The sequence below is a fragment of the Mesorhizobium sp. ISC25 genome (genome assembly GCF_042295465.1).
In the GTDB taxonomy this organism is placed as follows: domain Bacteria; phylum Pseudomonadota; class Alphaproteobacteria; order Rhizobiales; family Rhizobiaceae; genus Mesorhizobium.
Map to the genome: position 1 here is coordinate 6360424 of NZ_CP135441.1, position 57671 is coordinate 6418094.

Here is a 57671-nt window from a genome sequence, read left to right on the forward strand (position 1 = left end):
GCCGGGCGGGCAGGGCCATCTGAGGGCTCCGTAGCTTTTTTGGAACAAGATGAACAATGCCTATATGTGCGGAGCGGCCGGACCGGCCGCGACCTGACCAGATGGCCAGTCAAATGCCCAACTAGCCGTCAGGCGAGTATCCGCCAACGCCCTGCGGGGCGATATCTGGGTCACGAAGAACCCAGGAGACAAATCATGAGCGATTTCAATCTGAGCACGTTTTCCGACGCCATTGCCGACATCGCGGCAGCCGCGGCACCAGCGACGGCCAGCTTCGCGACGCACCACTGGACGTCAACTGCTTTCCACTGGCGGGACGGCTATTTCGTCACTGCCGAGGAGGCGGTCGAGGCCGGCGAGGAGATCGAGCTGACGTTTTCTTCGGGCGAAGCCGTCAAGGCCGAACTGGTCGGCCGCGACCCGTCCACCGGAACGGCCGTTTTGAAGCCGGCCGGCGCGCCGAGCGTGCCGTCACTGGTAAAGGCGGATGCGGTGCGGCCGGGCAATCTGGCGGTCGTCGCGGGCAATAGCGACGGCACCTCGCTCGCTACCTTCGGCACGGTCGGCGAGGTCGGTCCGGCTTGGCGTTCAATGCGCGGCGGCACGATCGACCGGCGCATCAATCTTGCCGTCAATGCCGGCGGCCGTTTCGAGGGCGGTCCTGTGCTCGATGCCAAGGGCGGACTGATCGGCATGCTGCTGTTCGGGCCACGCCGGCGGGCGCTGGTGATGCCTTACGAAACGATCGAACGGGCAGTCACGACGCTGCGCGAGAAGGGTCATGTGGCGCGCGGCTATCTTGGCGCCGGCCTGCATCCGGTCCGCAATGGTGATACACAGGGCGCCATGGTGATGAGCCTCGACGATAACGGGCCGGCGAAAGCAGCCGGTCTCAGTCTCGGCGACATCATCGTGTCGTGGAACGCAGAGACGGTGCATGGCCCGCGCGAGCTGATCCGCAAGCTCGGGCCGGACAGCGCCGGTGCCTTGGTGACACTCGGCGTGGTGCGCGGTGGCGAGAACCGTGAGGTCTCCCTGACTATCGGTGAAAAGCCACTGAGCTGAGGGATAGATGGTAAGCGGTGAGGTCGCTGGCAGACGGCTGACGGTGCTGATCGCGCTCGGTGACGTCGAGCGCGCGCGAAGTCTGTCCGCGGCTCTCGCTGCGACCGATGATCTGCGGCCGGTTCTGGCGGGCGAAGTCGACGGGCGTGGGGCGGCGGATGTCGCCATCGTCGATGATCATGGGCTACAAGGCGGTCTCTTCGACGCGGCGATGCCTCGCGTGCTGCTATCGTCGCGAGCGGCCCGTGAACGGCCGGCCGATACAGTGTTTGCCGTGCTGCCGGTGCAAGCGGACGAGTTGCTGATCGCCGCCGCCGCGCGGCTGGCGGCGGCGGGCTACCGGATTTCGCGCGACAGCCATGCTCTATCCGATCGGCATCACGATTTGACCTTCCATGACAGCGACCGGTTCGAGGAGGAACCGACTGACGAGCATATCGTCCGGCCGACGCTTTCGCCGCGCGAAAGCGAGGTGCTGGCACTGCTCGCCGAAGGTGCGCCCAACAAGGTCATCGCGCGGCGGCTGAACATCTCCGTGCATACGGCGAAATTCCATGTCGCGGCGATCCTGACGAAGCTCGGTGCCGCTAACCGCACCGATGCCATCGCTACCGCCATGCGGCAGGGGCTGGTGCTGGTCTAGCTCAGATTGTCTCAAGGCCGACGCAGCGTAACCCGCATCCGGTGTGTTGGGCCTTGCGCGGCGGTTCTCAGCCGCGCAAGGATCGTGTCTTTCATGTTGCAGGGAGGCGCAAGGATGTCGCTCAAGGGAAAGACGCTGTTCATCTCCGGCGGGTCGCGCGGCATCGGGCTGGCGATTGCGCTGCGCGCCGCGCGCGACGGCGCCAATGTGACGATCGCGGCCAAGACCGCCGAGCCGCATCCGAAGCTGCCGGGGACGATCTACACAGCGGCGCAAGAGATCGAGCAGGCCGGCGGCAAGGGGCTGCCGGTGCTGTGCGACATTCGGGATGAAGCACAGGTCGCCGAAGCCGTCGCCAAGACCGTGGAGAGGTTCGGCGGCATCGATATCTGCATCAACAACGCCAGTGCCATCCAACTCACCGGCACGCTGGAGACTGATATGAAGCGCTACGATCTGATGCACCAGATCAACACGCGCGGCACTTTTCTCGTCTCCAAAATGTGCATTCCACACTTGAGGTTGGCGGAAAATCCTCACATCTTGAATCTGGCACCGCCGCTCGACATGAAGGCCAAATGGTTCAAGAACCATGTCGCCTATACGATGGCTAAGTTCGGCATGTCTATGTGCACGCTGGGCATGAGCGCCGAGTTCGCCAGGGATGGCATCGCGGTCAATTCGCTATGGCCGATCTCAACCATCGACACGGCGGCGGTGCGCAACCTCCTGGGCGGAGCGACGGTGGCGGCGATGAGCCGTTCTCCCGACATCATGGCCGATGCCGCACACGCCATCCTGGCCAGGCCCTCGCGCGAGGCAACCGGCAATTTCTACATCGACGAAGAAGTGCTGCGCGCCGAGGGCGTCAGCGATTTCTCAGCCTATGCGCCGGGCGCGACAGGCCCGCTCGCCGGTGACTTTTTTGTGCCGGACGAGGTGTTCGGCCGGACGGATACCAAAATCAAAAGTATCTACTGACGGAAAGTATCTCGCTACGGAAGTATCTCTTAAAAGACCGGCACAGACGCCTGCTCACTCCTCGGCTTTCTTGGCTTTGCCAAGACCCATCAGCCGGTCGATATAGGCAAGCATCAGTGCCGAGAGAAGGCGAGGGAGACGACCTCGAACAGCTTCTTGCCGAGCGCCGCGCCCAGTCCGAGATAGAAGACGACCAGCAGCCAGCGCGAGGCGAGAATGATCGATTCGATGGCGAGTTCGAGGCGCGTCACGCGGCGGTTCGGGCTCCGTTGTCGGAGTGCCGTATTCACGCAGGCTGCGGCGGTTTGCCAGGTTCCAAAAAACGAAACCCCGCCGGGGAGGGGAACCGGCGGGGCTCGTGTGTCCCGCTGGAGTCGGGACAGGGCAGGGAACGCCCTGTCCAGAATCTGGGATTGGTAACCGCGCGTTTCAAGATTGATGACCGCGCGATTCAATGGTTGATCAAATCGCGCGGTTCACATTCCGGTTTATTGGGCGCTGGCCACCGGCGCTACCAAGGGGGTAATCCGGCGGATGGCGACGCGGCGGTTCTCGCGGTTGGGCCCCGACGTGTTGACCTTGAGATACTCCTCGCCATAGCCCTGCGTCGTCAGGTTCTCCGCCGGGATGCCAAAGGCGTTGGTCAAGGCTTCGGCGACCGCCTCGGCGCGGCGGTCGGACAGAGCAAGGTTCGCTTCCGGTGTGCCGACAGCGTCGGTATGGCCCTCGATCAGGAAGCTCTCGGCCGGGTTTTTCTTCAGCAGCTTGTCCATGGCGTTGGCAACACCCTCCAGCTTCTGGACCTCGGTGTCGGAAATCGAGGCCGAACCGAATTCGAAGTTGAGCGTATCGAGGTCGATGCGGCGGGCGATGTCGCGCACGCGGGCCGAGCGCTTCACCTCGTCGATCGAATAGAGGCGCTGGACCCTCTCGACCGGCGGCCGTTCGAGGAAGGTGTAGTAGTCGTCCGGATCCTCGACCTCTTCGGAATCCAGAATGTATTCCTCTTGCGGGATGGTAAGGCGCATCGGCGGCAGGTCGTCGCCCGGGTCGCGCCAGTCTGCATCATAGTCATAGTTCCGCTCGTCGACATAGCTCAGCACATATTCGCGCCCGTCAGGCGCGAAGCGTGAACGCTGGATGACGTCGCCGTAGCGGTTGCGGATAGTGACGATCCGGACACCGTTGTCGCGCTCGACGATTTCCCGGGTGCGATCGCCCGACAGGTCCTCATAATAGACATTCCTGGCTCCACGATGCATGCGCGGGGCATCGCTGCTTTCCACGAACGTCTGGTTGTTGAACTGGAGGATGACGCGGTCGCCGAATTCCCTCACGACGTTGGCGCCCTGGGGGCGCGGACGGCGGCGAACATCCTCGATGTCCGGCGCACGCTCGACGCGCTTGCCTTTTTCCTCGGTCACCGGAACGATCTTTTCAGGCTTGATCTCCTTCTGGGCCGCCCGGTCGTCGGTGGGTGGCGGTCCCTCCTCGACCGGAGCCGGCTTCGGGGCTTCCGCCTGGTTCTCGCCCTGCTGGGCGGGCTGGTTGCCCTGCTGCTTGCCGGCATTTTGGCCGCGCTCCTTGCCACCCTTGCGCTTGCGCAAGACATCCTTCTGGCTGTCCAGAACAGGTGCCTCGTTCGGATTTGCCTGGGCTTCACCCTGGACCGGATTTTCACCCTGGACCGGCGCGGCCTGGCCAGTCGAAGGCTGTTCGCCGGTCGAGGGCTGTTGCTCTCCTGTGACCGGCTGTTCGCCGACAGGCCTCTTGCCACGTTTCTTGATCTTGTCCTGGGGCTGTTCGCCCTGGACGGGAGCGGCCTGCTGCTCGGTCGGAGCCGGTTGGGCCTGTGGGGTCGCTTCCTTATTGGTCGGCGCCGGCTGGCCTTCCGGCTCCGTGGCGGGTCCGGTCAATTCAGCAGGCTTCTTGCGCTTGCCCGGCTTTTGTCCGGGCTCGACGGTCGGAGCCTGTTCTGCCGGGGCAGCCTCGATCTGCTGGTTCTGTTTTTGCTTCTTCTTGCGCGGATTGACGTTGGGCTGGTTGTCGTTTGCCGGCGCTGCCTGCTCGGCCGGTTGTTCCGATGGGGCCGCTTCGATCTGCTGCTGATTGCGCCGCTTCTTGCGGGGCTGTTCGGTCTCGGCCGGAGCGATCTGCTCGGTGGGAGCGGATTCTGTTTGCTGCTGCTGATTGCGCCGCTTCTTGCGGGGTTGCTCGGTCTCGGCCGGAGCGATCTGCTCGGCCGGAGCGGATTCTGTTTGCTGCTGCTGATTGCGCCGCTTCTTGCGGGGCTGTTCGGTCTCGGCCGGAGCGATCTGCTCGGTGGGAGCAGATTCCGTTTGCTGCTGTTGGTTGCGCCGCTTCTTGCGGGGCTGTTCGGTCTCGGCCGGAGCGATCTGCTCGGCCGGAGCGGATTCTGTTTGCTGCTGCTGATTGCGCCGCTTCTTGCGGGGTTGCTCGGACTCGGCTGGAGCGGATTCCGTTTGCTGCTGCTGGTCGCGCTTCTTCTTTTTGGGCTGCTCTGCCTGCTGGCTTTGCGCGCAGGCCTCCGCCGACTCGCCCTCGGCGCAACTCGATTGCACTGGGATGAGCGGCGCTGCGGTGCGTTGCACGGGGCTGAATGCGGCATTGCCTTGCAGCGGGAACGCGCCTAACGGCGCGGACGCCATCAACAGGCCAAGCGCCGTGCCTGCCAGAATCCGTGGTTTCATCATAAACACTCCTTGTGGCATCCCATCCCTGCCCAAACTTTCAGCAACCATGTTTGGTTCCTGTTTGTAGGTTCTAGCTGTGGCACAGGGCGATTGACCGGCGTTTTGAAGGCGACTTCATGTCATTCGTATGGTCCTGGCGTATGTTCCGGCGTATGGTCCCGGCGTATCGTTCGGTCGAGGGTGCACGGTTGCCGTGCTTGACCTTGAAGCGTCCGAGGGCCACATGCCGACGATGGAAAAGCCGTTCTGGAAGACCAAGACGCTCGAGGCGATGACCCCGGCCGAGTGGGAATCACTCTGCGACGGCTGCGGCAAATGCTGCCTGTCCAAACTCGAAGACGAGGACACCGGAGAGATCTACTGGACCAGTGTCGGCTGCCGGCTGTTCGACGCTGGAAGCTGCCGCTGCTCCGACTATGCCAACCGGCTGGCGCGTGTTCCGGATTGCGTCGGGCTGACGCCGCAGAATGTGCGCACCATCAGCTGGCTGCCCAAGACCTGCGCTTACCGGTTGGTGGCGGAGGGCCGCGATCTCTATTGGTGGCACAGGCTGGTGTCGGGAAGCGACGAGACCGTGCACGAGGCAGGCATCTCGATGCGCGACCGGGTCACCGCCAGCGAGACCGACCTTGCCGAGCCGGACGACTATTTCGACCATATGCTCGCGGACGAGCCTTAGGTTTTTACCGCGAAATCGAAAATCCGGAACCGACGACAAAACGGACGTTGTCCATCCACCATGCCCATCCACCCTATGTAGCACCGCCGTCCATAACACCGGTTCCAGAAGCGAGAGACTATTCTGGTTGTGCCTCATGAACTGGAGATGAACGGCCGGTTCGCAAAAAATTCAGACAGACGGGTGCATTCTCCTACCATAGGTTCGACGAAAACGGGTGGAAACCCTAACAAGGAGAGAAGACAATGTTCAATACCATCAAGACGGCGGCTCTTTCGGCTCTTGTCGGCCTTGGCACGCTTGCTGCCATCCCCGCTCATGCTGACAGCATCTATCTCGGCTTCGGCAACAACCAGGATCCGCGCGTCGGCGTCTATACCGGCGACGAAGATGATGGTTACTATCGCGAACACCGCCGTCATGGCGGCTGGCGCCGGTCCTGTTCGCCGGAGCGTGCCATCGACAAGGCCGAACGCATGGGCCTGCACCGCGCCCGCATCATCGACATCAACCGCCGCACCGTCAAGGTCGCCGGCCGCCAGTATGGCGACCGCGTCGTGATCGTATTCGCCAACGAGCGCGGCTGTCCGATCATCTATCGCTAAGGTCTTCGGCCCTGCGGCCGGCTGACTTGCAGCCGGTAGAGTAGCGGAGCCCTTTCCGCCAGGACGGAAAGCGTGGCTCAAAAAAACCCCGGAGGATCGATCCTCCGGGGTTTTTCATGCTGCAAGCGATGATCATTTCAATTCGAAAGTCACCGTCACCTGTGCGGTATAGGAATTTTCGCCGGCTTGCACCGGGACCGACGCACCGGCGGCATCGAATGCCTTGGCGTTGATCGGCATCGGCGGTGGTGCGAAATTCTGGTCGGTGATCTCCAGGACCCGGCCGATGCCGACGCCGGCCGCTTCGGCCAGCGTCTTGGCCTTGGCCATGGCATTGGCGACGGCCTTCTTGCGCGCCTCGGTGACGGCTGCCGCCGGATCGTCGTTGGAGAAGGAGATGCCGCCGCCCTGGTTGACGCCGAGCGACACCGCCTTGTCGAGAATGTCGCCGGTCTTGTCGATGTCGCGGATGCGCACCGACAGCGTGTTGGTCACCTGGTAGGCGACAAGCTCGGCCTCCTGGCTGCCGTCGGGCTTGTTGGTGTAGTTATAGCGTGGGTTGATCTGGATGCCCGCGGTCTGCAGGTCGCGCTCCTTGATGCCGGACGATTTCATCGCGGCGATCACCGCGGCCATGGCGTCGTTATTGGCATCGAGCGCAGCACGTGCCGTCTTGGCCTCGCGCATGACGCTGAGCGTCAGCAGAGCCAGATCGGGTGCTATCGCCGCCTCGCCTTCGCCGGTGACGACGATGCGCGGCGGCGGTGGTGAATCGGCGGCGCCGGCGATCGCCGGAAATGCGATTGCGGCGGCAATTGCCAGGGGCAAAATACGTCTGGTCATGAAATCTCCTCGATCTGCGATCCCAAGACGGCCGAGTGTTGGGCGGCGTCCAATGGGCGACGTGCATTAGGTTATCAATATGGGCTGATTTGGGCGATCTCTGCCAGCCCCCTTGGAACGCCTGCTTGGAAAGCCCAGGGAAAGCCTTGTGCAGTTCAGGGAAAAACACTAATCCAGCGCCGTGGGGCCTGTAGCTCAATGGTTAGAGCCGGCGGCTCATAACCGCTTGGTTGGGGGTTCGAGTCCCTCCGGGCCCACCAAAGTATTGGATTTTATTGCGAAAAAGTGGCCTCGGCCCAAAACGTTTTGGGCCCATTATGGGCCTAAAAAAAAGGGCGGCCGATAAGCCGCCCTGCACCGGTCCGATTGAAACCATTCATTTGGATCTGGCTCGGTGCTGCAAAGACCGGTGGGGAACGGAAAGTCTGACCCGAAGCCGACGTACGTCTTCCACGACGCGAATGACAGCTTTGCGCCTGATGCACGAACCCGCTTCGCGGGAGGGGCACGTCGTTCTGAGATGGTGCGACAGGGATTGGTCTTGAGCGGGTAGTAGCTGCGATCCGACCATGGAGTTCCTTCAACGAGAGGAACTTGCCATGGATACTCTGTCGACCGATGCACCGATTACGCCGCTTCGCCAGCGCATGCAGCAAGATATGCTCATGCGGGGCCTGGGGCCCCATACCCAGCAGGACTACGTTCGTCACGTCCGGCGCTTCGCAGCCTTCCTCCGACGCTCTCCCGATACTGCGACGCCCGAGGACATCCGTCGCTTCCAGCTGTATCAGCATGAGAACGGCGTCGGGCCTGCGACCATCAACGGCGCGGTCTCAGCGTTGCGGTTCCTGTTCCTGATGACGCTGAAGCGGCGGGATCTGGCCCGTGTGCTGGTGATCATGCGCTATCCACGAAAGCTGCCAGACGTGCTGAGCGTGGAGGAAGCGGCGCGGCTGCTCGAAGCAGCACCTGGCATCAAGTACAAGGCCGCGCTCGGTGTTGCCTATGGCGCGGGCCTGCGCGTATCGGAGGTCGCGCACCTCAAGGTCGATGATATCGACAGCACACGCATGCTGATCCGGGTCGAACAGGGCAAGGGACGCAGGGACCGCAACGCCATGCTCTCGCCGCAACTCTTGGAACTGCTGCGGCTGTGGTGGCGCGAAGGCAAGCGTCGCGGGGTGATGCTTCCGCATGGCTGGCTGTTCCCGGGGCGCAGTTGCACCGATCCGATCTCGTCACGGCAACTACATCGCGCGGTTCAGGAAGCCGCCGAAGTCGCCGGTATCCGCAAGCGCGTCAGCCCGCATACGCTGCGGCACAGCTTCGCCACCCATCTGCTCGAGCAGGATATCGACATCCGCGTCATCCAAGTGCTGCTCGGGCACAGCAAGCTCGAAACGACAGCGCTCTACACCAAGGTCTCGACCCGGACGATCCACGCGGTCGCAGGGCCGCTCGACCGGCTGATGGCGCTGATGGAAGGCAAGACGCCTCCCGGCTGAACCGGTGCGGGGGGACCTGGAGGTCGCCGATATCTTCCGTGCTGCGGGTCCCGGATACCGGGTCGCCCATGCAGGGCACCTGAGCCAGCAGCATCTCAAGGTGATGTCGGCGATCGAGAACTGCCGCACCGCAGCCCTTGGCGGTCACGTCGAGGCCTGCGAGGACTGCGGCCAGTGGCGCATCGCCTACAACTCCTGCCGCAACCGGCACTGTCCCAGGTGCCAGGGCGCGGCCGCGCGGACATGGCTCGCCGAGCGCGAAGCCGACCTGCTGCCAGTGGGCTACTTCCATGTCGTGTTCACGCTGCCGGCCGAGGTCGCCGTCATAGCCTTCCACAACAAGGCGCTGGTCTATGACCTGCTGTTCCGCGCGGCATCGGAGACGATGCTGACGATAGCAGCGGACCCCCAGCATCTCGGCGCGCGCATCGGCATCACCGCCGTGCTCCACACGTGGGGCTCGGCAATGACGCACCATCCTCATGTCCACATGATCGTGCCGGGCGGCGGCATCGCGCTCGACGGGACCCGCTGGATCTCCTCGCGCCCGGCCTTCCTCCTTCCGGTGCGCGTGCTCGGCAAATTGTTCCGCCGCCTGTTCCTCGCCCGGCTGATCGCACTGCACGATGCTGGACGGCTCGCCTTCTTCGGATCGATGGCGCACCTCGCCGAGCGACGGGCCTTCCTACGCCACCTGGCTCCCCTCAAGAAGAAGCGCTGGGTGGTCTACGCCAAGCCGCCCTTCGCCGGTCCCGAGGCGGTGCTCGCCTATCTGTCGCGCTATACCCACCGGGCCGCGATCTCGAACCGCCGCCTGATCGCCTTCGAAGAGGCTGGCGTCACCTTCCGCTATAAGGATTACCGCCGCGACGGCACCGACCGGCAGCAGGTCATGACGCTCGCCACAGACGAGTTCATTCGCCGCTTCCTGCTCCATGTCCTCCCGCGCGGCTTCCATCGCATCCGCCACTATGGCTTGCTTGCAGGCGGCTCTCGCAAGGACTGCCTCGCGCGCGCCCGCCAACTGCTGGCGGTCGCGCCTGCCGTCACGAACGATCCTCCGGCGGAACCGGACGACTTCCGCCGGCCGTGCCCATGCTGCGGCGGGCGTATGATCGTCATCGAGGTGTTCGAACGGTGCAGCCAGCCGCGCGGACCGCCGGGCGCACGGATGACGAACCGGGAGACCGCCCCATGACCCGGCATGGCCGGTCTGGCCACACACCCGCGCTACGCCGGCGCGGGTCAACGGAAACGCCTGTGCGCTTCGCTGTGGCGCCAGTCTCCCGGGACCCAAACCACACCGTCCTCATCGCGACAGGCTACCCGACCAGGCCGGAAGGCTACTTCCTCGACGCCCTGACAGCACCGCGCGCGGACGTTCGCGACAGGCGCCGGCACACCTCGAAACACAAATCCCCATAGCTCGCCGCCTGCTGCCCGCGGGTTCCTGCATGAGAGGCTTTCGTACGCCTGACGGCACCCGAAACCCTTCGCAATGTCGGACGTAGAGACCAGCTTTGCCACTTCCTGAAAGCAGACATCGCTGGAAACGACGCTAGAGTCGTGGATGCCCGGTCGAGATGAGCCTCGAAGCATGGATAAAGATGGTCCACGGCAGTCGCGCCGACGGTGCAGATAGCACCGACAGCGGCCACGGCCTCGTGAGAGGCGATGGCGACCGCAGCAGCATTCGGTAGTCGCCGCTGCCTTTGGGGCCTTGGTCCTAAGATAAGATCTACGCCGGAACCGTGCTAGGATGGCCGCCACGCGGCGCGACTTGTCGTGCTTCAAAGCGCTCAGGAACGATTGTAATGCTCAATCCAATCTCCATAATGGCCGACCGGCTCGGCGATTATCTGTCAGAACTCTATCTCCAGTATTTCTCGCATCGCAATCCGGAATATGCGAGTTACATAGGCGGGGCGGCCCGCCTTGTCCTGGAGCGCATCGGCAATTCGAACGCGCTCTATCACAACATCGAGCATACACTGATGGTTACGCTCGCTGGCCAGCAGATCATCCGCGGCCGGCTGCTTTCGGAATCCCTGACTCCCGATGACTGGCTGCATTATACCTGCGCGCTGCTTGTCCACGACATTGGCATGGTGCACGGCGTATGCCGGGGCGACACCGAGGACAGCTTCGTCATTAACGACGCTGGCGACCGCCATACGCCACCGCGGGGCGCCTCCGACGCGGTTCTTGCGCCCTATCATATCGAGCGCGCCAAGATCTATGCGCGCCAGCGTTTTGCTTCGTCGAAGTTCATCAACGAGGAGCGCATTGTCGAGGCGATCGAGATGACGCGCTTTCCGGTGCCGAACGATCCGGCCTACCAGGTCACCAACACCGAGCCGGCGCTGGTCAGGGCCGCGGACCTGATCGGCCAACTCGCTGATCCCTTCTACCACCGCAAGCTGCCGGCGCTATTTGCCGAGTTCTCTGAGATCGGAATGGTGGAAAAGCTCGGCTGCAAGACCGCCGCCGATCTCGGCGCCATCTTCACCGATTTCTTCACGCTGCAGGTCGAGCCCTATATCGGCGACGCGATCCGTTATCTGGAGCTGACGACCGAAGGCAAGCAGTGGATCGCCAACCTCCACAGCAACCTCTTCCAGTCCGGGCATCGCCCGGCCAGGATCGGGCCGTTCCCCGGCGTGTTGCAGCCGACCTCGGCGAGCCTTTCGGTGTAACTTAAGAGCCCGGGATTGTTTCCTTTTCCACCTGTGCCAAGCCGGCATCCGGCGGCTGTCGACGAAGATGAACGCCGGGTCGAGCTGCCTTGCCACGATCGCGAGAAGGCGAAATGCTCAACATGCCGCATTTGGGGTTCTCGACGGCATTGAGGCTTGCCCGGACCGGAATCCGGACGAAACCCTGATGGCGAACCGGTTGAGATTGGCCGATGAGGTTCGGCTGGCCTGTTAGCTCAGGCCGGAAGGCGAGTTTGGCGCCCGACGCCTGGTACTAGACGAACCGACATGATGATCACCAACCAGCTTGGCGCTTCTGCCGCGTCGCGTTGCGGCGTCCGATATGTCAGTTTTCCGTCGCGATCCCATGTCGTCTTTTCTCCGAAGCTGACCTTCGCGGAACCTATTGCAATTGTCCGAATCGGGTTGTGGCGTGTCAGTTCACTTTCCCGGACATCTGAGTTCACCGTTGGTGATGCACATCGCAGCGACAGTAAGCACCTTTGCGCTTGCCTTGAAGGCATCCTATTCTGGAGGGTAGTAGCCGCTCGTGGGCATAGAATGTCGGTACTGCGTTTCTTAAGAATTTACGCGCCGCTCAACGCGCTGCTGGCTGCGACTGGGCTTGTGGCGGTGGCTACGCTCACGACACCGGATATGTCCGGACGAAGCAGACTGGCTCTGGCTGCCGTGCTCGCGGTCATTTGGGGCGTCTATCTTCTGGAACTGGCCGAGACGCTGCTCAAGCGCCGGGCGGGAGACGTTCGGGACAGGACGGCGGCAATCGCCATTGATGTGCTCGCGGTTTTGGTTCCACTAGCCGCATTTCTGCTCGTCGGCACGCCCGACCGGAGCCTCTACTGTGCTGTCTGGCTGCTGAAACCGCTGCGCGACTCGACTTTCTTCCCGCTGCTGGGCAGGATCCTGACCAACGAAGCGCGCAACCTGATCGGCGTCACCACGGTCTTCGGCATCGTTCTATTCGGTGTTTCGCTCGCGGCCTATGTCATCGAGCGCGACGTCCAACCGGAAAAGTTCGGCAGCATCCCCCAGGCAATGTGGTGGGCGGTGGTCACGCTGTCCACTACCGGCTATGGCGACGCTATTCCGCAAAGCTTCGCCGGCCGCGTCCTTGCCGGGGCGGTCATGATGAGTGGCATCGGCATCTTCGCGCTCTGGGCTGGCATTCTTGCCACCGGCTTTTACCAAGAAGTCCGTCGCGAGGATTTCGTCCGTAATTGGCAATTGGTCGCCGCCGTGCCGTTGTTTCAGAAGCTCGGCCCGGCCGCGCTAGTCGAGATCGTGCGCGCATTACGACCTCGCATCGTGCCGGCGGGCGCTGTGATCTGCCGCAATGGCGAGACCGGTGATCAGATGTTCTTCGTCGTGGAGGGGCGCGTCAGCGTCGCGACGCCGAACCCGGTGGAGCTTGGCCCTGGCGCCTTCTTCGGCGAGATGGCGCTGATCAGCGGCGAGCCGCGCTCGGCGACCGTCAGCGCCATAACGGTGGTCTCACTCCTGTCGCTGCACTCGGCGGATTTCCAGATGCTGTGCAGCAGCAGCCCGGAGATCGCGGAAATCATCCGTAAGACCGCGCTCGAGCGGCGCGGCGTGGTACCTAAGGGTTGACCGTACTAGGTGTTCGTCAGGAGGAGGATGCGACGGCAAGCTGCCAATTGCCTGCCGATGGTGGCTGGCTGGAACTACATGATGCGGCTCTATCGGCCACGCGCGGAGGTTCTGGACGGCACGTAGAAGTTCGGTCATTCAGAGGGCCGCAACTGTGCTTGCGCTATCATATCAGAAAAACCTAATGTAAGCCGCGTCTGGCCATTGAGCGCGCCCGCGGCGCAGTCGAATTGGCCGCTATCCATCGGGTGGGCATGTGGAGCACGCAAAGGGAGGACAAAATGAGACTGGCTAAGTCATTTGCATTTGCTGCTTTCTGCGCTCCCGGCGGCTATGGTGCAACCGTGAACTTCCTAAGGCATTTCAATCAGTTCCCCATACGTCGATCAGCATCTTGAGAAATCGCTCTGCCGCCGGCGACAAGGTGCCGCCGCGACGGCGAACCACGCCGATAGTGCGTGATATCTCGGGATTGCGGATGGGGCGGGTAATCAGAAAAGGATGGTCTTCTTGCGGGGTTGCCATTCGTGGCAGCACCGAAATCCCGAGGCCTGCCTCCACCAGCCCGAGGGAGGTGGACAGATGCGTTACCTCGTAGAACCAGCGAAGCTTGATGTTCGATTTGGCCAGTGCCGCGTCGAGCAGCGTTCTGTTGCCACTTGATCGATGAACCGTGATCAGATGATAGGGCTCCAACTCCGCCCACTCCACCCATGGTTTTGCTGCAAGCAGGTGATCCTTGCGCGCTGCAAGCACGAATGGGTCTTCCGCGAGCCGCTCGAAGGTCAGGTCCGGATCGGACGTGCCCATGATGTTTATGCCGAACTCCACCTCCCCGCGTGCCACGGCCTGAAGACCGTCGGTCGCCGGCAAGTCCAGGATGCGAAAGCGGATGTTCGGGTACTCCTCATTGAACTGTCGGATGACGGTGGGCAGGAAGTAGAATGCCGCGGTAGGGAGGCATGCGATCGTCACCAATCCGCCTCGATTGGGTCCAACGTCACGGACAGCAAACAGAGAGCCATCGAACTCCTCCAGCATGCGTCGGACGAGCGGCACGAGCTCTGTACCCAGAGCAGTCGCGGATACACGCCTGGTCGTCCGCTCCAGGAGGGGCGACCCGATAACCTGTTCCAGCTTTTGAATGCGTCGACTCAACGCAGGCTGTGACAGATGCAAGGCGTCGGCCGCGCCATGGAAGCTCTCCAACTCTACGACGCTCAGGAAGGCGCGAAGGTCAAGGATCTCGCAATTAATGCTCATCTTGCATCAATCCCCCGATTCTTAGCATTTCACAAATAAAAGCCTTCTTCCGATAATTGGATCAAAGAGCGCTGATTGATACGGCGGTGACATAATTCTGATGGAAGCACAAGCGATGAACGACCTGTTCGCGATCCCTTGCGTCCTGATGAGAGGCGGCACCTCGAAGGGTCCGTTCTTCCTGGCAAGCGATCTTCCCGCGGCTGCCGCGCAGCGTGACGAGATCCTACTGTCCGTCATGGGCTCGGGCCATCCGTTACAGATAGACGGCATCGGTGGCGGCAACCCGGTCACGAGCAAGGTGGCTATCGTCGGACCTGCCAGCATTCCTGGCGCCGACGTGGACTATCTCTTTGCCCAGGTGCGGGTCGATCAACAGATTGTCGACACTTCGCCGAACTGCGGCAATATGCTGGCTGCGGTCGGTCCGTTTGCCATCGAAGCTGGACTTGTCCCGGTTCGTGGCGAAACGACGCTCGTCCGAATCCACAACGTCAACACCAGCAAGCTGATCGAGGCCGAAGTTCCCACTCCAAACGGCAGCGTCTCCTATCTCGGTGAAGCTGCGATTGACGGCGTGCCCGGCCGTGCGGCGCCAATCGCACTGACCTTCATGGACGCAGCGGGGGCCCGTACGGGACAGCTGTTTCCCACAGGCAGACCAGTCGACTTGATCGATGGTGTGGCTGTCACCTGCATCGACTGCGCCATGCCGATGATATTGATCGAGGCAAACTCGATCGGCGCAAGCGGCTTCGAGTCAGCGGCTGAACTGAATGCCGATAGGGAATTGCTAGCGCGGCTGGAAAAGCTGCGCATCGCCGCCGGCGAACTGATGGGCCTTGGAGACGTTTGCAATCAGGTAACGCCGAAGCCGGTGCTCATTTCCCGGCCAACGTCGGGAGGCGATATCAGCGTACGGTATTTTATGCCTCATCAATGTCATCCGTCGCTGGCAACCACGGGCGCCGTAGGGATCGCCACTGCCTGTATCAGCCAGGGCACGGTTGCGTCGCTCCTGATCGGCGTGCGTGCGCCCCCAGTCGTGCTTTCCATAGAGCATCCAAGCGGCCACCTGGACGTCAAGCTGTATGAAAGGGACGGCAAAGTCGTCGCCGGAATCCTTCGCACCGCCCGCCGGCTGTTCGAAGGACATGTATTCGCAAAACCTGTCACGCAACTGGGTTGCGCGGCATAATAACCGTGGCCGCCGGGAGGGCGCCACAAACAGGAGGAGAATATTATGCGCAAGCTCATGCTCGCCCTCGCGGCAACCGTCGCGTTTGTCGGCTCCGCGTTCGCGGAACCGGTCCGCATCAGCGTCGGCTCTTACAATCTCAACAATCTTCCATTTCCGGTCGCCCAGGGGCTCGGCCTTTATGAAAAGGAAGGCCTGGAGGTGACCGTCGAAAACTTCGCATCGGGCGGGTCAAAGACACTTCAGGCGCTTGTTGCCGGCTCGACTGATATCGCCGTCGGCTTCTACGACCATACGATCCAGATGCAGGCGCAGAAGAAGGCCGTCGTGGCCTTTGTGCTACTCGCTCGCAATTCCGGTCTCGTGCTGGCAGGCGGCAGCAAGAGCACGTTCGACCCGGCAAAGCCTGAAACGATCAAAGGTGCGAAAATCGGTATTACTTCGCCGGGCTCGTCTTCCGACTTTTTCGTTCGTTACTATTTGCAACGCCACGGACTGACCGCGGACGACATTTCGCTGATCGGCGTCGGCTCCGGCTCCGCCGCCGTTGCGGCGATCGAACAAGGAAAGGTCGACCTGCTCGTCAACTACGATCCGGCGGCGACCATCATCGAAGCCAAGGGTGTCGGCAAGATCCTGATCGACGCGCGCAGCGACGAGGGCGCCAAAGCGATCTACGGTGGGATCTACCCGACCTCGGTCCTATATGCCACGCAGAGCTTTATCGAGGCCAATCCGGAAACCATCCAGAAAGTCACCAATGCGACTGTCAAAGCGCTTGCGTGGATGGATAGCCACTCCGCTGAAGAGATCGTCGAAAAGCTGCCGAAGGAGTTTATTTCCGGCGATCGTGACACCTACGTCAAGGCGGTCGAGAACGCGAAAGCGATCTTCTCAAAGGACGGGCGCATCAACGAGGAAGACATCAAGACGCCGCTCGCCGTCCTGAAGAGCTTCAACGAAAAAGTCGCCGCGGCTGAAATCGATCTTGCGAAAACCTACACGAACGAGTTCGTCGGCAAGGTCCCGAACGTCCCCGCCAACTGACAGGAGGAGGTCATGGCATTGGCCATAGTAAAAACCGCCCCCCCGGCGAACAACCGTCATCAAGCAAAGTCGATGGTTTCCCTCGACGCGGTCACCATGGCCTTCGGTGCCTATGTGGCGGTGCAAGATGTAAATCTGAAGGTCTCCGATGGCGAGTTCCTCGCCATCGTTGGCCCAACCGGCTGCGGCAAGAGCACGATACTCAATGCGGTTGCCGGCCTGCTGAAACCAGCGAGTGGCACCGTATCAATCGATGGTCAGCCGGTGCGCGGGATCCAGAACGATATCGGCTATCTCTTCCAGCAGGATGCATTGCTTCCGTGGAAGACCGCGATCGAGAACGTGGAACTCGGCCCCATGTTCAAGGGTGTCGGCGCTGCCGATCGTCGTGGGCGATCGATGAGATGGCTGGCGAAAGTCGGGCTCAAGGGCTTCGAGCATCGCTATCCGCATCAGCTTTCAGGCGGTCAACGCAAGCGGGTGCAGATGGCACAGGTGCTGATTACTGGTCCCAAGGTTATCCTGATGGACGAGCCTTTCTCGGCGCTGGATATTCATACCCGCCACCTGATGCAGAATGAGCTGTTGCGGCTTTGGCAGGAGGAGCGGCGCGCCGTTGTGATGATCACACACGACCTGGAAGAGGCAATTGCTCTCGGTGATCGGGTCGTGGTGCTTGCCGCCGGACCATGCTCGCACGTGATCGACAGCTTCCCCGTCGACCTTGAACGCCCACGCGACGTCGCCGAAATCAAGCTCGATCCACGCTTCATGGATCTTTATCGCAGTATATGGTCGTCCCTGCGCGGCGAAGTGGAGAAAAGCTATGAACGCCACGACTGAACGCTCTATCCAGGCCGCGCTTTTGGTGGCAATTGTCGGCGGCTGGCAGCTCGGTGTTATGGCAGGGGTGATCGACGTCTTCTTTTTTCCGGCGCCGGTGGACATCTTCAAACAGATTGTATCCTGGGTGATAGACGCCAGCTTTTATAGACATGTAGCGATCACCCTGACGGAAACCGTGCTCGGCTATTTGGTCGGAACGGCACTTGGCGTGGCGGCAGGCGTATGGCTCGGTCTCAGCCGTTCGGCCGCGCGCATTCTGGATCCTTTCATCAAGGGCCTGAATGCAATTCCCCGTGTCGTGCTTGCGCCTATCTTCGTACTTTGGCTCGGCCTCGGTCTCTGGTCCAAGGTGGCGCTCGCGGTCACGCTTGTGTTCTTCGTCACCTTCTTTAACGCCATGCAGGGCGTCCGTGAAGTGAACCCGGTGGTGCTATCGAACGCCCGCATTCTGGGAGCCAAGCGGTCCGACTTGCTTCGCCACGTCTACTTCCCCGCGGCGGCAAGCTGGATTCTGTCGTCGTTGCGCACATCGGTCGGCTTTGCCGTCGTCGGGGCGATTATCGGCGAATATCTTGGCGCTTCGGCCGGGCTAGGCTATCTGATCGCTCAGGCGGAAGGCAATTTTGATGCGGTCGGCGTCTTCGCAGGCATCCTGATCCTGGCGATCTTCGTGCTGATTATCGACAGCATCCTGGACGTCGCTGAGAAGCATCTCATCAAGTGGCGACCGAGTGCTACCGAACGGCCTGCATAACGATCATTAGCGGGGACCGAGAAGCCTGTTCACTGGCGTTCTCCCTTGGCCAAGAAGGGAGAAGCCCACTCACTGGGAGGTATCGACTTTCCAGCCCTCCAAGTTCCGTTCCCCTCAGAGTTGTTTGGGCGGAGCCTACCAGCATAATGGACGGCGATCGGCCGGGTGACGAGTCGGCGGAACAGTTCCCCGAGCACCGGCACTGGAGGAGGAAGGTCGGGCGCGATGACATCCACCTGCTTCCGTCCGGCGCCATGCGGCTGCCCGGCATGACATGCGGATGGTGCCGCAGCGCCCGTTCCGATGAGTGGGAACATAGGTGCAATGCCAGTGCGTGCACCGAGATGCTTGGGATCCGCCCCGATCGTCGGCATCGTCTGCGACCCCCTGCTGGCACAATTCTGCCCTCAGGCGCGAACCGGTTCGCGCCTGAGCGCAGAATACTCATGGTTCAGGGAAGCCTCTATGCGCATAGGAACAACCGCGGCCGGCACGAAGCCGGTCGCGGGTTTGATCTCGGGCGGATGTGATCAGAGCCGCTCAGCCCGGATTTTCAGGATCTGATACAGCATGTTCCGAATTCCCTGCCAAACGGTCAGCCGCTTGGTCATGCCTTCCCCTCCTGTTCATCGCAGATGCCTGGGTCAGATGATCTGTGCTGCCAACGCCATACCGACCACCGACGTGCCGACCCCTGCCGTGCGGATGGCTCCCGGCCAGCGCCGAAGTGTCAGGGCGGCCAACGCGCCGGTCGTGTGAAGAGCCGAGGTGGCGACCACGAAGCCAACCGCATAAGCGATGCCGCTGGCGGTCTCGGGAATTTCGACGCCGTGGGCATTGCCGTGGAAGAGGGCGAAGAGGGCAGTCAGCGAGGCAGCCACAGCGAGCGGAAACGGCTTGGCAAGCATCATCATGGCGCCGAAGACTACCAGCGATAGCGCTATGCCGGTTTCCAGTGAGGGCAGGCCGATGCCGGCGATACCGAGCAGGGCGCCAGCGATCATCGCCGAGACAAAGCACGACGGCACGATGATGATCCCCCTGCCGCCGGCGCGAGCGGCAATGATGCCTACAGCCATCATGGCAAGCAGGTGGTCCATACCGGCCAGCGGGTGCTGAAGGCCGTCTACAAACCCATGGGCATGAAAACCGCCGCTATGGGCGAAGGCCAATGAGGGGATGAGGGTTGTGGCGGCTGCCAGGGCGAGTCTGCCGAAGAATGAAAGCGTTCTGTTCATGGTTCTGGACCTGTTTGATAGAGGTGCGATCGGTTCAAGGCCGGTGCTCATTGTCCGGCCCCTGGCATGGTGAATTGTGCGGCGCCGGACCTGTCCGCCAGAAGCCGCGCCTCGCCGAAGTCGAGGGGTCTTTGTCCACTGCCGTCATGGTAGACGAAGGCCAGGCGGCGCCGGCGCGACGTCAGTTTCGCGGGCAGCGGGTGATAGGTGACGCCGGCGCCACCAATCAGCGGCATGACGGCGCCGACATCGACCATGTCCTGCGTCTCGACGCGCAGGAGATGCAGCCGCATGCCGTCGGCGGTTTCGCCGACGAAGGGAATTCCGGCGAGGCGCAGGAAACTGGAGGGGTCGGGCGCCCGCGAAAACCCTTCGAGAAACGCGATCTCGACGAGATCGAGATCCGTCGCCCGCGCGTCGGTGGGTTCGGGCGCATGGTCGTGCGGTAGATGCGGTGTCTGCCATTGCAACGGCTTGCCGACCGGCCCGTTGTGGCCGACGGGGTGCGGATGGTGATGATGGCCGTTCGGCCCGTGATGGTGGCCGTCGCCATGGTCATGGCTGAGGTGACGATGATCGTCGTGCATGGTCAAAAGCTCGTCGGCTTGTCGATGATGGATTTGTGCTTGCCGAGATTGCCGTGCGCGACCATCGAGCCGAGCGCCTCGACGACCACCCGCACGCCAAACAGCGCCGTGATGTCCGACGTGTCGTAGGGCGGTGACACCTCGACCACTTCCAGTCCACAGATGCCGGGCGCAGAGACGAGCCCGAGCAGCTTCAGCGCCTCGCGCGGCAGGAACCCGCCCGGCTCCGGCCAGCCCGTGCCCGGCACGAAACCGCAATCGATGCTGTCGACATCGAAGGAGATGTATACGGCGTCGGTGTCCTTCCATGCGAGCTCGAGCGCGATCTCCGCCGCCTTCTCCAGCCCCATCTGTTCGATATCGGAAATCGTCAGCACGTTGGTGCCGCGCTTCCGCGCCTCGGCGACGCCGTAGCGGGGCACCTGCCAGCCGCCGATGCCGAGTTGCACCAGATTGGTGGCCGAGACGTTCGGCAAGTTGGTTGCCCAGTACCAGGGCGTCGTATGCATGCGCTCGTCGAGATCCTTTTCCTGGATGTCGATGTGGCGATCGAAATGGATGATGCCGATGCGCTTGGAGGTCACGTCGGCAATGCCGCGCACGCACGGAAACCCGATCGAATGGTCGCCGCCCAGCATGATCGGCAGCGCGCCGGACGAGGCGACATGGCTGACGCCCTTGGTGATCTGGTCGAAGCTCTTTTCGAGATTGGCGGGGATGGTGAAGACGTCGCCGGCGTCGCAAAGCGTCATCTGCTCGCGCAGGTCGACACCGAGCTCGTAATTGTAAGGCGTGTAGAGCGCCGAGATGCGGCGAATGCCTTGCGGCCCGAAGCGGGTTCCGGGCCGGTAGGTGGTGCCGCTGTCGAAAGGAATGCCCATGACGGCAGCGTCATACCTGCCGACATCGCGGACGTTCTCGACATAGGGCGCCTTGAGGAAGGTGTTGATGCCGGCGAAATGCGGCAACTCGCCTCGCGCGAATGTCGGGATCGACTTGTCGATGATCGAATCCGATCCGGGCAGGCCCATGTCGAGTGCCCATTTCTGTTCCTTGCGCCAGCCATCCTCGGGCAGCTTTCCTTCCGCCTCGATCGACTTCCAGCCCTGCATGTCGCGGATCTCGAAGTTCGGATGGTGGAAGCGTTGGCGTGGCTGGCGGTCGGTGAGCCCGGCGCGGCGATACCGGCGTTCTGGACTATCTCTGTGCATGAAAACCTCCTTCACGACGCCGTCGTCGCGATTGCGCTATCCAGTCGGGTCGTCCCGACCATCGCGGCCACTTCGGCCACGTCTCGTGCGGAAGCCCGGTGCTTGCGGTCGAGCTTCAGATCGTAGGTGATCGTCGCGCCATAGGCGGACGGGAACTGGGGGTCGTGGCGCACCTTGTCGAAGACGAGCACGCGGGTGCCGAGCTTGAATGCCTCGCCTATATCGTGGGTGACCATGACGACGGTCATGCCGTGTTCGGTCCAGAGCTCGGTAAGCAGCTCATGCATCTCGATGCGAATGCCGGGATCGAGTGCGCCGAACGGCTCGTCGAGAAGCAGGATCTGCGGCCGGCCGAGCAAGGTCTGAGCGATCGCCAGCCGCTGCTGCATGCCGCCAGAAAGCGAGGCCGGATAGAGGTGGCGCGCATAGGCGAGGCCCACGCGTTCCAGCATGGTTTCGGCCTCTTGCCTGGCGCTTTTGCGCCTGGCGCCGAAGACGCGGCCGAATGGTCCGCCCGAACGGAAGTCCTCGACCAGCAGCAAGTTCTGCAGCGCGGTCAGATGCGGAAACACGGAATAGCGCTGGAAGACGATGCCGCGCTGCGGCGTCGGCTCCGGCACGATCGGCTGGTCGCCGACGACGACCACGCCGCCGCTTTGCTGTTCCTGGCCAAGCAGGATGCGCAGGAACGTCGATTTTCCACAACCGCTGGCGCCAACCAGCGACAGGAATTCACCCGCTTCGGCGGAGACGTTGACCCGTTCCAGCACGCGGGCGTCGCCGTAGCTCTTCTCCAGCCCATGGACGAGGATCCGGCTCATCTGGTCCGCACCGGATGAGCCCAGGGCGAGATGATGTGAGAGAGCCGCACGAGTAGCCAGTCGGTCATCACCGCAAGCAGCGTGATCCAGGCGACGTAAGGCAGGATGACGTCCATCGACAGATAGCGACGAACGAGGAAGATGCGGTAGCCGAGCCCCTCGGTGGAGGCGATGGCTTCTGCCGCGATCAGGAACAGCCATGCCGGCCCAAGCGCCAGCCGTACGCACGTGATGAGACGCGGCATCACCTGTGGCAGCACCAGCCTGAGCACCATGGTCCAGCTGTTGCCGCCGAGCGTCTGTGCCTTGGCGACGAGCTCCGGCGGCAATTCCATCACCCGGTTGGCGATGTCGCGCACCATGACCGGCGCGACGCCGAGAGCGATCAAGGTGATCTTGGCCGTTTCGCCGAGGCCGAGCGCAATGAACAGGATCGGCAGCAGCGCCAGTGGCGGGATGACGCAGACAACTGTGACCAAGGGCAGCAGAAACGCCCTGACGCGCGGGATGAAACCTATCGCGACGCCGAGGCTGAGCGCCACCAGCGTGGCCATGCCGACTCCGGCGAATAATCTGATCAGGCTGGCATAGGTGTCGGCCCACAGGATCAGGTCGCCGGAGCGCTTGTCCGGCACTGTCGCCAGGTCTGAAAAGGCCGACCACATCTGTGCAGGGGAGGGCAGCAGCTTGTCGCTGGGATTGACCGCCAGCCTTTGCGCCGAAGCGAAGAGATAGGCAATCGCCACGGCGGCAAACGGCAGCGTCCCAAGCAGCAACGCTCCGCCGCGGGAGACCGTCGCGTTGATGATGCGAAGCCGCGCTTTCGGCCTGCTAAGCTGCAGGCGCGCGACTTCGGGGCCTACTGCGGCCTGCATGATGCCGGTTCCTCTGGCTAGCATGTCGCGCTCCCCCGTCAGAGCGTTCCGCCCGCTGCCTCTGCCATAAAGGCCGGATCGAAGCGCAGCTTGACGTTGTTGACGTCGCCCAGCGTCGAGTCATCGGGGAAGCTCATGCCGATCACGTCGACGCTCGGCGCGTTGGTACCAAGAATGCCGTGGCTGAACAGGAAGTTGCGCACCAGATCCATGGTCTTCGGCAGTTCGGCGCCGTTGGTGAATGCGACCGCCTTGGCCGGCTCGAAGAACATCGCCGTTGATGCAAGCTGAGCGTCGAAACCGGCAAGATCCGTCCCCGACGCCTTGGCCATCTCTTCCTTGGCCGCCTTGCCTTCGGGCGTGCCCGAGGTCATCAGCGCCATGGCTTCATACCATGCACCGACAAGCGCCTTGCCCAAGGCCGGATTGTCCTTCAGCGTCGCGGTGTTGACGACCATCATGTCGATGATCTCGCCGGGAATCTCAGTCGAATCAAATACCTTGTAGGCGCCCGGCATGGCGGCGATTTCCGAGACCAGCGGATTCCAGGTGACGACCGAGGTGACATCGCTGGTGCCGTAGGCAGCGACCATGTCGGCATCAGAGGTGTTCACCACCGTAATGTCCTTTTCGGCCAACCCCACCGTCTCCAGCGCGCGCGCAAGTAGGTAATGTGAGACGGAAAGCTCGACGAGATTCACCTTCTGGCCGGCAATATCCTTGAGCGCGGCCTTGTTCTTGAGGATGACCGCGTCGTTGCCGTTGGAGAAATCGCCGACGATCAAGGCCGTCGTGTCGACACCGCCGCCGGCGGGGATCGAAAGCGCATCCATGTTGGTCATTGAACAGCCGTCAAAGCCGCCGGCGGTGTACTGGTTGATGCTCTCGACATAGTCGTTGATGCGGGTGATCTCGACATTGATGCCGTATTTGTCGGCCCATTTCTTCATGATGCCGCTGTCGGAAAGATAGCCCCACGGCATCCATCCGACATAGATCGACCAGCAAATCTTGAAGTCTTTCTTGGGCGCCGCTTCCGCGGCCGATATGGAGGGAACGCTGAGTGAAGCGGCTAGGATGATTGCGGCCAGTTTGCGAAGCATGGCATACCCCTGTTTGCGATCCGGATTGCGTCCGAACGTCTGTTTGGGGGGTTCACGGAGCGCGCATCCGGGAGAGGTTCGCGCCAGCAAACCCGTGCAGGGTTCTCCCGGGATTTTGGCCCGCCGTGTTCCGCCGGATGCTTCAATGCATCCATGGCGGTCGCGTCTCTTGGACCAGCACCGTGATCGACACGGCCGGAACCCTAGACGCTCTGCACGTGAATAACGAAGCAAGGGGCGTGCCAGTCCGGAAAGCCGTCCTGAGGCGGCCTTTCCCCGGATTTGCAGACAATCGCGTTATGCTGATGCCACAAAAGTCATCGCAACGCCGACGGATTAGGCAAAGAAAATCTAGCGTCAACCAATGTGAGCAGCCTTGTGCCCTGGGGAACTCCGCTGAGAAAATGGCACCCTGCCCCATAGTCGCCCCGCACATATATCCCCAGTAGGGACACATTCAGGGGAGGGCGTGACTGCGCGGCGGATCCGCATGCCAATTGGCGCCGACCCATGTGACGAGTGCGCCCGATCGTGCAAGGGCAATTCGTGAAATAAGCGCGACTGCAATGGTGCTAGGCAAGCCCGATCGCGTGTCGGGAGGCAGTTGTGAAAGTTGCGATCATCGGACCAGGCTCGCTCGGGAAGGCCTTGGCGAAATGTCTTGGCCTCGCCGGGCACGAAATTCGCCTCAGCTTCAGTCGCGACGAAGGCAAGTTGCGCGCAATCGCGGCAACCCTCCGTGTCGGCTTCGGTGCCCCCGACGAAGTAGCGAGATGGGCCGACGTAATTGCCCTGGCGACGCCATGGCCGGCTCTCGAGTTGGCGATGGACGCGCTTGGCGATTTGTCCGGCAAGATCGTCTGGGACAATACCAATGCAGTCGCGCCTGACCTTTCCACGATGCTGCTAGGCACTACGACGTCGGTAGGCGAGGAGGTTCAGAGGCTCGCGCGGGGCGCGCTTGTCGTCAAGTGCATTCCGACCTTTGCCGAATTGCTTGACAGGGATGATCCGCGTCTCAACGGCGATCCGGTGACGAGCTATGTCGCCGGCAATGACGCAGATGCCAAGGCGGCGGTTTGCCGGCTTCTCGCCGATCTGCCGACAATGCCGGTCGATGTCGGCGATCTCACGGCCTCGCGCCTGATCGAGCCGATGATGCTGCTATTGGTCCAGCTCGCCTATCGGCACGGGATGGGGCCGACAATTTCCTTCAATCTCATTCGACAGGACGGAACCGGTTCATGACTGATTATCTACCCGCGCCGCGCAAGGCGATTCCAGTAGGACGTCTGCTGATCGATGGCCAATGGCGCGATGCCGTCAGTGGCGAGACTTCGACGACTTTTGATCCGACCACGGAGGCGGCGATCACCAATATTGCGAAGGCGGGCGTCACCGATACGAGCGATGCCGTCGCGGCCGCGCAGCGGGCTTTCGAGCAAGGACCCTGGGCGCGGATGCATCATGAGGAGCGCGCCAAGATCCTGTTTCGCATCGCCGATCTGATGGACGAGCGGGCCGAGGATTTCGCGGTGCGCGAGGCGATGGATATGGGTATGCCCTATCGCGATTTCCGCGATATCATCATGCCGCACTGCTCGGGACTGTTCCGCTTTCACGGCGGGCTCGCCATGAGCGCGATGGACGGCGCCTATCGTACCAGCTACGAACCAAATATCAGGATCCTGACGCGGCGTGAGCCGCTCGGCGTGGTCGCTGCGATCACCCCGTTCAATTTTCCCCTCGCGCTGTCCTGTTCGAAAATCGCGCCGGCACTCGCGGCGGGTAACACGGTCGTTCACAAGCCTGCGACCGACACGCCCCTGACGGCCCTCGCCCTGGCGCAAGTCATCCTCGACGCGGGCGTGCCGCCAGGCGTCTACAATCTCCTCACCGGGCCGGGCGGCACCATCGGCGACGCGCTGGTCAACGATGCCCGCGTCGACAAGATCGCCTTCACCGGGTCGACCGCCGTCGGCCAGGGCATCATGCGCAACGGTGCCGGGACGATGAAACACCTGACCATGGAGCTCGGCGGCAAGAGTCCCAATATCGTTTTTGCCGATGCCGATATCGATGCCGCGATACAGGCAGCCTTCTGGGGCATCTTCTGGAACAAGGGCGAGGTCTGCGTCGCCGGATCGCGCCTGCTGGTCGAACGCGCCTGCTATGACGAGGTTGTCGAGAAGCTGAGCGCCATGGCGAAGTCGGCGACGCTCGGCGATCCGCTGGACCCTGCGACCATGATCGGGCCGATCGCGTCGCGCGGCGAGTATGACAAGGTCTTGAGCTATGTCGAAGAGGGCAAGCACACCGCGCGACTGACCGCGGGCGGCGGCACCCGCCAGGTCAACGGCAAGGGCCTCTTCATCGAGCCGACCATCTTCGCCGATGCGACCAAAGACCTAAGGATATCGCGCGAAGAGATTTTCGGCCCCGTCCTGCCGGTGATTCCATTCGACAGCGAGGAGGACGCGATCCGGATCGCCAACGACACCAGCTACGGGCTCGCCTCGGGCATCCAGACCGGCGATCTCGGCCGCGCCTTGCGGCTCGCCGACCGGATCAAGGCAGGCACGGTCTGGCTGAACTGCTGGCACAAATACCATCCTAATGCGCCGTTCGGCGGCTTCAAGATGAGCGGCTATGGCCGCGAGCAGGGCCGCGAGGCGTGGGAAAGCTACACCCAATACAAGACGATTTGGGCAAATCTTGGCGAACCAGTCGAGATGGCGCGATGAGCGTGCGCGATTCCAACCCACTCGACCCGCGGCATCCCAAACGCGTCGCGATGGTCCTTTCAAACCCGGCTGTTTCAACCACCACAGGCTGGCCGGTCGGGTTTTGGTGGAGCGAGTTAACTCATCCCTGGCTCGCCTTCACCGAGCGCGGATACGAAGTCGCGATCTTCTCGCCTGAGGGCGGCAAATGCGAGGCGGATGCGTTGAGCGATCCGCGCGATCCGTCCGGCTATTCGGATACGGATCTGATCTCGCTCGGTTTCCTGTCGACGCCGAAACTGGCGGCGCTGGTGGAGACGACCCGGCCCATCGCAGAGCTGTCGGTCGACGCGTTCGACGCGATCGTCGTCGCTGGCGGCCAGGCGCCGATGTTCACCTTCGAAGGCGCAACCGAGTTGCAGCGGCTGTTCGTCAACTTTTTCGTGGCCGGCAAGGTCGCGGCCGCCTTGTGTCATGGCGTCGCGCTGCTGCGCTACGCGCGCCTCTCAACCGGCGAGCTGCTGGCCAAAGGGCGCACTGTTACCGGTTTCGCCAATGTCGAGGAAGACTTCGCCGATAATGCCGTCTGGGAGATGGGCGCGCTGCCGCACGGTACGCATCTGATGCCATGGCGGATCGAGGATGAGATGCGTGCGCTCGGCGCGAATTATGTTCATGCCGGGCTGTGGCGCGATTTTGCCGTGCGCGACGGCAATTTGATCACCGGCCAGCAGAACTTCTCCGGAGCGGCGACCGCCCGTCTTGTCATCGAGGCGCTTGGTGGCTGAGGAACCAAGGCCGCTCCTGTCGGTGAAGTTCGGGAGTCAAACTCGCCGTCAGGACGGCGATGCCAAACGACGTAGGCCCAATAGGATCCGGGGCCCGTCCAAGAACTCCACTTCAAACAACCACTATCAGCAGCGAGGATGAACCATGGCCGTAGTGACGACACTTGATATTGCCGGCCTGACGGCCGAAGATTATAGCCGCATCCTCGATCGGATCGGCGTGGAGAAACGGCCGGCTGGCGGCATCTACCAGCACATCGCGCATGCCACCGACGATGGCTATCGCATCATCGAGATATGGGACGACAAGACAGGCCTGGAACTCTTCTTGCAGGACACATTGTTTCCCGCCGCACAGGAACTACAAATTCAGCGTGAAATGACCATTATGACCCAGACACTGCACAACATCTTTGTGCCCCGGATTGGTGAACTGACTGCCCTGGCAAATGATGCGCCTGGTGGACCAGTCAAACGGGCAAAAGTGTAGGCGTCAAGGATCGAGGATGCGGCGATCGATCATCGAAGTCCTGCAGGAACTTGCGTCCGGGCGCCCGGTACAACGATGGTGACCGCGGCAAGTGCAAAGAGGTTGTTCTTTCCTGCCGGCGACTATCGCCATGCGCCGGCCGGAGTCGTTCAGCTGCGTGTGATTCGCAGCGGTTCATCCTATGCAGAGATCGATCTTGGCCGCGGGCTGCGGCGCGTCTTCACCCGCCCCGGCGACCTGCTGCTCAGCCTTCCCGAGCGTGCCACGCGGTTCAAGATCGAGGAGCCGCGCGAGCTGACGATGATCACCGTTGACTCCGCTCTGGCATCAAGGCTCCTGGTATCCGCAGGCGGGACCCCCGAGGACCTGGTAATCCTGACCGATCGACCGATACGCGATTCGCTGGTGGCCGAGTTGTGCCGACGCCTCGAAGGCGACCCGCCAGCCAACCCCATCGTCCGCGAATGGACGCTGGGCCTGGTTTTCGCGAACCTGCTCCGTCTCGGGCATGCACGTCAGCGGCAGCAGAAGTCTCCGGTCCTAACCTCGCAGCGGTTCGACCGGGTTCTCGCTGCGATTGACGGCGATCTGGAAAAGGGGGTGTCGATCGACCATCTTGCCGGAATCGCGGGAATGCCACGACGCGCCTTCACCGCCGCCTTTCGCGAGGCGACGCAATTGCCGGTACATCAATTCATTTTACGCCGCCGCGTTGATCGCGCGGTCGAGCTTTTGGAAAATAGCGATCTGCCGCTGGCCGAGATTGCTCAGCACGCGGGTTTCACTCACCAGGCCCATATGAATCGCGTCGTGACCCGATTGAAAGGGCTGTCGCCAGGCCGGCTGCGGTCTCGCAGGCGCGAGGGCTGACTTGTGATCTATTCCAGCATCAGGATTCGAATGGCGGAGACGTGATTTGCTGAAAGTCCGTTGGCTAAAATGCCCGACAGTTTGCGTGCAGAGCTCGAGGCCGCAAATCTGATGCCTGCTTTCAAGCAACGGCCTCCCTATCAGCGTAATGATTACTTGCATTGGATCGAGCGCGCCCGTCACCCGGAAACACGCCGAAAGCGCATAAATCAGATGATTGACGAGCTTACGAAGGGAGGAATCTACATGGGCATGCAACAAGAGCTGGCATCGCCGCGAAGCTAGCAGATCGGTCACCGATCATTTTCCAATCCGTGGCTTATCGAGATCGGGTGCTTTCCGGATTAATCTTCATCGGTTTCCCCGCGCTTTTGCGCAGAGGATGCAGAGAGCCAATAGTGACAATCGAACCTATCCTCCATTTTAGTTTGCGGCGGGTGGCCTTATGATCGTGACATCGCAAAGCAACAACGTGCTCGGCAGCACGTCGGGACGGTGGCGCGTCTGGTCGCTCTCGGACGGTTACATCGAGATGTCGGCGGACCTTCTACGAGACCCGCAGGATAATCCGGTGCCGCAAGCTCTGCAGGCAGAGCCGCTTCGCCTGTCTGTCAATTGCTTCGCCCTCGCAGGTCCAGGCGTTGACGGCGTTCTGATCGACAGCGGAGGAGGGGGCTGGGCCCCGACAGTGGGGTGTCTTGAGCAGGCCATGGCGGAAGCCAAGATCGACCCGGCTTCGATCACGGTCTTGGCGCTCACCCACGCCCATCAGGATCATGTGCACGGACTTTTGACCCCCGACGGCCGAGTGCTCTTTCCAAACTTGAAGGCGATCGTAATTCCCGAGGCGGCTGTGGAGGGCTTTTTCGCTTACGCGCACCTTGCGCAGTTCCGGCCCCTGCTGAAGCCCGTCCAGAATGGCGACCAGGTGGGTGAGCGATTGAGGGCGGTCGCCCTGCCCGGTCATGCTGCCGGTCATACCGGCTACGCGTTCGACACGGACGAGGACCGTTTCCTATTTTTCGGGGACATCGTTCATGTGCCGGCCTTGCAGTTCGGCAATCCCGCGTTCAGTTGGGGCTATGACGACGATCAGCTGACCGCGCGCACAACCCGCCTAAAGGTTTTCAGTGACGCGGCCGAGGTGGGGACGTGGATCGCCGGCGCGCACCTTGGCTGGCCGGGCATCGGTCGCGTGGTGCGTCAGGGCGAAGCATACGGCTATGAGCCGGCAGAAGGACGAGTGACCGGATAGGCAGCGTGGTGCTGACCGGTTATACCGCTCTCTCCGCCCAAGGATCTCGAGCAGCGCGCCGCACTCCGGCGTCCTCAACGGCGGCGGCACATCGTCCAACCAACCAAAATATCTGATTCTTGATCCACTGGCGGCCGATCGACGCCCGAGGCCTACCGGATCGGCGTCTCGCCGCGAAACAGTGGCTGGTGCGCCCGCATCAAGGCAGCGATCCGGTCGGCGACTTTCCGTACCGGCGGGGAGTGACGTTCCTCGTGATGGGTGACGATCCATTGGTCGGTTTCGAGTTCGGGGATAGGGTGAGCGACGCGAACCAGCCGCGGATCGCTGTCACCGACGAAGCACGGAAAGACCGAAAGCCCGGCGCCGGCGGCCACCAGTTCGCGCACCGAATGGGTGTTGTTGCCGCGTACGGCGATGCGGTCGCCGTGATGGGCTTGCAGCCAGCGCGCCGAGGCAATGTTTGCGCCTTCGCCGGTGACGCCGACGAACAATCCGGCGGCGATGCCGTTGATCAGGTGGCGTCCGGAATAAATGGCGTGGGCGACCTTGCCGCTCTGACGGCCGGCCAGCCACTGCTCGGTCGGGCGCTCGCTGCGGATACCGATGTCGGCGGCACGGCGGCCGATGTCGACCCGGTCGGTGGTGGTGACAAGCTCCACCCTTATGCCGTCATCGACCGTCCAGATCTCGCCGATATGGGCGGAAACGAAGGCCGAGGTCCATGGCCCGGCCGAGATGCGGACAATGCGGTCGGGCAGATTTCCCTCGCGCCAGCGGGTCAGCGACTGCATTGCCGCCTCGACGTCTTCGGCGCGCCGCAGCAGTTCTTCCCCGACCGGGGTCAGCCGATAGCCGGTCTGCTGGCGCACGAACAGAGGTTCGCCGATCTGCTTTTCGAGCGCGGTGACGCGTCGTCCAAGGGTGGCTGCGCTGAGGCGCGTGGTTCCCGTCGCTGCGCTCAAGCCACCCAGCCGCGCAACGTCGAGAAACAACCTGAGATCGTCCCAGCCGATATCCATTTTGCAGAAATGAAAAACTCCTTGCGACCGTGGCTGTAGCGCGAAGCGAGCACCACGCGCAAGTATGGAGGCGTTGGACAATCCTGCTTGGCGGGGCGTGACAAGCGCCTCGGCTGGCCAAGAAGCGAACTCAACCCTTTCGATCGCGCATGCGATTGGCGCAGATGCTTTGCGCTTTCGATCAACCCAGGCGCGCGGGCATTCTGCGGGCCAAAGGAGACGATCATGTTGGATGAACTTCGATACCGTTTCGCCCGCTGGATTGCCTATCGCCAGACGCTTGCGAGCTTGAGGCAGGCCCGGGACAGCACACTGGCGGATGCCGGCATTTCTCGCGAAGAGATCCGCGAGCGTGCCCGCCGCGCCAGCTTGCGTCGTTGAGGAACCGGGCATGCAGATGATGATGCTTTGCGATGGCCGCTCGGTACCGCGCATCGGCATCGGCACCTGGGCGGCGGGTGGCCCCGCGCGCTGGCGTGACACGGCGACAGTCTATGGCGAGGTCGACGATGTCAGGTCGCAAGCCGCGCTGGCGATGGCCTATGAGATCGGGGCGCGGGTGTTCGACACGGCTGCCGCCTATGGCGCCGGCAATGCCGAACTGATCCTCGGGCGGGCGTTGAAGGGTAAGGACGAAGCCGTCATCGTCACCAAGGTCGGCTATTTCGGCGATCCCGAAACGCGCAAGATCGCACCCGAGGATGCCTCTGCCGCGGCGATCCGGACATCGATCGACAATTCGCGGCAGCGCCTGCAGCGCGATTGTATCGACGTCGTGCTGCTACATATCAACGAGTATCCGATCGAGCGCGCCGGCGAGGTGTTCGATACGCTCGGCCTGTTGCGCCAGGAGGGCAAGATCGGCGGCTTCGGCTGGAGCACCGATCACCGCGAAAGGCTTGCCGCCTACGCGCCGCGCGAGGGGTTCGTCGCCGTAGAGAACGACTTCAATGTGGTTTACCCCGGCGAACGAGCTGATGGCCGTTGCGGCGCGCGAGAACCTCGTCTCGTTCAGCCGGCTGCCGCTGGCAATGGGGCTGCTCACCGGCAAATACACGCCGGCCATGCGGCTGCCCACCAACGATGTGCGCGGCGGGAATGCCGAATGGATGGTGTTTTTCAGGGATGGCGCCGCCAACCCGCACTATCTGTCAAGGCTCTCGGCAATCCGCGACCTGCTCACCTCGGGCGGTCGCACGCTTGCGCAGGGCGCGCTCGGCTGGATACTCGCCAAGTCGGCAATCGCCCTGCCGGTTCCCGGCTTCACGCGGCCCGAGCAGGTCGAGGACAATCTCGGCGCGCTGGAAAAAGGGCCGCTGCCGGCAGCGGTGATGGCCGAGATCGACACCGTGCTGAAAATTGTCGAGACTGCTTAGAGTGTGGCGAATCCGAAATTCGCATTGGCGATAAGCGGCCAACTTCGATCTGTCGGATGTCCGCCGGTATCGCATCTTCCTTGGTCAAGCTTCCGTGGCGCAATTGAACAAAGACGGAGCGGCGGACACGACTCGAGTCGAAGGTCCGCCGCTCCGGTTTTTAGATCAAAGAGTGGTGCTGCCACGGAAGATGGGTGGCGAGCTGCGCTTGAGCTGCGCCGTCGACCGCGTCGCTGTCGAGAGAGAGCGACCCGGTTGAGCTGTCAAAGATGATGTGGTGGGAACCATCATCCGTGGCCGTACCAGCAGGGGTAGCATGCAATGAAAGCCCGCCCGACTTAAGCTCGGTAAGAGCGGATTGATCGAGGTGGAGCTTGTCCTGGAGCTTGCTGAAGTCGAAGGCATCGTTGCCTCCGTGACCGGACATGATCTCGGCGGCGGCGCCGTTCTTTGCCTGGGCGCCGACATTTTCATCGGGCTGGACGGTTTGCGCGAACCCTGGGCGGATCAGGCTGGTTGCCGTCTTGTCGGATGGGTCGTTGGTCGGGAGAAGCTCCGAGCCCGCCGAAAGAGAATGGCTCAACGCAGCCAACAGGCGGCCAACGCCGCCGTCCTCGCTTACCTTGTCGCCGGCATTATCGTGGTTGGTGTCCGTCGTGCTGCCGTCGCCGGCGAGGAGGTGCGACAGCGCGGTCTTGGTGTGACTGCCATCGCTGGTGGTAGCGCCGGAAGCGGCGGCATCAGTCGATCTGCCATTGCCGGCGAGGAGGTGCGAAAGCGCGGTCTTGCTATCACTGCCATCGCTGGTGGTGGCGCCGGAGGCGGCGGTGTCCGTCGAACTGCTATTGCCAGCGAGGAGGTGCGAAAGCGCGCTCTTGCTATCACTGCCATCGCTGGTGGTGGCGCCGGAGGCGGCGGTGTCCGTCGAACTGCTATTGCCAGCGAGGAGGTGCGAAAGGGCGCTCTTGCTATCACTGCCATCGCTGGTCGTAGCGCCGGAAGCGGCGATCGGAGTCGAAGTGCTGTCGCCGGTGGCGTCATGGGAAGGGGCAGTCACAGTCGAGCTGCTATCGCTGGTGGCGGTGTCGGAAGGGGGCGTCGCGGCAGCACTAGCGTCGCTGGTGGCGTGGGAAGGGGCAGTCACAGTCGAAGTGCTATCGCCGGTGTCGGAAGGGGGCGTCGCGGTAGCACTGGCGTCGCTGGTGGCGTGGGAGGGGGCAGTCACAGTCGAAGTGCTGTCGCTGGTGGCGGTGTCGGAAGGGGGCGTCGCGGTAGCACTGGCGTCGCTGGTGGCGTGGGAAGGGGCCGTCGCAGTCGAAGTGCTGTCGCTGGTGGCGGTGTCGGAAGGGGGCGTCGCGGTAGCACTGGCGTCGCTGGTGGCGTGGGAAGGGGCCGTCGCAGTCGAAGTGCTGTCGCTGGTGGCGGTGTCGGAAGGGGCAGTCGCAGTCGAAGTGCTGTCGCCGGTGGCGTCATGGGAAGGGGCAGTCACAGTCGAAGTGCTATCGCTGGTGGCGGCGTCGGAAGGGGGTGTCGCGGTAGCGCTGCCGTCGCTGGTGGTGGTGTCGGAAGGTTCGGCTCCGGTGGTAGCGAGGTTGTGCTCCCGGAAAACGGCTTGCAGTTCGGACGAGCTTTCAAGCGCGGTGTCGCCGTTCTGCGTTCCCCATTTATAGGTGTAGTCGAAGCCGGGCGTCGGCACCAGTGCGGCCCAATGATCGATCATGGTTTGCATCTGTTCGGGGGTGGGCATGACCTGTCTTCCGCCGTCGGAAGTCTCCCAGTTACCGCCGCCGAAGGCCTGATAGACCGGAACGATGTTGTTAGCCGGGATGCCGGATTTCACCGCTGCAGCCACGGCTCGATCGATCATGTCGTAGTCGACCGTGTCCGTTCCCGTGCGCACCGGATACGGGTCTATGCCGAAATAGTCGATATGCGTGTTGGCCGGATTGTAGGTATTCGTAAAATCCGGATTGGTCGGGGATCCCATGTTCATCATGGTGATGAAGGTCTTGGCGCCTGGAAAATGCTCATGGATCCAGTCGGATTCCGCCTTCAGGTTCTCAGCGGTTGCATAGGTGCCCCACCTGCCGGTGGGATCGGGCTCGTCAACAAGATAGAACCCAAACACATTCGGATTGCCAAGGAAGGGGGTCATTTTCTCGATGAAGGATGAGGTTACGCCCTCGTGCTCATTGAGATACACCAGACCCTTCGTGCCATCCGGCAATGCATCGACCTGGCTAGCATATTGAACGTCGGCCAAATTGAAGCCGGCGGTTGCAATTTCGGTGGCGGAACCACCCGAGGTGTAGTGCAGAGTTGCCATCCAATATTCCTTTTTTCTCGTTCGATAGCGCCCGAGGCCTACCTACTAGAGGGTGTATATTAGCACCAAATCACATACAGACACCCGTTGATAGAATCATTGACCGTTTGTAGGAATGCTGCATGCATTGTGGCTTATTTTGACAAAACCGATTGTAGACAAGAAATTTATCGCTTTCTGAGGTCACAATCCCGGCGGAATCGCGACATTATTTTGAAGCAGCTGTAGATTCGCAACTCATGACGTTTGTATTACGGGGACGTTACATTATTGGTCTGTTTTGATTTATAAATTTACCTTACGAGATGAAAATAAAACAGACGTTAACCTAAGAGCCAAGCCGCTCCGCAGTCTCACTGCCGCAAGCAATTAGTTGTGGACAATTCGTAGGCATCTGCGCGCTCATCATCTTATATCGGTCGGCAGATCTCCGTGATCGAGATCAAATCAATGTAGGAAACCGCTCAAGGTGAGAATAGGGGCGGTTCCCAGTTGGTGCGCCTGCCGCACTCGCCCATGAGGAAGACTTTAAGCGACATCAAAACTGTTCGGCCGAGGGAAGCGGGTCGCGAACCGCGCCGAGTAAACTCGGTGGCGGGCAGATTCAAAGCCACCCTTCAATGATGCCCTGCTAGCGAACCCGTTGGGTGATGAAGGTTGAGCACCACCCGAACGGTCACTACGTTTGGAAAAATCCGGTGCTTGAACAAAGACGGAGCGGCGGACCGGCTTGAGCAGAAGGTCCGCCGTTCCGGTCGTTCAGATCACAAGAAACGAACCTGCCGCAAGCGACAGACCTGGAGAGAGAGTGGCGAACTGTATTTGAGCTGCGCCACCGATCCCGTCGCTGTCGAAAGAGAGCGCGCCGGTTGAGCTGTTGTAGATGATATGGTCGGAGCTATCATGCGCGGCCGTGCCAGCAAAGAAAGCATCGGATGAAAGGCCACCAAGCTTAAGCCCGGCAAAAACCGCGTCGTCGAGCTGGATCTTGTCCTGGAGCTTGTTGAAGTCGGTGATCCTGTCGATATTGCCGGCCCCAAGAGCGCTGTTGAACACGAATGCATCGTTGCCTCCGTTACCGGTCAAGATGTCGGCACCTCGTCCGCCGTTGATTACATTGGCGCCGGCATTGCCCAGGATGGTCTGGCTGAACTCGTTTCCGCTGAGGTTCATTGCCGTCGTGTCGGACGGATACCTTGCAGCGAGAAGCTCGATCTGGGACCCCGTCGAAAGCGCATGGCTCACCGAAGTGATCACCCTGTCGGAGCCGCCGCCCACGGCCTCGATGACCTTGTCGCCGGCATTGTCGACATAGTAGGTGTCGTTGCCACCATAGCCGCTCATCATGTCGGCGCCGCCAAGGCCGTTGATGACATTGGCGCCGGCATTGCCCTGGATCGTCTGGGCAAAGCCGTTGCCGTTGAGGTTTATTGCCGTCGTGCCGGCCGGATTGCTGGTGGCGAGAAGCTCGATCTCCGAGCCGGCCGCAAGAGCATGGCTCACCGAAGTGATCACCCTGTCGGAGCCGCCGCCCACGGCCTCGATGACCTTATCGCCGGCATCGTCGACATAGTAGGTGTCGTTGCCACCATAGCCGCTCATCATGTCGGCGCCGCCAAGGCCGTTGATGACATTGGCGCCGGCGTTGCCCAGGATGGTCTGGCTGAACTCGTTGCCGCTGAGGTTCATTGGCGTCGTGTCGGATGGGTACCTTGCAGCGAGAAGCTCGATCTGGGAGCCCGTCGAAAGCGCATGGCTCACCGAAGTGATCACTCTGTCGGAGCCGCCGCCCACGGCCTCGATGACCTTGTCGCCGGCATTGTCAACATAATAGGTGTCGTTGCCACCATAGCCGCTCATCATGTCGGCGCCGCCAAGGCCGTTGATGACATTGGCGCCGGCATTGCCCTGGATCGTCTGGGCAAAGCCGTTGCCGTTGAGGTTTATTGCCGTCGTGCCGGCCGGATTGCTGGTGGCGAGAAGCTCGATCTCGGAGCCAGCCGCAAGCGCATGACTTACTGACGCGAATGCTTTGTCGGTACCGCCACCCGCCGCCTCGATCTCCTTATCGCGGACATCCTCGACATAATAGGTATCATTGCCGCCATAACCGATCATCGTGTGGCCGCCGGCGCCGTGGAACACATCGTCGCCGCTGGTGCCGTACAAGGTGTCGCTTGTGTCGACGGGAGGCGGTTCGGTCCCGGTGGTAGCGAGGTTGTGCTCCCGGAAAACGGCTTGCAGTTCCGGAGAGCTTTCAAGAGCGGTGTCGCCGTTCTGCGTTCCCCATTTGTAGGTGTAGTCGAAGGCAGGTGACGGCACCAGTGCGGCCCAATGATCGATCATGATTTGCATCTGTTCGGGGGTGGGCATGACCTGTCTTCCGCCGTCGGAAGTCTCCCAGTTACCGCCGCCGAAGGCCTGATAGACCGGAACGATGTTGTTAGCCGGGATGCCGGATTTCACCGCTGCAGCCACGGCTCGATCGATCATGTCGTAGTCGACCGTGTCCGTTCCCGTGCGCACCGGATACGGGTCTATGCCGAAATAGTCGATATGCGTGTTGGCCGGATTGTAGGTATTCGTAAAATCCGGATTGGTCGGGGATCCCATGTTCATCATGGTGATGAAGGTCTTGGCGCCTGGAAAATGCTCATGGATCCAGTCGGATTCCGCCTTCAGGTTCTCAGCGGTTGCATAGGTGCCCCACCTGCCGGTGGGATCGGGCTCGTCAACAAGATAGAACCCAAACACATTCGGATTGCCAAGGAAGGGGGTCATTTTCTCGATGAAGGATGCGGTTACGCCCTCATGCTCATTGAGATAGACCAGGCCTTTCATGCCATCCGGCAATGCGTTGACCAGCGAAACATACTGAACGTCAGCCAGATTGAAGCCGGCGGTTGCGATTTCGGTGGCGGATCCACCCGATGCATAGTGCAGAGTTGCCATCCAATATTCCTTTGTCTCATTCGATAGCGCCCCGGAGCTTGCCTACTAGAGGGTGTATATTAGCGCCAAATCACATACCTGCAGGCTCTGATAGAATGATTGATCGCCAACAGGAATGCTGCACGGAAGGAGAAATCTAAATAGAGATATTCAATGATATCAAGAATATCATCGCTTTAAGCCCGTATATCTATCAAGATTATCTGATTTAATTGGAAATCGGTAGTTTCATTGTCTAAAAAGGTAGCTTGCGTGTTGCGGAATTGAATTGTGAACTAAATTTTTTATTTAGCTGTTAACTTGCCAATTTACAGATCAGACGAACATTTAATCTAAGAGCCAAGCCCCTCCACAGTCTCATTGCCGCAACCAATTAGTTGTGGACAATTCGTAGGCGTCTGCACGCTTGTCGCGGGATATCGGTCGGCAGATCAGGTTTCCGACATCGGGAGGGGTCGAATCGGCTTATCCGCTGGTCGCAGGAGGCAAGTCGCGTCGGGCGTTGTGGCTGAGGGGGGGCTGATCATCATGCCTGGTAGCACGCGGACCGGACAGGGAGCTTAGGAATCCCAGCGCAGAGCAGCCGTACAGCGCACGACTGTCGGAAGCGCTTTCTTCGCTTGTCTTATCAGTGGCGAGTCCGGCTTGGCAGAACTCCCTTGAGTTCGAGGCGCAATTCATCCGCGTACCAACAAGGTGCCGCCGAGGTGCTTCGCGATATGCGTAAGGCCGTGATCCCAATGCGGTTTACCTCATTCAAACAGACGAGGACAGTAGGCAAGCCTCCTCCTACCGTACCCTTTCACGCGCACAGAAGTAACGAAGCAAAACCATGAAAGCAGATGCGAAAGGCAGTTACTTCACGCGACCGAAACACGGCGCACGGACGGGAGCTTCGGGATGAATCCGCATCTCGTTTGTGTGGGAGGCGAAGATCACGCCCTGAGAATTCCGTTCCTAATGTCGCTGCGCGAAAGCGGCTTCCGGGTCACTGCAGTTTCGACCGGTGATGAGGCCGCGTTTTTGCGGCATGGCATTCCGCATCGCCGCTACGGTTTCGATCGATTTGCCAGCGGCAGTGGCGAGTGGACCGCCGTAAGAGCGATTCGGAAACTGGTTGCGGAACTCCGGCCTGACATCATCCAAAGTTTCGACACCAAGCCTAACCTGCTGGCGCCGTTTTCGGTGCGCGGAACGGTGCCGGTCGTGCGCACGATCAACGGCCTGGGCTGGACATTCTCCTCGCTGGAACCGCGGGCTCTGGCCTTGCGTCCAATCTTTTGCGGACTGCAATGGCTTGCCTCCTTCTGGACGGCAGCGACGGTGTTTCAGAACCGGGACGATGAGGCTTTCTTCAAGCGCTTTCGATTGATTGAACCCGGCAGCGGAAGAGTGATCCGCAGTTCTGGCATCGACGTCGATGCGTTCGCCATGGCGAGGCACCTTGCTCCGCCGGCAACGAAAATGCGCCAGGAACTCGGGCTCCAGTCAGCGGAGATCGTGATTTTTGTGGGCCGGCTGACCCGCCAGAAGGGCATCCCGATACTGCTTCAAGCAGTCCCCCGCGTCCTTTCCAAAAGGCCTAATGCTCGTTTCGTGCTTGTCGGCCCTTGGGAGTCCGAAGGTCCATTTGCAGTCGACAAGTCGGAAATCGATCGACATGCTCCTCATGTCATCGCGCTTGGCCCACGACGCGATGTTCCAGCACTTCTTGGCATGGCCGACGTGTTCGCCTTCCCCACACAATATCGAGAAGGAATCCCGCGCGTCCTGCTCGAGGCAGGGCTGGCGGGATTGCCCATCATCGCCTCAAAGATGCCCGGCTGCAATGAAGTGGTCGAGGATGGATGGAACGGCTACCTTGTCCAACCGCACGACGCCGATGGTCTTGCATCTCGAATAGTTGACATCCTGTCCGACCGCAGTCACGGAAAAGTCATGGGCGGTCGTTCTGTCGAACTCGTCCGGGAGCAGTTCGCGCTGCCGCGGGTGGTGGCCCAATATTGCGATCTGTACAAAAATATCCTTGGCGCCAAATCCCACAGCGATCTCGCCCGACCGGCGTCTCCGATCTTAATTGGAGAGGGTGCTGTCAGTAGTAGATTGGATGTGAGCCGATGATCCGGGACGCGATCCTGGCCTGCGGCCTCGCAATGACCTATGCGGTGCAACTCGACATTCCTGGGTCGCCCTTGGGGATTGGCGAACTACTCCTCGTACTTTGGATCATGCTGTCGATTGGGCGCGTACTCGCCGGCGGTCACCTGGAGACCAGGCCGGCGCTGACACGCCTTGTGAGCTTCTGGACGATCATGGCGCTTGCTCTCGGGGTCGGCACCGTCGTCGGCTATCTGACCACAGTTCTATATCTGACGGGCCTGATGCACGATACGATGGCCTACCTGCTGTTGGTCGGCATCACCTGCCTTGCCGCTGCAGAACCCGAGGCTGATCGCCGTCTGCGTCGTACTGGCTGGTGGGTTGTGGGCATCGCGAATATGGCCCTTGCCATTCAGCTGGGACAGGGTTGGGGCTGGATCCCCCGAGCTGGCGTCGATCCCTGGTACTGGGACCGCTTTCGTGGCTGGTCGCATAATCCAAACCAGCTCGCGCTCTACTGCGCAATCTTTGGCCCCCTAGCCTTGCATCTTGCGACCACCACCAGCAACCGATGGGGCAGGTTTCTTGGGATCGCCAGCTTGCTCCTGACTTTCTATGTCGGGAGGCTGACAAAGAGCGATACCTATTTGTACACCAGCATCCTGACCTGCCTGACATTCCTCGGGCTGCGGATCAGGACATGGCTCAAGACCGGTGGCAACGGGATCAGCTTTTCACGGCAAGCCGTCCTCCTGTTGCTTGTCGGTATCCTTCCGTTGGCGATGGCGATAACCCCCTATGCCGTAACGGAGGCGAGCGTCCTCGAAAACTTCGCCAAGGGCCTGACCAAGGACAAGGGCGGCGAGGCTACTGCGGAAACCGCCGCGCTCCGCGTGCATCTCTGGGACGAAGCGTTGGAGAAGGGCGCCGAATCCGGATCGCTTGGCCTAGGTCCAGGTCCGCATCTCGAGCGCCCATCAGTGTTCGACTCGCAATTTCTGGAACGACCCTTCGAGGCTCACAACACGATCCTCGACCTGTACACTCAAGGTGGTCTCATTGCGGTTCTGGCGCTGGTCTGGATCGTCGGCGCCGCCATCATGTCGGTGTGGCGTGCGAAGCTCGACGCGCTGTTAGCGCTCGTGGTGTCAATCATCATCTTCGGAATGCCGCACCTGATCATCCGCCACCCGATCGTGTGGTTTGCGCTGACCATCTGCCTTGTCGCCGGTACGCCGAAAGCAGTTTCTGCAATCTCCAACAATCCGGGGTAATGGTATGTGTGGTATTGCCGGAATTCTTCTTGCATCCGATTCAGCGGACACGAGGCCGCTCAGGGCAATAGAGCAGATGACGGCCGCACTTCGCCACCGCGGGCCGGATGGCGAGGCATTCTGGGTAAACTGTGAATCGGGTGTCGCCTTCGGTCACAGGCGGCTGGCCATCGTTGACCTATCGGAGGCTGGCCGTCAGCCGATGCATTCCGAAAGCGGCCGATATGTCATCACCTTCAACGGCGAAATATACAATTTCCGTGATTTGCGCCGTGAGCTGGAGAGTACAGGCCATCATTTTCGGAGCGCCAGCGATACCGAAGTCATGCTCGCCGCAGTTGAGAGTTGGGGCCTCGAAAAAGCACTCACGCGTTTCGCCGGCATGTTCGCTTTAGGATTATGGGACCTTAAGACAAGGACGCTCCATCTCGCCCGCGACCGAATGGGCAAAAAGCCGCTTTATGTCGCCTCAACACGCGATGCACTTGTTTTTGCTTCCGAGTTGAAGGCGATCAACCGTTTTCCAGGGTTTTGCCAGGAGCTCGATATGGATGCGGCCGCGGCAATGCTTTCGAAGGGATGGGTACCGGATGACAGCTGCATTTGGCGAGGCGTATTCAAGCTGCCGCCGGGTTCGGTCCTGTCGGTAACGGCCGCTGAGTTCTCCGGGGAACGCAGTGTCGCGTCCCTGTCGCATCGCATTCGACACTGGTGGTCGCTGGCCGAAGCCGCCACGAAAGGACGGACGGAGCAGGTCGCCGGCAGCGACGAGGAACTCACCGATGAACTGGACGGCCTGCTTCGGCTTGCCGTTCGGGAGCGCATGATCGCTGACGTCCCGCTGGGGGCCTTCCTGTCGGGCGGAATAGACAGCTCGACGGTTGTGGCCCTGATGCAGGCTCAATCGGAAAAGCCTGTGCGAACGTTCACGATCGCTTTCGGAGAGGGCGGGTTCGATGAGGCTCCCCACGCCGCGGAAGTCGCTCGGCATCTGGGCACCGACCATACCGAACTCCACCTTTCGGCTGCCGTAGCGCGCGACGTCATTCCAGAACTGCCGCAGATCTGGGATGAGCCTTTCGCTGACGAATCGCAGATACCAACTCTGCTGGTGGCGCGGCTCGCCCGCCGGCACGTTACGGTGGCTCTGTCGGGCGACGGTGGCGATGAATGCTTCGCCGGCTACGCCCGCCACTTCATGGCGGCCCGTCTGCGACGACAGCATACTCTGCCGTCAGCACTGCGTCGGGCGCTCGCGGCAGGCACTGGGTTACTGGTCCGTGCAGCCCGTCACGATCTCGTCGGCAAGCTGCCGCTTTCGGAGGGTGCACGGCATGCGCTTCGGGGGGATCGGCTGAATCGCCTAGCTCAGCTCCTCGCTGCAGCCAATGAGGACGAGTTGTATCGGCGGCTTACGGGATCATCGACCGAGAACCTGAGCCTCCACCAGCCACCCTCATCAATTCACGTCGAGCACCGGCTTGATGGGCTGCTGTCCCGGCTTTTGTATGACGATATGGCCGGATACCTGCCCGGGGATATATTGGTGAAGCTGGACCGCGCCAGCATGGCCAACAGCCTCGAGGGGCGGTGCCCGCTGCTCGATCATCGTGTTGTCGAATTTGCCTGGCGCCTGCCGACGAATACGAAGGTTCGGAATGGCAAAGGCAAGTGGATCCTTCGTCAGTTGTTGCGCCGGTACGTTCCGCAGCGGCTGATCGAGCGGCCGAAGCAGGGTTTTGATGTTCCCATAGCAGTCTGGCTGAGAGGCCCGCTGCTCAGTTGGGCAAACGATCTTGTCGCCGATATGCGCTTGTCCGGAGACGGGATTTTCGACCTTGCGGAGGTCGATGCGTGCTGGCGCGATCACGTTGATGGCAGGCACGACCATTCTCGCAAATTGTGGCCCGCTTTGATGTTCCAGGCCTGGCACAACGAGGCAAGGCGGCCATCGCCGCCCGCAACGGGTTCTCGCGTGCCCGAACTTACAGGAGATTAAGATGGAAGGGTCCATAGTTAGCCGCATCCACCTTCCGCACGTTAACGAAATGCACGTGCCTGCGCGCGAAATCGCTCCGCGCATGAAACGTCCGCTACGCGAACAGATGGACACGCAAACCCCGTTCCATCAGCTCCTCGTTACCCTGGCAAGAAAAAAATGGTTCCTGATGACCATGGTCGTCAGCGGCGGCGTATTAGCCGCGCTTGCCGGTCTTGCACGGCCTGCCCTGTATGAAGCCACCACACAGGTGATCGTCGACGCACCCAGCAGAGCGGGACCTGCCGGCGGCCTGGTCTCTGCTCAGGATGCGGTGGATTCCAGCATTGACGACCATATAACCATGCTCTCGTCGCAAGGCCATCTGCGAAGCGTGGTGGCAGCGTTGCGCAAAACGGACGCTCTCAACAGTACTACAAAGGTTGATGCTGGCACCGAAAATTCTGCTGCTAACCCTGCGGGCCTTGAGCCGCCGACGTTGCGCTCGGGTACAGCCGATCTGCTGGCCAAAATTTGGCCGCGAAGCACTCCGGCGGAGCCAGATGCGGCTGAACTCAAGATACTGCGCAAGGGTATAAGGATCGGCCAGGAGCTGCGATCGAGGGTCATCAGTGTCGGCTTCACCGATCACGATCCGGCGCGGGCCGCCTTGATCGCCAACACGTTCGCCCAAGTGTATATTGGCGATCTGGCGAGGAAAAGCCAAGCATCGGACAGACTGGAACTTGAATCGATAGTTGCCGGACTTCCAGCTACACAAAACAGTCTCGCAGAAGCGACCGATCGTCTTGAGAGGTATCGGCTGAGCCATGGCGCGGTCGACCAAGGTGCAGCGGACAATGCCGCCAAAGAGATAGTCGAACTTACCCAGCAAATCTCCTTGTCGAAAGCGGATCTCTCCGCATCGGAATCTCGACTCCAACACATTCAGGACTTGCGAAAGCGGGGCGCGTCGGTTGCCTCGATCGCCGAAGCCGTCGGATCACCCGTGCTGGCCGATCTCTTGGCACGCCAGGCCAACGACACGACAGATGAGGACGTCACAGATGCGATCGACCGTCAGATTGACCAAGAAATCGCCAGCGCCGCTGCCGAGGCCAACATCTATCGCTCTCAGATTGCGGCGCTGCAAAAGCGCAAGGATGTCCTGGATGCGGTCGTAGCCGATACAGCCGGCCGGCTTTCCGGATTGCGCGCTCTCGAGCCGCAGGTCAGCATCCTGACGCAGCGCTACAACGACCTTTTGACCCGGCAACAAGACTTGACGCGGCGTATTGCAAGTCCATCCCCCGGAGTCAGGCTTCTCTCAGCGGCGTGGCCCCCTACCAATCCAACGACTCTTTCGCCAATATTTCTTATTCCGCCCGGCATGGTCGTGTTTGGCCTGATTGGGGGGATATTCATACTTGTCCGCCAACGCTTCGATAGCACCTTGCGCGGAGAGGCCGAAGCTGAAGCAGCGCTCAAGGTTCCGTGCCTCGGGCTAATACCCCAGGCTGCCACAACGCACGCGAGGCGACTGCAGCAGCTGGTTTCAGGCCAGCAGGAGTCCAGATACAGCCGCGCCGTGACGGCCCTGCTTGTCGCCGCGGCGCCCCAACGGGCGAGGGATTGCTCGAACATAATCTTGATAACATCCTGCGGTGAGGATGATGGCAAGACCGAGCTCGCATGGAGCATGGCCTTGGCGGCCACCAGACTTGGAGGGCGAGTACTCTTTATTGATCTGGACCGCACGGACCGCCGCCTTACAGGCGAGTTTGTGAAGGAATTCAGCGCACGTAAGCCGCACAATTTTTTCGGAGACTATATCAGTGACCGTTGTGCGCTGCACGATGCGATAGCTGGAATGTCGGCAATCGGAATCGATTTCATGGCGCTCGCACCGTCGGAGGATCTGCTGCCCTTGCTGTCCAGTGTCGACGGCTCCCCTTTCAAAGATGAACTGCACTCGGTCTATCGGGTGGTCATCATAAATGGACCGCTGGGGCTTGAGGGACCAGAGGCCAGACTCCTGACAGGCTGGGGTGACGTGGTTCTTTTCGCCGTTCGCTGGGCGAAAACGCGACGCAGCATCGCGCGAGGCGTTCTAGACCTGCTTGCGGGCGATACGCCAGCTTCGGTTCCCGTCGCAAGCGTTCTCACGAAGGTTAATCTCAGGAAGCACTCGGGTTACCGATTCGGGGACAGCGCCGATCTCTTGCTGGAGAGGGCATGACGAGCTCGGCTTTTATTGTCGGGTACTTCCCACCGCCGCCTGGTTGAAAATCACCGCTTTAGGCGCTGCGCCGATCGACTGCCGGCGCGGGCCATTCGTCAGTAGCCGGGATTGCCGCGGAGAGGTCCATCCGGAGCGTGGGTCCGATGTGTCACAACGAAACCTACTGGCCAGGAGCCGCCGGACCGGCATTCATGAATTCCGGAACCCACACCTGAGGCGACGCCCCTGACGCCGTCCTTCATCTGCTTGGCAGGTCCCGCAGCCTGGTGGTGTCAAAATCACCTTCCCGCTGCAAGCGGCGTGGCGCACCGCTCATTACTGCTTGGCTTGGCGATGAATCCGTAGCGCAGGTGACGAGACTTTGTCGATTTTCGCCCAGAGTGCGCTCCCGCCCATCGTAGATGCGTTCCTGATGGCGTATGCCCATGCCGGCAAGCGTGACGGTGAAATCGCAAGGGCAGTCAAACCTTGCGCCATTCGTTGCGCTTTGCTTCGCGGCAGGGCCCGCACGAACTCACTCACACTACCTGGTTTTTGTCCCTTTCGCAAAAAGCTGTGGACGATGTCTTGCTTCAGGAATTTGGCGAGATTGAACGGCTCGCGCTCGCATTTGCTCAATTGCAAGCCGTGCCGCCGGCACATGGCATCGAAGGCTTCTTTCGTCCATCGGCCAATGTGGTTTGGTGGCATGTCTACGAGCGAGCCGTGAGACTCCATATAGTACGTTCTGTTTTCATTTGGCACGGCAATGAAGGCAGATCCTTGCGCGTTCAGAAGATATTTTAAGCGAGCAAAAACCTCATCCACTTGGTCCATATGCTCGAAGACCTGAAACATGAAAATAAAATCGAAGGCCTCTTTCATAGAATCGAAGCTGCCCTCCCGAAAATCGCTCGCAAAGGTCTTGAAGCCTTTTGACGCCAAAACTGATCGCGCCGTTTCGTTGTAGTCGACCGCAGAAATATCTGAAGTATGGAAGAATTTGTTGTTGATGCGGTCGAGAAAATACCCGAACCCCGATCCCACTTCGAGAGCAGTCTTTCCGCCAGTATTCAGGCCCGCGAGCTCTTCGATTGTCCTTGCATATTCCCATTTCATAGTTGGATACGAAGGGTACGCCCAGGCTAAGTTATAAAACTCAAAGCCTCCGGCGACGAACGGATCTGCGAAACCGAATCCGCAATCTGCGCATTTGCGAATGTCGCAAGTGTTACTGCCCCAGAGATCCGACAGGTGGCTTGTTAACTTTCGAGAGCGATCAGGGTCCTGACGCGGATTGATGAAATGTCGAGAGGCCTCGTCTGCTGTCACTTCGAACAATTTTGCGGTTGATACACTGCCACACGCCGGACAAATGGTCATCTCGCTATCCCCAAAAGCTGGACGAAGGAACGTCGCCTTCGACGGTATAGAATGCACACCGGCCGGCCCGCCGCGGGCGCTCGACGCCGCCGCCACGCTAAATTCGTCTCCGGCTACGCAACCGGCCCAGTCTCGGGCGGATCGCGAACACGTAGGTAAGAATGTGCTGGCTCGCAATTTTCATAACTGATGGGCGAAGAATTTGGATAGCATCTTGGATCGTCGCTCGCCAGGACTGCTGGTGGAATCTGCTAGGAATACGAGCAACCCGCAGCGCCCGTAACAAAGTCTCGGGGCGAGGGAGGTGTTTACGATCCTGAATTAGATTCCAGTTAAGCTCTTTGACAGCAAGAGTTACTTGATCAACTTCATCGAAGCTCTTGGTTGTAGTGATGCTCGGGTGATTCGTCGCGTCGTAGAAGATCAAGCCGTCATTTATCGCGACCATGTCTCCGTGGCATGCCAGGTCGACAAAGAACAGCTGGTCGACTCCGGCCGGGATTGAATTGTGTGCGCGCATCAGGCAACCCGCGTGAATGACGTCGCGGTTGATCAACAGCGTCGACGGGATGATCCCAAGGCTCCGCGTCGTACGGACCAGATAGAGGTCCGTTAGGCATTGCTGGCTCGAGTAGACGGAGATCCGTTGTCGCCCTTGCGGTGGCAATCGGAATTTCATCCGATCGTCCTCGATTATGTTCGCGGCACAGGTCATGAATGCAGCCGAGGGATGCTTGGTTGAAACCTCGGCAAAGGTCTTGAGTGCGCCTGGGGCCAGCCAGTCATCGTCATGGAGCAGCTTGATCCATTTTCCGACGCAAGCGAGCATGGCGTTGTTGGTATTCTCGACCTGACCCCGGCCACGGCCGTTCTCGACAATTCGGATGCGAGGCTCGGTCCGTGCATACTCGGCCACGATTGCCCAGGTCGCTCCCTCTCGGCCCTCGTCGTCGCTGACGACCAGCTCCCAACTGGCAAAATCTTGACTCAGAATGCTATCCATCGCCCGGCGGATCGTGTCCGGTCGGCGAAAGGTTGGGATGGCAACTGAAATGAAAGGGCGCAGTCGCGAAGCATCAGCGCGATGATGTTGGTCAACCACATCGGTCGTCAGAAGCTGATCAAGCTGCGATTGCTTCATGGTGTTTTTCCCTCGAGATGATGACTCTGCTTTGGTATGGCGGCTCCCACTGGTTCGACGTCGTGGCGGAGAAGATACAGAGAGGCCGCCGTTTTCAGTGCAAACCCGACGGCGCCCCCGGCCGCCATCAGATAAATGACTTTGAGTGGTTCCCAACCTGCCTCAGCACCGGCGAGTAGCGGGCCAAATACAAGCGCCGTCCGCGCGCCGTCGACGAGAAGTCGTACCTCTTGCCGCCGCAGAAGAGCTGGGACATCTTGAAGCGGTGTCGACAACGCCTGCGTAGCACCCATGAACGCCAGCGCGGTCATAATGTCTGCGGCGGGGACCCAGGGCGCGCCCAGGAGGGGAACGACGATATATGGCGCGGCTAGGCCAAGCGCTAATATTGGCAATGCAGTGAGGCCGGCTGAAAGCATCAAGAGGCCGTGCGCGGTGCCGAGCAAATGGGCGCGACTGCTGGTTTTGTTCGCCTCAGATACAAAAACATTGCTAAGCGGGTTGGCGATCAGCGTGACGGGTGCGGTCACCAGCCGTGACGCAACTCCCAGGTAACCGGCAAAAGCGGCGCCAAACAGCGAACCAACGAGTATTGCGGGAAGATTAATGATGGCGAAACTCGCTAGGGCCGAGGGAATGTCGAACAACGGAAACTTGTATTCTCGCCTGGCGACGGCAAAGACGGTCCGCCACGGCGCTCGGGCGATGCCGCCTATGTCCTTCCTGCTCAGAATCCGAGAGCCGAGGATTCCGATAAAGATGAATTGGCTCAGGATATGAGCATGCACCATCGCCTCACCTCCGAAATGGGCGAGCCCAAAAGTTAGTTGCAGCAGGGCCATGGTCACCGGCAAAATCAGGCGGCCGAGGGCGAAGTCGCGTAGCAGGCCTACGCGCAGACTCCAGCAGTTCATTGCTTCGACGAGACCGGCGCCCCCCATCCCAAGTGGAACAAGCCAGGCGAGGTGGCCAACCCGCGCTGGAGCGATGCTCGCCCACAGCAGTCCTGCCGCAAAGGCTAGGACACTCGTTACCGAGACAGCCAGGAGAATGAGCTTAACAGTCACGTATGCCTGCGCACTGTCCTTGACCCCATAAAGGGAGGCCTCGAAACGCAGTGCTGCGATCGCACCGAGGATGTTTACGATCGACAGGTAAATCGTGAAGATCCCGAAATCTGCCGGGGAATAGAGCCGGGCCAAAACGGGAATAGCGGCGACGAGGGTCAGCTGGCCGGCAATCGCCATGGCCGAAACGCCTCCTGCCGCGCGAAGAATACCGCCGATCGGGCTTGGAGGAACACGAGTGATTATTTTCTCGACCGTAGGAACCGTCCTGGATCTCAGAAAGTAGCTTTGGGACATGAGCTCGCGATTCCGAGGAGGCAAAATGCGGTTGAGCAGAGCTTACGATGGGGCCCGAACGTCACCATCATCCATCTGAATGACATTGTTCGGCAGAACGCGGATGAGGCGAATTCTTTGTGCTCCGTGCCAAGTACAACTGCAGTCTCTGAATTGAGATCGCTCATTGGAATTGCCCGCGATGAGCCGATTCTGCGAGGATCGCGCGGGCATCGATGACCGGAAATGTCGTCGTTACGCTATGCGGCATCAGCTTGATCTTTTGACCAGACCAGCAGCCGCGACCAGGATAGCGGACGCGTGGATCCGTCGCTCCGATAAGGCGCGGATTACACGGTGGCCTCTACATGCATCAACGTTTGTTGCCATATGCTGGCCGCGGCATCTGTTCCATGAAAGTCCCGGTACCATTCGACAAAGCGTTGCACTCCGTCCTCAAGCCGTGTCGTCGGGACGAAGCCGACGGCCTTGCGAAGATCGCTGACGTCGGCGCGTGTCTCCAGAACGTCGCCAGGCGGCAACGGCACATCCACGCGAAGCGCCCGGCTGCCAAGGGCGGTCTCGATGATCGAAATCAGCCGGTTGATCTCCTCGGGCCGGTCGTTGCCGATATTGTAGACGCGATACGGCGCGGAACTTGTAGCAGGGTCGGCGGTGCAAGGGTCCCAATGCGGATCGGGCCGCGGCGGTGCAGCAAGTGCTCGAACCACGCCCTCAGCGATATCGTCGATATAGGTGAAGTCTCGCCACACGCGGCCGGCATTGGCTACTTCGATTGGGTTCCCCTCGATAATCGCACGCGTGAACATGTAGACCGCCATGTCGGGCCTGCCCCAGGGGCCATAAACGGTGAAGAAGCGCAGTCCGGTCACGGGCAAGCCGAACAAGTGACTGTATGAATGCGCCATGAATTCGTTTGAACGCTTGGTTGCGGCGTACAGACTGACAGGATGATCGGCGCCGTGATGCTCGGAAAACGGTATGGTTCGATTTGAGCCGTAGACGGAGCTCGAGGAGGCGTAGACGAGGTGACTAACACCGAAGTGCCGGCAGCCCTCAAGGACGTTGAGAAACGCCACTATGTTCGATTGCACATAGGCATGCGGGTCAACTAGTGAATGTCGCACGCCGGCCTGAGCCGCGAGATGCACAAAGTTTGAAGGTCGAACTTCTGAAAACAGCAACTGGACGCGCGCCGCATCCGCCAGATCAATTCGCATCGGAGTGAAGCCGGACTCGGCACAGAGGCGCGCAAACCGCGCTTCCTTGAGTCGTGGATCGTAGTAGGGGGTGAAATTGTCGACGCCGATGACTTCGACACCCATACGCAAAAGCCGCAAGGCGACGTGGAAACCAATGAAGCCTGCCGCGCCGGTGACGACGATCGGTCCGGTCCGTGCAAGTCTCTTCACCGCGCGGTCCGAACGCGATCGAGCGATTTCCACCTTCTCCGCTGCGGCAAGAACAGACTCGCTGCATAGATCGTTGTCCAACTTGTCGCCTTTCGAATCCGTTCGACAGTACCGAATTGCCGGTCCGGGATTGCGGCTTCCGATATTTACGCCGGCGCATCGAACCTGGTGGAGTGCGCAATGCGGTGCACGACCTGCCAAGTCATGACACTCCAACTTGCGCCAACCAAATCCCGGGCGGATGCCGACGTCCGGCGATTGTGTCCAAGTGACCGGCCCTTATGGCAGGACCGAAATACGCCCAAGAAGGGCCACCAGTTCCGCCTGGCGTTTTGTTTCGGTCTTGGCGAACAGCGAGGCAAGCTGGGAACGGATCGTGGTGCGGCTGAGACGCCAGCTGCGAGCGATCTCCAAAGGTGCGTCGCCCTGAGCCAAGCGCAAGGCGAGGTGCGTTTCTGCGCTCGTCAAGCCAAACATTCTTTGCAACGTGCGAGGATTTGGCCCAGATCTGTTGTCCCGATCCAGCAACGCCACAATGCTCGTTCCGTCGGGAGCGATAACGCCGTTCTCGTTCAGTATCACCGGCCGGTCGCCCCTGCTGCGGATCACGACCCAGGACAACGAGCCCGGCAGGAATTGGCCCGCCGGAACATTCGCGATCAGCCGCCTCAGGGCGGCCGTAAGTCCGCTCGCCGTGTCGGCCGCTTCGCCCTGGCGCTCAAGCGTGGTTTGGGCGGCTGCGTTCCACTCGACTACTTTTCTTTCGCGATTCAGCACGAGATAGCCACAGCCAATGCGATCAAGCACGCCGGTTATGGATTCCAGACTGCGGCCTTTTGGTTCCCCGAGCCTTGCGTCCAATGGATCCGATGCACGATCGGGAAGGTGACCAGAAGAGGGTCGCGTATTCCGCGCCTCAAAATCATACTTGGTCCTCGTAGCAATGTACCGATTGCTCGAAGAAGCATCGACCTGTCTATCGATCAGATTCATTTTCTACCCCTAACCCAAAAGTTTCACACGCCCGAAATAAGTAATCGGGATTCAGACAGTCTTCTATGTTTAGCTGGATTCTAGTCTTCTATGCGCTGACGGATGATATGTGCATCACCACCTTGAAAACTTAGTATGATCTGACAGTTCTAAGGCAGCTCTTAGGCCCCGCTGCATCCGATAAAATGCGCGCTATGATAGCGGTATGGCAATCCGGCAGTGGTACTAAGCTGTACGTTTTTTGCTCTAGTCTCGACGGGCTAGTCAGAAGGTTGTAGTCTGTGTCCATGAGCTCGCAGTCGCGCAGGTCGAATTCGAACCCGTCAGGCAGATTGCTAACTCATATTGCCTCTGCATCGGTATTAGCTGCCACACTGATATTTGAAATAAAATCGTCGGGCTATATTGGGCAAGGCGCCAGTTTTCTGGAATTTGTTCCGGCTATTATTATTATCGCCTATCTCGAAGATCGCGTACCTGCGCTCGCTGCGACCATTCTGATGGTGGCTGTCGGCCTGTGGGCACGAGGACACGATCAGATCTCAAATGGAGATTGGGCACGCGCAATCCTGCTTCTGGTTTCGGGCGGGGTGATTGCCATGACGTTCCATCGCCTTCGGCAGGACTTGCGTGAGTTGCTGGAAGTCGCCGAGGCCAGGCTCGCTGCCGTCGAAGCGACCGAAAGCCGCTATCGTTGGGCCTTCGAACGTGCTGCCATGGGATTCGCGAACACCAACGAGAAAGGCGAGTTGCTGCAGTCCAACAAACGCCTTTGTGAGATGACCGGGTACAAGGAGGAGGAGCTTGCCCTATTGCAGCTCGATACGCTCGCCCATCCGAACGACCGGCACACCTTGGCGCAATTGCTGGCGAGGCTGGGCAATGACATTTCTTCGTTCGTTTCGGAGGTGCGTCTGTCACGAAAGGACGGTACGGCATTCTGGGCTCGTCTAACGCTTTCTTCGTCCGTGCCCGAGGGGGTTCTTTCGGAGAGTATCTTCGTGGTGGTCGATGATATTTCGGACCGACGAGCTGCTCACGAAGCGCTTCGGGCTCAGAAGGAATGGCTCGACCTCGCCCTGTCTGCTGGACGCTTGGCCACGTGGCGGATCGACCTTAAAGACGGGACAGTCACGGGCTCCGACACGTTCTGGGACATTCTCGGCCTGGCCCACGCCAATCGCCGCCGTTTAGAGGAACTATCAGCTGTCGTTCATCCGGCGGACTGGCCAAAGCTGGCGGCATCGAGAAAGTCCGCACCATCGGTCACGGATTACGATGTTGAGATACGCGTCCGCCGACCGGACGGACATATCCGCTGGGTTGCCCTGCGCGGAAGGGAGGAAAGACATGACGATGGTGGACAGCGGCTTGGAGTGGCTGCCGACCTGAGCGAGAGACGACAAACCATGCTGCTGCGCGCCGCGGCAAAGAAGCGGGAGCGTATCATGCTCGAACAGCGTCATAGATTCGGCAATGTTTTCGCGGTGATCACGGCGCTCGTGAAGATGGTCGATGTTCCCGGAAACAACGTCGCCAAATACAAGGAAATGCTGATCGACCGGATACGCGCGCTCGAGGCAACCCATCTGCTCCTTTCACGCAACGGCAGCGTATCGGGCGCGATAAACGATCTCGTTGCGCAAGAGTTGCACCCTTATATGGGAACACGCGCCATATCGGTCGGCGGTCCTTCCGTGGCGATGTCGGGAGGCGCCGCCGAGAGTTTTGCAATGATCGTTCACGAGCTTGCCACCAATTCCATGAAATATGGAGCGCTTGGCGATCCAAAAGGCCGAATCGACGTAAGCTGGACGTTCGCACCTGAAGACACAGGCAGTGATATTGTGTTCGAGTGGGTGGAATCAGGGCGGCGCCGGACCTCAAGCGTAGTCCGTCATGGCTTCGGTTCCATGATAATCGGAGTGGATGGATCGCCGCTTGTCGGTCACTCTCCCAAGCTGGAGATATCGGACCAAGGGTTGCGGTATTCGCTGCGGCTGTCACGCAAGGAAATCGGTTCGTAGTGCAGTGCTCCAATCGGAAAGCAGATATCAAAAGGCGGGTCGCTGAGCGGCCTTTGTGATGCGCAGGGTTCCTTCCAAGAATGTCGTTGGCCCAAAGCTGCGCCGCGGCATTGGGATATGCAGTAATATGCATGAGGAGTCTTGGGACGCCGTTTGCACGTCCAAAAGGACGCGCGGCGTTCTAGCTGGCATGTCTCGAAAGCCAAGTCTTCAGCATAACGGCAGCCTCGGTCCGATTGCGTACCCCCAACTCACGCAGAACCGCAGCAGCGTGGATTTTCGTGGTCGCCTCCGCGATTTCCAGATCGCGCGCAATTTCCTTGTTCGAATAGCCTTCCGCCATCAGCTTGAGGACTTCCTTTTGCCTCGAGGTCAGCCTGCCAAGGTTGACGCCAGCGGTACGCCTCTGTGGGCTTTTGTCGTCGGAATGGGTATGCGCGTGGGTTGTTTGCGTTGCACCCGAGCGTGACAGAAGTGCAGGAACATAGATGCGGCCGGAGAGGATTTCGTTGACGGCCAAAACAACCTCTTCGTCCGTCTGGGACTTTACGATGTAGCCGTGAAGCCCGATCGACAGAGCCGTGAGTATTTCCGAGCGCGAATCGTTTCCCGAAACGATCGCAAATCGCGTGTCCGGATAGGCAGACAGAATCCCGCCGAGCACTTCTTGATTGAACAGGCCCGGCATATTCAGGTCCAGGATCGCAAGATCCACGAACGATTGCTCTGCCAGCAAACTGAGCACCGCGTCGAAACAAGACGCTTCAAATATCTCCACACCTGGAATGCCTGCGGTCAGTGCCAATCGCAAGCCGCGACGATACAAGCCGTGATCGTCGGCGATGACGATTCGATACATTGAACTACCCCAACGCCTATCTGAATGGATTGAACGGTGATGGCCTGAAAGTCGTGGCCATCCACTCGTCGATTCATCCAGCCGACGCTGCGGCACCCCGAACACCACAAACGCCAGATTTCTAATATAATCTTAAATGACGGGAAACGCTCCTCTTTTTTTTGCCCCTTATGAGCGAAACCCGCCGAACGTCATCGAACATACGTTCTGACCTTTTGGATAGCTGACAGACCGGTCGGTCGTTCAGCACTGCTATAGGTCTAAAGACATAGAACAGCAAAACGGCTGAATTGTTACCATTCGAATGCACGACGACATCCACCCTGACGGCCACATACCATCCAGATGCAATGTCCGGATCAGGGGACAGTGGGGAAATCTCACCGGTCTTCTACGGGAAATCTCACCGGTTCTTCTGAGGGGACAAGAACGCGTTTCCCGGGTGCTGACCAGGGCAGGATAGCCGGCCCGTGACGACAGCGTTCAGGCCGAATGAACAAGGGAGGACCAGGATGAAAGCGGTTATTCAATGTGGAGGAATGGGAACACGCCTCCGCCCCTTCACTTCGGTCTTGCCGAAGCCGCTCATGCCGATCGGCGCACGGCCGGTTCTCGAGATGCTTCTGAAATGGTTGCGACGCAACGGTATTCAGGAAGTCTATATTACAACCGGGTATCTCGGCCACTTGATCCGCACCGTGTGTGGAGATGGCTCGCAGTGGAACCTGAAAATTCGATATACGCAGGAGATGGAGCCGCTTGGCACCATCGGGCCGCTGTCTTTGATCAGGGATGAACTGACGGAGCCATTCATCGTTCTCAATGGCGATGTCCTTACGGATCTAAGCCTCAGTCGATTTGTAGCAGCGCACCGTAAGCACACCGATCCAGTGACGATCGCAACAGCCTGTCGCCTGATCAAGATGGATTTCGGCGTCATCGACGAAGTCGACAATACCGTGCAGGTCTTTCGCGAAAAGCCGACGCTCTCGCATTTGGTCAGCATGGGAATTTACTGCATGAACCCGGACGTTCTGCAGTTTATCCCATCCGGCATACCCTTTGGGTTCGACGACCTGATGCTGCAGATGATGCAGAACGGCACGACCGTGCACGTGTACAAGCATGAGGGTCTCTGGCTCGATATCGGGCGCGTCGACGACTTTCAGAACGCACAGACCATTTCCTGGGAAGACCAGTCGGCGTCGATCGAGGTCACTGCGACGGCTGCATGACGAAATCACGAGCCCGGTCCCACAGTTATCAGTCTAGGAGGTTGTGATGCTCTTGGTCAGTGCCCCGATCTTGGGTGTGCCGGAGAAGACTGCTTTGACCAAGGTCATCGACAGCGGCTGGCTGACCATGGGGGAGCAGGTACGAGCCTTCGAACAAGCTTTTGCCGACGTGCATGGCGCGGAGGATTGCGTCGCGGTCAGCTCTTGTACCGCAGCACTTCATCTCATTTTGCACGCACTTGGTATCGGACCGGGCGACGAGGTGCTGGTGCCATCCTTGACTTTCGTGGCGACCGCGAATGCGGTCCTCTATGTCGGTGCGACGCCGGTCTTCGTCGACATCGAGTCAGCCGACGTGCCGCTGATGTCGATCGTGGAAGCCGAAGCGAAATGCACGACCCGCACCAAGGCAATCATTCTCGTCCATTTCGCCGGCTACCTCGCCGATCGGGAACAATGGCAGAGGTTCGCCCGTGCCCGGGGGCTGCATATCGTCGAGGACGCGGCGCATGCGCCGGGCTTGAAGGAGGTGGGGACATTTGGTGCCGCGGCCGCCTTCAGCTTCTACGGCAACAAGAACATGACCACGGCGGAAGGCGGGGCTGTGATCGCCAGGGATGCCGGTCTGCTCGAGACAATCCGCCAGGCGCGTGGACATGGGATGACCACCGGGACACGTCAAAGGCTGAACAGCCGCACCCCTCAGTATGATGTCACCATGCTCGGATTCAACTATCGCATGGATGAATTGCGGGCTGCGATCGGACTGGTCCAGCTGCAAAATTTGCAGGAGTGGAATGAGATCAGGCGTATCCTGGTCATGCTGTATCGCCGTCTCATAGCCAAGCATTGCCCGGCCGTGACCATCCCGTTCCACGAGCCGCGGACGTCGGCCTACCACATCATGCCTATCCTTTTGCCACGCTACGCCGACAGGCAAGACGTCATCGACGCACTGCGCGCGCAAGGGATACAAACCACTATCCACTACCCGCCGGTGCACCAGATGACGCTCTATCGTGAGCTTATTCCCGGTACTCATTTACCGCGCACTGAAGATTTCGCGCAGCGCGAGCTGACGGTACCGCTGCATCCGCAGGTCACAGCACCTTTGGTCGAAACGGTGGTTGTCGCTCTTGCCGCAGCGGTTAACAGTAGCGCCCAGACAGGAACAGCCGCATGAATGCCCTGGACCTAGCCATTCACCGGCCTAACGTCTCGAGCGCCGCCCATGGGTCTGTGAGACGAGCAATTGATCTCGTCGTTGCTGCGGCCGCGGCGATCGTCTTCGCTCCGCTGATGCTGCTGATTGCCGTGGCGCTGCTGCTGGAAGGTGGTCGGCCCATCTTCTTTACGCAGACCCGCGTCGGGGCCGGTGCTCGCCCATTCCGCATGTACAAGTTCCGCAAGTTCAGCGTGCAATGCGATCCCGGTGGCTTGGCGCTGACCATGGCCTATGACAGCCGCATGACGCCGGTAGGACGGTTCCTCGCCGCCACCAAGTTCGACGAGCTGCCGCAGCTTTGGAACGTCTTCAGAGGCGAGATGGCAATCGTCGGGCCCCGCCCGGAGAGCCTTG

Annotated in this window: 50 protein-coding genes, 1 tRNA gene, 2 pseudogenes and 1 riboswitch (2 of these 54 only partly in view); of the genes and pseudogenes, 33 read left to right on the forward strand and 20 right to left on the reverse strand. The window is 60.6% G+C overall.

The window, feature by feature from the left end; all coding sequences use genetic code 11:
* On the reverse strand, positions 1-19 hold the 5' portion of the coding sequence (locus tag RQ479_RS31365; protein ID WP_376703576.1) for a S1C family serine protease. The gene continues 932 nt to the left of window position 1, outside the view; 19 of the gene's 951 nt are visible here — the first part of the coding sequence; it begins with the start codon at positions 17-19; its stop codon lies beyond the left edge, outside the window.
* A gap of 176 nt (positions 20-195) precedes the next feature.
* Between RQ479_RS31365 and RQ479_RS31370 the strand changes: the two genes are divergently transcribed.
* The 3 genes from RQ479_RS31370 (at position 196) to RQ479_RS31380 (ending at position 2689) form a co-directional block, all read left to right on the forward strand.
* Positions 196-1065, forward strand: coding sequence for a S1C family serine protease (locus tag RQ479_RS31370; protein WP_376703578.1), 870 nt, complete (start codon positions 196-198; stop codon positions 1063-1065).
* Positions 1066-1072: 7 nt separating this feature from the next.
* On the forward strand, positions 1073-1708 hold the full coding sequence (locus RQ479_RS31375; RefSeq protein WP_376703579.1) for a response regulator transcription factor: 636 nt from the start codon (positions 1073-1075) through the stop codon (positions 1706-1708).
* Positions 1709-1822: 114 nt separating this feature from the next.
* Positions 1823-2689 carry an NAD(P)-dependent oxidoreductase gene (locus tag RQ479_RS31380; protein ID WP_292658785.1) on the forward strand — a complete coding sequence of 289 codons (867 nt, stop codon included), beginning with the start codon at positions 1823-1825 and terminating at the stop codon, positions 2687-2689.
* Between the two features lie 113 nt (positions 2690-2802).
* On the opposite strand, the gene RQ479_RS31385 is transcribed toward RQ479_RS31380, so the two are convergent.
* On the reverse strand, positions 2803-2940 hold the full coding sequence (locus RQ479_RS31385; protein ID WP_292658798.1) for a hypothetical protein: 138 nt from the start codon (positions 2938-2940) through the stop codon (positions 2803-2805).
* Positions 2941-3177: 237 nt separating this feature from the next.
* Complete coding sequence (locus RQ479_RS31390) at positions 3178-5358, reverse strand: OmpA family protein (RefSeq protein ID WP_376706053.1); 2181 nt, start codon at positions 5356-5358, stop codon at positions 3178-3180.
* A gap of 277 nt (positions 5359-5635) precedes the next feature.
* Here RQ479_RS31390 and RQ479_RS31395 point away from each other — a divergent pair, with 277 nt between their 5' ends.
* Entirely contained in the window at positions 5636-6082 is a 447-nt protein-coding gene (locus RQ479_RS31395; protein WP_376706054.1) for a YcgN family cysteine cluster protein, read from the forward strand.
* A gap of 245 nt (positions 6083-6327) precedes the next feature.
* Complete coding sequence (locus RQ479_RS31400; RefSeq protein ID WP_023678277.1) at positions 6328-6687, forward strand: hypothetical protein; 360 nt, start codon at positions 6328-6330, stop codon at positions 6685-6687.
* A 132-nt stretch (positions 6688-6819) separates the two neighbouring features.
* Here the strand turns inward: RQ479_RS31400 and RQ479_RS31405 are convergent, their stop codons facing one another.
* Entirely contained in the window at positions 6820-7530 is a 711-nt protein-coding gene (locus RQ479_RS31405; RefSeq protein WP_023719319.1) for an SIMPL domain-containing protein, read from the reverse strand.
* Between the two features lie 184 nt (positions 7531-7714).
* Between RQ479_RS31405 and RQ479_RS31410 the strand changes: the two genes are divergently transcribed.
* The 6 genes and pseudogenes from RQ479_RS31410 to RQ479_RS31435 all read left to right on the forward strand — a co-directional run.
* Positions 7715-7790 (forward strand) — tRNA-Ile (locus RQ479_RS31410).
* A gap of 339 nt (positions 7791-8129) precedes the next feature.
* Positions 8130-9035: a tyrosine-type recombinase/integrase gene (locus RQ479_RS31415; protein WP_376703297.1), complete on the forward strand. Its 906-nt coding sequence runs from the start codon at positions 8130-8132 to the stop codon at positions 9033-9035.
* Positions 9036-9039: 4 nt separating this feature from the next.
* Positions 9040-10233, forward strand: a complete 1194-nt coding sequence (locus RQ479_RS31420) for an IS91 family transposase (protein ID WP_376703298.1) — start codon at positions 9040-9042, stop codon at positions 10231-10233.
* A gap of 616 nt (positions 10234-10849) precedes the next feature.
* Positions 10850-11731 carry a metal-dependent phosphohydrolase gene (locus RQ479_RS31425; protein WP_376703580.1) on the forward strand — a complete coding sequence of 294 codons (882 nt, stop codon included), beginning with the start codon at positions 10850-10852 and terminating at the stop codon, positions 11729-11731.
* Positions 11732-12292: 561 nt separating this feature from the next.
* Entirely contained in the window at positions 12293-13360 is a 1068-nt protein-coding gene (locus RQ479_RS31430; RefSeq protein ID WP_376706055.1) for a cyclic nucleotide-gated potassium channel, read from the forward strand.
* A gap of 22 nt (positions 13361-13382) precedes the next feature.
* Positions 13383-13486 (forward strand): annotated as a pseudogene (locus RQ479_RS31435) (carboxylesterase); the annotation flags it as partial.
* A gap of 237 nt (positions 13487-13723) precedes the next feature.
* Here RQ479_RS31435 and RQ479_RS31440 read toward each other — a convergent pair.
* Complete coding sequence (locus RQ479_RS31440; RefSeq protein ID WP_292661417.1) at positions 13724-14623, reverse strand: LysR family transcriptional regulator; 900 nt, start codon at positions 14621-14623, stop codon at positions 13724-13726.
* A gap of 115 nt (positions 14624-14738) precedes the next feature.
* On the opposite strand from RQ479_RS31440, the gene RQ479_RS31445 reads away from it, so the two are divergent.
* Genes RQ479_RS31445 through RQ479_RS31460 form a run of 4 tightly spaced genes read left to right on the forward strand, consistent with a single transcriptional unit; the run spans position 14739 to position 18468 of the window.
* Complete coding sequence (locus RQ479_RS31445) at positions 14739-15821, forward strand: 4-oxalomesaconate tautomerase (protein WP_352917008.1); 1083 nt, start codon at positions 14739-14741, stop codon at positions 15819-15821.
* Between the two features lie 45 nt (positions 15822-15866).
* Complete coding sequence (locus tag RQ479_RS31450) at positions 15867-16868, forward strand: ABC transporter substrate-binding protein (RefSeq protein ID WP_376703581.1); 1002 nt, start codon at positions 15867-15869, stop codon at positions 16866-16868.
* A 12-nt stretch (positions 16869-16880) separates the two neighbouring features.
* On the forward strand, positions 16881-17711 hold the full coding sequence (locus RQ479_RS31455; protein WP_376703582.1) for an ABC transporter ATP-binding protein: 831 nt from the start codon (positions 16881-16883) through the stop codon (positions 17709-17711).
* Positions 17695-18468, forward strand: a complete 774-nt coding sequence (locus RQ479_RS31460) for an ABC transporter permease (RefSeq protein WP_352917045.1) — start codon at positions 17695-17697, stop codon at positions 18466-18468. Before RQ479_RS31455 ends, RQ479_RS31460 begins: the two co-directional genes overlap by 17 nt.
* 644 nt (positions 18469-19112) lie before the next feature.
* On the opposite strand, the gene RQ479_RS31465 is transcribed toward RQ479_RS31460, so the two are convergent.
* The 6 genes from RQ479_RS31465 to RQ479_RS31490 are packed head-to-tail and all read right to left on the reverse strand — an operon-like array spanning position 19113 to position 24303.
* Positions 19113-19706: a HupE/UreJ family protein gene (locus RQ479_RS31465; protein WP_376703583.1), complete on the reverse strand. Its 594-nt coding sequence runs from the start codon at positions 19704-19706 to the stop codon at positions 19113-19115.
* Positions 19707-19753: 47 nt separating this feature from the next.
* Positions 19754-20293, reverse strand: coding sequence for a hypothetical protein (locus tag RQ479_RS31470; RefSeq protein WP_376703584.1), 540 nt, complete (start codon positions 20291-20293; stop codon positions 19754-19756).
* 2 nt (positions 20294-20295) lie between these two features.
* Entirely contained in the window at positions 20296-21504 is a 1209-nt protein-coding gene (locus RQ479_RS31475; protein ID WP_352467068.1) for an agmatinase family protein, read from the reverse strand.
* Between the two features lie 11 nt (positions 21505-21515).
* The gene (locus RQ479_RS31480) at positions 21516-22325 is read right to left on the reverse strand and encodes an ATP-binding cassette domain-containing protein (RefSeq protein WP_376703585.1); all 810 of its coding nucleotides are present in this window, start codon (positions 22323-22325) and stop codon (positions 21516-21518) included.
* Complete coding sequence (locus RQ479_RS31485) at positions 22322-23200, reverse strand: ABC transporter permease (protein ID WP_376706056.1); 879 nt, start codon at positions 23198-23200, stop codon at positions 22322-22324. Before RQ479_RS31485 ends, RQ479_RS31480 begins: the two co-directional genes overlap by 4 nt.
* A 38-nt stretch (positions 23201-23238) precedes the next feature.
* Positions 23239-24303 (reverse strand): putative urea ABC transporter substrate-binding protein, encoded by a 1065-nt coding sequence (locus RQ479_RS31490; RefSeq protein WP_376703586.1) that lies wholly within the window; start codon positions 24301-24303, stop codon positions 23239-23241.
* A 102-nt stretch (positions 24304-24405) separates the two neighbouring features.
* Positions 24406-24521: riboswitch (guanidine-I (ykkC/yxkD leader) on the reverse strand.
* Positions 24522-24909: 388 nt separating this feature from the next.
* On the opposite strand from RQ479_RS31490, the gene RQ479_RS31495 reads away from it, so the two are divergent.
* The 7 genes from RQ479_RS31495 to RQ479_RS31525 all read left to right on the forward strand — a co-directional run bounded on the left by RQ479_RS31495 (position 24910) and on the right by RQ479_RS31525 (position 30429).
* Complete coding sequence (locus RQ479_RS31495) at positions 24910-25551, forward strand: NADPH-dependent F420 reductase (RefSeq protein WP_376703587.1); 642 nt, start codon at positions 24910-24912, stop codon at positions 25549-25551.
* Complete coding sequence (locus tag RQ479_RS31500) at positions 25548-27047, forward strand: aldehyde dehydrogenase family protein (RefSeq protein ID WP_376703588.1); 1500 nt, start codon at positions 25548-25550, stop codon at positions 27045-27047. The genes RQ479_RS31495 and RQ479_RS31500 overlap by 4 nt, the downstream gene beginning before the upstream one ends.
* Positions 27044-27814: a type 1 glutamine amidotransferase domain-containing protein gene (locus tag RQ479_RS31505; protein WP_376703589.1), complete on the forward strand. Its 771-nt coding sequence runs from the start codon at positions 27044-27046 to the stop codon at positions 27812-27814. Before RQ479_RS31500 ends, RQ479_RS31505 begins: the two co-directional genes overlap by 4 nt.
* Positions 27815-27959: 145 nt before the next feature.
* Positions 27960-28304 carry a hypothetical protein gene (locus RQ479_RS31510; RefSeq protein WP_376703590.1) on the forward strand — a complete coding sequence of 115 codons (345 nt, stop codon included), beginning with the start codon at positions 27960-27962 and terminating at the stop codon, positions 28302-28304.
* A 75-nt stretch (positions 28305-28379) separates the two neighbouring features.
* On the forward strand, positions 28380-29174 hold the full coding sequence (locus tag RQ479_RS31515; protein WP_352721408.1) for an AraC family transcriptional regulator: 795 nt from the start codon (positions 28380-28382) through the stop codon (positions 29172-29174).
* Positions 29175-29285: 111 nt separating this feature from the next.
* Positions 29286-29459: a YdeI/OmpD-associated family protein gene (locus tag RQ479_RS31520; RefSeq protein ID WP_376706057.1), complete on the forward strand. Its 174-nt coding sequence runs from the start codon at positions 29286-29288 to the stop codon at positions 29457-29459.
* Positions 29460-29619: 160 nt separating this feature from the next.
* Positions 29620-30429 (forward strand): MBL fold metallo-hydrolase, encoded by an 810-nt coding sequence (locus RQ479_RS31525; RefSeq protein WP_376703591.1) that lies wholly within the window; start codon positions 29620-29622, stop codon positions 30427-30429.
* Positions 30430-30581: 152 nt separating this feature from the next.
* Here the strand turns inward: RQ479_RS31525 and RQ479_RS31530 are convergent, their stop codons facing one another.
* Positions 30582-31451 carry a LysR family transcriptional regulator gene (locus RQ479_RS31530; RefSeq protein WP_352467080.1) on the reverse strand — a complete coding sequence of 290 codons (870 nt, stop codon included), beginning with the start codon at positions 31449-31451 and terminating at the stop codon, positions 30582-30584.
* A 225-nt stretch (positions 31452-31676) separates the two neighbouring features.
* On the opposite strand from RQ479_RS31530, the gene RQ479_RS31535 reads away from it, so the two are divergent.
* From RQ479_RS31535 to RQ479_RS31545, 3 genes and pseudogenes are all read left to right on the forward strand, one after another.
* Entirely contained in the window at positions 31677-31832 is a 156-nt protein-coding gene (locus tag RQ479_RS31535) for a DUF1127 domain-containing protein (RefSeq protein ID WP_352467081.1), read from the forward strand.
* Between the two features lie 22 nt (positions 31833-31854).
* Positions 31855-32349: pseudogene (locus RQ479_RS31540) on the forward strand (aldo/keto reductase); the annotation flags it as partial.
* A gap of 52 nt (positions 32350-32401) precedes the next feature.
* Positions 32402-32827: an aldo/keto reductase gene (locus tag RQ479_RS31545; protein WP_376703592.1), complete on the forward strand. Its 426-nt coding sequence runs from the start codon at positions 32402-32404 to the stop codon at positions 32825-32827.
* 160 nt (positions 32828-32987) lie between these two features.
* On the opposite strand, the gene RQ479_RS31550 is transcribed toward RQ479_RS31545, so the two are convergent.
* Positions 32988-35153 carry a hypothetical protein gene (locus RQ479_RS31550; RefSeq protein WP_376703593.1) on the reverse strand — a complete coding sequence of 722 codons (2166 nt, stop codon included), beginning with the start codon at positions 35151-35153 and terminating at the stop codon, positions 32988-32990.
* Positions 35154-35912: 759 nt separating this feature from the next.
* A complete protein-coding gene (locus tag RQ479_RS31555) occupies positions 35913-38105 on the reverse strand; it encodes a calcium-binding protein (protein WP_376703594.1) in 2193 nt (730 codons plus the stop codon).
* A gap of 900 nt (positions 38106-39005) precedes the next feature.
* Between RQ479_RS31555 and RQ479_RS31560 the strand changes: the two genes are divergently transcribed.
* The 4 genes from RQ479_RS31560 to RQ479_RS31575 are packed head-to-tail and all read left to right on the forward strand — an operon-like array spanning position 39006 to position 45696.
* Complete coding sequence (locus RQ479_RS31560) at positions 39006-40226, forward strand: glycosyltransferase (RefSeq protein ID WP_376703595.1); 1221 nt, start codon at positions 39006-39008, stop codon at positions 40224-40226.
* Positions 40223-41479 (forward strand): O-antigen ligase family protein, encoded by a 1257-nt coding sequence (locus RQ479_RS31565; protein ID WP_376703596.1) that lies wholly within the window; start codon positions 40223-40225, stop codon positions 41477-41479. Before RQ479_RS31560 ends, RQ479_RS31565 begins: the two co-directional genes overlap by 4 nt.
* A 4-nt stretch (positions 41480-41483) precedes the next feature.
* Positions 41484-43478 carry an asparagine synthase (glutamine-hydrolyzing) gene (asnB, locus tag RQ479_RS31570; RefSeq protein ID WP_376703597.1) on the forward strand — a complete coding sequence of 665 codons (1995 nt, stop codon included), beginning with the start codon at positions 41484-41486 and terminating at the stop codon, positions 43476-43478.
* 1 nt (position 43479) lies between these two features.
* Complete coding sequence (locus RQ479_RS31575) at positions 43480-45696, forward strand: GumC family protein (RefSeq protein ID WP_376703598.1); 2217 nt, start codon at positions 43480-43482, stop codon at positions 45694-45696.
* A 318-nt stretch (positions 45697-46014) separates the two neighbouring features.
* Here RQ479_RS31575 and RQ479_RS31580 read toward each other — a convergent pair whose 3' ends face one another.
* The 5 genes from RQ479_RS31580 to RQ479_RS31600 all read right to left on the reverse strand — a co-directional run bounded on the left by RQ479_RS31580 (position 46015) and on the right by RQ479_RS31600 (position 51971).
* Positions 46015-47157, reverse strand: coding sequence for a class I SAM-dependent methyltransferase (locus tag RQ479_RS31580; RefSeq protein WP_376703599.1), 1143 nt, complete (start codon positions 47155-47157; stop codon positions 46015-46017).
* Between the two features lies 1 nt (position 47158).
* Positions 47159-48202 carry a glycosyltransferase family 2 protein gene (locus RQ479_RS31585; protein ID WP_352467090.1) on the reverse strand — a complete coding sequence of 348 codons (1044 nt, stop codon included), beginning with the start codon at positions 48200-48202 and terminating at the stop codon, positions 47159-47161.
* Positions 48199-49449, reverse strand: coding sequence for a lipopolysaccharide biosynthesis protein (locus RQ479_RS31590; RefSeq protein ID WP_352467091.1), 1251 nt, complete (start codon positions 49447-49449; stop codon positions 48199-48201). The genes RQ479_RS31585 and RQ479_RS31590 overlap by 4 nt, the downstream gene beginning before the upstream one ends.
* 446 nt (positions 49450-49895) lie before the next feature.
* Complete coding sequence (locus RQ479_RS31595; protein ID WP_352467146.1) at positions 49896-50978, reverse strand: NAD-dependent epimerase; 1083 nt, start codon at positions 50976-50978, stop codon at positions 49896-49898.
* 279 nt (positions 50979-51257) lie between these two features.
* Positions 51258-51971, reverse strand: coding sequence for a helix-turn-helix transcriptional regulator (locus RQ479_RS31600; protein ID WP_376703600.1), 714 nt, complete (start codon positions 51969-51971; stop codon positions 51258-51260).
* Between the two features lie 287 nt (positions 51972-52258).
* On the opposite strand from RQ479_RS31600, the gene RQ479_RS31605 reads away from it, so the two are divergent.
* Positions 52259-53998 carry a sensor histidine kinase gene (locus RQ479_RS31605; protein ID WP_376703601.1) on the forward strand — a complete coding sequence of 580 codons (1740 nt, stop codon included), beginning with the start codon at positions 52259-52261 and terminating at the stop codon, positions 53996-53998.
* A 181-nt stretch (positions 53999-54179) separates the two neighbouring features.
* Here RQ479_RS31605 and RQ479_RS31610 read toward each other — a convergent pair whose 3' ends face one another.
* The gene (locus RQ479_RS31610) at positions 54180-54857 is read right to left on the reverse strand and encodes a response regulator transcription factor (protein WP_352467094.1); all 678 of its coding nucleotides are present in this window, start codon (positions 54855-54857) and stop codon (positions 54180-54182) included.
* 512 nt (positions 54858-55369) lie between these two features.
* On the opposite strand from RQ479_RS31610, the gene RQ479_RS31615 reads away from it, so the two are divergent.
* The 3 genes in view from RQ479_RS31615 to RQ479_RS31625 are tightly spaced (at most 46 nt apart) and all read left to right on the forward strand, a layout consistent with a single transcriptional unit that may run on beyond the window.
* Complete coding sequence (locus RQ479_RS31615) at positions 55370-56092, forward strand: sugar phosphate nucleotidyltransferase (RefSeq protein ID WP_023675619.1); 723 nt, start codon at positions 55370-55372, stop codon at positions 56090-56092.
* A gap of 46 nt (positions 56093-56138) precedes the next feature.
* Positions 56139-57275, forward strand: a complete 1137-nt coding sequence (locus RQ479_RS31620) for a DegT/DnrJ/EryC1/StrS family aminotransferase (protein WP_376703602.1) — start codon at positions 56139-56141, stop codon at positions 57273-57275.
* Positions 57272-57671, forward strand: the 5' portion of a protein-coding gene (locus tag RQ479_RS31625) for a sugar transferase (protein WP_376703603.1). It continues 275 nt past the right edge of the window; the window shows 400 of its 675 coding nt (coding positions 1-400); it begins with the start codon at positions 57272-57274; its stop codon lies off the right edge, out of view. Before RQ479_RS31620 ends, RQ479_RS31625 begins: the two co-directional genes overlap by 4 nt.

Excerpts from the sequence above, each read along its gene's own strand:
- RQ479_RS31375 (WP_376703579.1), top strand. The coding sequence starts at position 1,073 with ATGGTAAGCGGTGAGGTCGCTGGCAGACGGCTGACGGTGCTGATCGCG.
- asnB (WP_376703597.1), top strand. The coding sequence starts at position 41,484 with ATGTGTGGTATTGCCGGAATTCTTCTTGCATCCGATTCAGCGGACACG.
- RQ479_RS31470 (WP_376703584.1), bottom strand. The coding sequence starts at position 20,293 with ATGCACGACGATCATCGTCACCTCAGCCATGACCATGGCGACGGCCAC.
- RQ479_RS31615 (WP_023675619.1), top strand. The coding sequence starts at position 55,370 with ATGAAAGCGGTTATTCAATGTGGAGGAATGGGAACACGCCTCCGCCCC.
- RQ479_RS31515 (WP_352721408.1), top strand. The coding sequence starts at position 28,380 with ATGGTGACCGCGGCAAGTGCAAAGAGGTTGTTCTTTCCTGCCGGCGAC.
- RQ479_RS31460 (WP_352917045.1), top strand. The coding sequence starts at position 17,695 with ATGAACGCCACGACTGAACGCTCTATCCAGGCCGCGCTTTTGGTGGCA.
- RQ479_RS31415 (WP_376703297.1), top strand. The coding sequence starts at position 8,130 with ATGGATACTCTGTCGACCGATGCACCGATTACGCCGCTTCGCCAGCGC.
- RQ479_RS31480 (WP_376703585.1), bottom strand. The coding sequence starts at position 22,325 with ATGAGCCGGATCCTCGTCCATGGGCTGGAGAAGAGCTACGGCGACGCC.
- RQ479_RS31510 (WP_376703590.1), top strand. The coding sequence starts at position 27,960 with ATGGCCGTAGTGACGACACTTGATATTGCCGGCCTGACGGCCGAAGAT.
- RQ479_RS31555 (WP_376703594.1), bottom strand. The coding sequence starts at position 38,105 with ATGGCAACTCTGCACTATGCATCGGGTGGATCCGCCACCGAAATCGCA.
- RQ479_RS31545 (WP_376703592.1), top strand. The coding sequence starts at position 32,402 with ATGTGGTTTACCCCGGCGAACGAGCTGATGGCCGTTGCGGCGCGCGAG.
- RQ479_RS31370 (WP_376703578.1), top strand. The coding sequence starts at position 196 with ATGAGCGATTTCAATCTGAGCACGTTTTCCGACGCCATTGCCGACATC.
- RQ479_RS31520 (WP_376706057.1), top strand. The coding sequence starts at position 29,286 with ATGCCTGCTTTCAAGCAACGGCCTCCCTATCAGCGTAATGATTACTTG.
- RQ479_RS31490 (WP_376703586.1), bottom strand. The coding sequence starts at position 24,303 with ATGCTTCGCAAACTGGCCGCAATCATCCTAGCCGCTTCACTCAGCGTT.
- RQ479_RS31465 (WP_376703583.1), bottom strand. The coding sequence starts at position 19,706 with ATGAACAGAACGCTTTCATTCTTCGGCAGACTCGCCCTGGCAGCCGCC.
- RQ479_RS31445 (WP_352917008.1), top strand. The coding sequence starts at position 14,739 with ATGAACGACCTGTTCGCGATCCCTTGCGTCCTGATGAGAGGCGGCACC.
- RQ479_RS31620 (WP_376703602.1), top strand. The coding sequence starts at position 56,139 with ATGCTCTTGGTCAGTGCCCCGATCTTGGGTGTGCCGGAGAAGACTGCT.
- RQ479_RS31485 (WP_376706056.1), bottom strand. The coding sequence starts at position 23,200 with ATGCAGGCCGCAGTAGGCCCCGAAGTCGCGCGCCTGCAGCTTAGCAGG.
- RQ479_RS31565 (WP_376703596.1), top strand. The coding sequence starts at position 40,223 with ATGATCCGGGACGCGATCCTGGCCTGCGGCCTCGCAATGACCTATGCG.
- RQ479_RS31605 (WP_376703601.1), top strand. The coding sequence starts at position 52,259 with ATGAGCTCGCAGTCGCGCAGGTCGAATTCGAACCCGTCAGGCAGATTG.
- RQ479_RS31550 (WP_376703593.1), bottom strand. The coding sequence starts at position 35,153 with ATGGCAACTCTGCACTACACCTCGGGTGGTTCCGCCACCGAAATTGCA.
- RQ479_RS31455 (WP_376703582.1), top strand. The coding sequence starts at position 16,881 with ATGGCATTGGCCATAGTAAAAACCGCCCCCCCGGCGAACAACCGTCAT.
- RQ479_RS31400 (WP_023678277.1), top strand. The coding sequence starts at position 6,328 with ATGTTCAATACCATCAAGACGGCGGCTCTTTCGGCTCTTGTCGGCCTT.
- RQ479_RS31390 (WP_376706053.1), bottom strand. The coding sequence starts at position 5,358 with ATGGCGTCCGCGCCGTTAGGCGCGTTCCCGCTGCAAGGCAATGCCGCA.
- RQ479_RS31430 (WP_376706055.1), top strand. The coding sequence starts at position 12,293 with ATGTCGGTACTGCGTTTCTTAAGAATTTACGCGCCGCTCAACGCGCTG.
- RQ479_RS31530 (WP_352467080.1), bottom strand. The coding sequence starts at position 31,451 with ATGGATATCGGCTGGGACGATCTCAGGTTGTTTCTCGACGTTGCGCGG.
- RQ479_RS31395 (WP_376706054.1), top strand. The coding sequence starts at position 5,636 with ATGGAAAAGCCGTTCTGGAAGACCAAGACGCTCGAGGCGATGACCCCG.
- RQ479_RS31610 (WP_352467094.1), bottom strand. The coding sequence starts at position 54,857 with ATGTATCGAATCGTCATCGCCGACGATCACGGCTTGTATCGTCGCGGC.
- RQ479_RS31425 (WP_376703580.1), top strand. The coding sequence starts at position 10,850 with ATGCTCAATCCAATCTCCATAATGGCCGACCGGCTCGGCGATTATCTG.
- RQ479_RS31440 (WP_292661417.1), bottom strand. The coding sequence starts at position 14,623 with ATGAGCATTAATTGCGAGATCCTTGACCTTCGCGCCTTCCTGAGCGTC.
- RQ479_RS31475 (WP_352467068.1), bottom strand. The coding sequence starts at position 21,504 with ATGCACAGAGATAGTCCAGAACGCCGGTATCGCCGCGCCGGGCTCACC.
- RQ479_RS31585 (WP_352467090.1), bottom strand. The coding sequence starts at position 48,202 with ATGAAGCAATCGCAGCTTGATCAGCTTCTGACGACCGATGTGGTTGAC.
- RQ479_RS31535 (WP_352467081.1), top strand. The coding sequence starts at position 31,677 with ATGTTGGATGAACTTCGATACCGTTTCGCCCGCTGGATTGCCTATCGC.
- RQ479_RS31560 (WP_376703595.1), top strand. The coding sequence starts at position 39,006 with ATGAATCCGCATCTCGTTTGTGTGGGAGGCGAAGATCACGCCCTGAGA.
- RQ479_RS31380 (WP_292658785.1), top strand. The coding sequence starts at position 1,823 with ATGTCGCTCAAGGGAAAGACGCTGTTCATCTCCGGCGGGTCGCGCGGC.
- RQ479_RS31600 (WP_376703600.1), bottom strand. The coding sequence starts at position 51,971 with ATGAATCTGATCGATAGACAGGTCGATGCTTCTTCGAGCAATCGGTAC.
- RQ479_RS31575 (WP_376703598.1), top strand. The coding sequence starts at position 43,480 with ATGGAAGGGTCCATAGTTAGCCGCATCCACCTTCCGCACGTTAACGAA.
- RQ479_RS31590 (WP_352467091.1), bottom strand. The coding sequence starts at position 49,449 with ATGGCGATTGCCGGCCAGCTGACCCTCGTCGCCGCTATTCCCGTTTTG.
- RQ479_RS31500 (WP_376703588.1), top strand. The coding sequence starts at position 25,548 with ATGACTGATTATCTACCCGCGCCGCGCAAGGCGATTCCAGTAGGACGT.
- RQ479_RS31505 (WP_376703589.1), top strand. The coding sequence starts at position 27,044 with ATGAGCGTGCGCGATTCCAACCCACTCGACCCGCGGCATCCCAAACGC.
- RQ479_RS31405 (WP_023719319.1), bottom strand. The coding sequence starts at position 7,530 with ATGACCAGACGTATTTTGCCCCTGGCAATTGCCGCCGCAATCGCATTT.
- RQ479_RS31525 (WP_376703591.1), top strand. The coding sequence starts at position 29,620 with ATGATCGTGACATCGCAAAGCAACAACGTGCTCGGCAGCACGTCGGGA.
- RQ479_RS31450 (WP_376703581.1), top strand. The coding sequence starts at position 15,867 with ATGCGCAAGCTCATGCTCGCCCTCGCGGCAACCGTCGCGTTTGTCGGC.